The organism is Sphingomonas sp. (genome assembly GCF_026460985.1).
Lineage (GTDB): Bacteria > Pseudomonadota > Alphaproteobacteria > Sphingomonadales > Sphingomonadaceae > Sphingomonas.
In genome coordinates this window covers 1-50,723 of sequence record NZ_JAPKNM010000054.1, presented here as the reverse complement: position 1 = coordinate 50,723, position 50,723 = coordinate 1, and the positions used below count along the sequence as shown (strand labels likewise).

Sequence of the window (50,723 nt, the reverse complement as noted above, 5' to 3'; positions counted from 1 at the left end):
AGGGAGCCGACGTTAGTCGGCGGAAGGGTGAGGGGGAGTGAGACTCAGTCCCCCTCATCCTTCCCACTCGCTTCGCGAGCGGGCCCCTTCCTTCTCCCACAAGGGGAGAAGGAGTCTTAGCCCCCCACCAATTCCCGTCCGATCAGCATCCGGCGGATCTCGTTCGTCCCCGCGCCGATGTCGAGCAGCTTGGCGTCGCGCGCGAAGCGTTCGACCGGCCAGTCCTTGGTATAGCCGGCGCCGCCCAGCGCCTGGATCGCCTCGAGCGAGACCTTCACCGCATTCTCCGACGCGAGCAGGATCGCCCCCGCCGCATCGAACCGCGTAGTCCGCCCCGCATCGCAATTCTTCGCGACGGCATAGACATAGGCGCGGGCCGAATTGAGCGCGACGTACATATCGGCCACCTTGGCCTGCATCAGCTGGAAATGCCCGATCGGCTGGCCGAACTGCTTGCGCTCGCGCAGATAGGGCAGCACCACGTCGAGGCACGCCTGCATGATGCCGAGCTGAATCCCGGCGAGCACGGTGCGCTCATAGTCGAGCCCCGACATCAGCACTCCGACGCCGCCGTTGAGCGGGCCCATCACCTGCTCTTCGGAGACCTCGCAGTCGTCGAACACGAGCTCCGCGGTAGGCGAGCCGCGCATCCCCATCTTGTCGATCTTCTGCCCGATCGAGAAGCCGGGCATGTCCTTCTCGATCAGGAAGGTGGTGATCCCGCGCGACCCCTCGCCGGTCTTGGCGTAGACGACGAGCGTGTCGGCGTAAGCGGCGTTGGTGATCCAGAATTTGGTGCCGTTGAGGACATAGCCGTTGGCTGTCTTCTCGGCGCGCAGCTTCATCGAGACGACGTCCGAGCCCGCGCTCGCCTCGGACATGGCGAGGCTACCGACATGCTCGCCCGAGATCAGTTTAGGGAGGTATTTCGCTTTCTGCTCGGGATTGGCCCAGCGGCGGATCTGGTTGACGCAGAGGTTCGAGTGGGCGCCGTAGCTGAGCCCGATCGAGGCCGAGGCGCGCGCAACTTCCTCCTGCGCGACGACATGTTCGAGATAGCCGAGCCCGAGCCCGCCATATTCCTCCTCGACGGTGATGCCGTGGAGCCCGAGCTCGCCCATCGCGGGCCAGAGGTCACGCGGGAACCAGTCCTCGGCATCGATGCGCGCGGCGAGCGGCGCGATGCGCTCCTTCGCGAAGCGCGCGGTGGTCTCGCGGATCATGTCGGCGTTCTCGCCGAGGCCGAAATCCAGGGTTGGTTCCATTGTCATCCTCTCAGGCAGTCACGATCATGCCGTCGCGTACCGCTACCGGCCACGGCATTAGCTTGGCGCCCACGCAAGGGCCACCCACGCACGCGCCGTCCTCGATCCGGTAGAGCGCGCCGTGCCAGCTGCACTGGATCAGGGTGCGATCGTCGGTGAGGTACTTGTCGAGCGCCTGCGCGAGCGGGAGCCCCATATGCGCGCATTGGTCGACATAACCGTGCACCGCGTCTCCCTTGCGCACGACGAAGCCGTGGAAGCGCCCCGCGCGAAGCTCGAGCACGAAGTTGCGGGCGGTGTCGTCGGGGATGAGGGCGAGCGGGCCGAGCGTGACGCCGGCGGGAGTGGCGGTGAGGCGGTCGGTCATCAACTCCTCCCCGGAACGGGGAGGGGGACCATCGCGCCAGCGATGGTGGAGGGGGCCCCGCGTGCCTCGGGCCATGGCGCGTGGGGAGAGCGGGGCCCCCTCCACCACGCCACTGCGTGGCGCGGTCCCCCTCCCCGTGCCGGGGAGGAATTGGTGGTCACGGCAGCTTCGCCTTGGGAAACCCCTTCCACGCCGCGTCGTAATCCGGCTGCGCCCGCTCGAGCGCAAACGCGGTCGGCCGATAGGGCCAGCAGGTCTCGACCATGAAAGCCATGGTCCCCTCGATCTTGTGCGGCCTGAGATCGGCGTTCGAGGCTCCCTCCCAGCTCGCGAGATCTGGCCCGTGCCCCGCCATCAGATTGTGCAGCGAGAGCCCGCCCGGCGCGAAGCCCTCGGCCTTGGCGTCGTAGGCGCCGTGGATCAGTCCCATCGCCTCGCTCATCACGTTGCGGTGGAACCAGGGCGGGCGGAAGCTATCCTCCGCCACCATCCAGCGCGGCGGGAAGATCACGAAATCGGCGTTGGCGCGGCCGGGCACGTCGCTGGGCGAGGTCAGCACGGTGAAGATCGAGGGGTCGGGATGGTCGAAGCTCACCGTGTTGATCGCGTTGAAGCGCGCGAGGTCGTAGCGCCAGGGCGCGAGGTTTCCGTGCCAGGCGACCACGTCGAGCGGGCTATGGTCGAGCGTGGTTGTCCACAGGTTTCCCAACGACTTCTGCACAACCTCGGTGGGTTCATCGCGGTCCTCGAACCAGGCCGTCGGGGTCTCGAAGTCGCGCGGATTGGCGAGGCCGTTGGCGCCGATCGGGCCGAGATCGGGAAGGCGGAACAGCGCGCCATGGTTCTCGGCGACATAGCCGCGCGCCTCGCCATCGGGGAGCAAGGTGCGGAACTTCACCCCGCGCGGGATCAGCGCGATCTGGCCGGGGGCTATGTCGATCCGGCCGAGTTCGGTGAGCAGGGTGAGGCGGCCGGCTTGGGGGATGAACAGCAGCTCGCCATCGGCATCGGCGAAGACGCGGTCGGTCATATCCTTGTTGGCGGCATAGAGGTGCACCGTGACGCCCTCGAGATCGGCGGGGTCGCGATTGGCGAGCATGGTGGTCATGCCGTCGATCAGGTCGGTCGGTTCGGTCGGGGCCGGGATCGGGTCCCAGCGCAGGCGATTGGGGGGCAGGGGCTCGCGCACTGTGCCGGGGGCGAAGTTCCTCGCGCCCTCATAGCGGACGAAGGGCGGATGCTCGGCGGTGGGTCGCAGGCGATAGAGCCACGACCGCCGGTTTTCGTGGCGCGGCGCGGTGAATGCGGTGCCCGAGAGCTGCTCGGCATAGAGGCCGAAGGCGGGCCTTTGCGGGCTGTTGCGGCCGACGGGGAGCGCGCCCGGGACCGCCTCGGTCGAGACATGGTTGCCGAAGCCGGGGAAATAATCGGTCATTGCTATCTCCGGTTCAGACCTCTCCAACTCCTTAGGACCTTCCAGGAAGAAGAAGAAAAATGATTTGTTCGCGCAGAGGCGCAGAGGCGCAGAGGCGCAGAGGACGCAGAGACTGGCTTCCCGGCCGCCGAATAGCGCTGCATCGGTGGCAGCCAAGCTGGCGGTCCCTTGATGATGGCCGCATTCGCGGCAAGCGTCCTCTGCGTCCTCTGCGCCTCTGCGCGAACCAACTAGGCGTCGACCTTGATCACCCCGCGGCGGATCTGATCCAGCTCGATACTCTCGAACAGCGCCTGGAAGTTGCCGTTGCCGAAGCCTTCATTGCCCTTGCGCTGGATGATCTCGAAGAAGATCGGGCCGAACATGTTCTCGGTGAAGATCTGGAGCAGGATGCCCTCTTCGGTCGATCCGTCGATCAGGATGCGGTTCTTCCGGAGCCGCTCGACATCCTCGCCATGCCCGGGGACGCGCTTGTCGATCAGCTCGAAATAGGTCTCGATCGTGTCCTGAAGCCGCACCCCGCGTGCGCGGAGGCGCTCGACGGTGTCGTAGATGTCGGGCGTGGTCAGCGCGAGATGCTGGATGCCCTCGCCATGATATTCGCGAATGAATTCCTCGATCTGGCTGGTGTCGTCCTGGCTTTCGTTCAGGGGGATGCGGATCGCCTTGTCGGGGGCGATCATCGCTTGGCTGAACAAGCCCGTAGCCTGGCCCTTGATGTCGAAATATTTCTGCTCCTCGAAGCCGAAGAGCGTCTTGTAGAACTGGCTCCACACCCGCATCTGGCCGCGCCGGACATTGTGGGTGAGGTGGTCGAGCAGGTCGAGCCCGACATTGTTCTCCGCTTCGGCCTCGCGCCAGCCGGGGAACTCGGCCCAGTCGGAATAGAGATCCTCGCCGTCCTTGATGAAATAGAGATACGAGCCGCCGATCCCCATGATGACGGTGTCGTCCTCCTGGGTGGCCTCGGCGCCATGCTCGAGCGCCCATTTCATCGCCGCTTCGGGGTCGGCGACACGGAACGCCATCGCGCTCGCTGAAGGGCCATGCTCGCCGCGGAACTTGGCCACGCGGCCGGCATCGTCGCGGTTGAGCATCAGGTTGATGCGGCCCTGCTTGTAGCGGGTGATGTTCTTGCGCGGGTGCCTGTGGCTCGCGACGAAGCCCATCTGTTCGAACTGGCGCGCCATCGCCTCGGGATCGGGCGAAGTGAATTCGACGAACTCGAAGCCGTTGAGGCCCAGAGGATTATGGGGCGGATTTGCAGGATCGGTCATGCCCCGCGGATACTCCTCCGGGGCATGTAGTGTCAATTGATACTAACTCTGCCTGGCGCGGCGTCAGAGCCCTTCGCCGCCCACCCAATGCGCGTTGGAGAGACGGCGGGCGACGTTCCAGGTCTGGGTGCGGATGTCGGGCACCGCGACGATCTCCCAGAAGGCGCCGCGGGTCATCGGGCCGAGCGCGTAGAGATCGGGATTGGGCTTGCCGCTCGCGGCGATCGTCTGGCCCTGATTGTCGACGTCGATGCCGAGATGCGCGGCATCGGGCCGGATCAGCCCGCGCGCGGCGAGCTTCTGGAGAAGCGGCTCCTGCGTCCGGGCGAGGTCGCCCAGCGGCCCGGTGCAGTTGATGATGCGCTGGGCGAGCAAGGTCTCGGCGACGTCCGCGCCCCGGCGACGCAGCTGCACCGCGATGCCGTCTGTCCGTTCGTCGAAGCCCAATGTCTTGCCCGCGATCACTTCGAGCTGCCCGCGCTCGGCAACCGCCATCAGCCGAGCATGGACCTCGGGCGCGAGGCGGTGGCGGTGGACGTCCCACCAGGGCCGAAGGTGGCGGAGGAAGCGTGCGCGTTCTGCCTCGCTGGCATTGCCCCACATCGCCTGGGTGAAGGGGCGGAGCTCGTCGACCGCGTTGCGCCAGCCGATCGAGTCGCCGCGGCCGCGCACTGCCTGGAGCAGGTGCGAGGCGGTGGTGGCGGGGCGTTCGTCGATCTTCTGCCAGTCGCTTCCCAGGCCGTGCGGGCGGGGGAGCAGGCCGCGGCGCGACAGCGCGACGATCCTGCCCCGGAACCCGCGCGCGTCGAGCAGCAGCACGACGTCGACCATAGTGAGCCCGGTGCCGATGATCAGGACCGTATCGGTATCCGGGAGATTCTCGGGCACCGTGGTATCCCACGGATCGCCCTTGTAGCGTTCGGCCGAGAGCTTGTCGGGATCGAGCCCCGGCGGATCGTGCGGGGGGAGGTTGCCCACCGCGAGCACCGCGGCGTCTGCATCGAGGGTGCGATCGCGCAATTCGACCTTCACGCCGCCGTTCACTTCCAGGTCCTGCACCTCGTCGCGGACCAAAGTGAGCCGTCCGCTCGGATCCTTGAGCGCCGCCTCGAGCAACTCGCGCAGATATTCGCCATAGGTGACGCGCGGGATGAAGGCCGCGGGCGCGTTCTGCACGCCGCGCGCCTCGAGCCAGCGGACGAAGTGCGCGGGATCGTCCGGGAAGGCGCTCATGTTGCCGGCGCGGACGTTGAGCACATGGCTCGGATGCGCCGCGCCATAGGCCAGGCCGGTGCCCGCCACCGGCGCGCGCTCGATCAGCGTGGCGCGGGGGCCTTCGTGACGGAGCAGGTTGATCGCCTGCAGCGTACCCGAAAAGCCCGCGCCGATGATGGCGACGTGCTCGATCACGGCGCTAGATTTCGTATTCGATCTGCCACTCGGGCTGCTGGAAGGCCGGGCGCTCCTGCGAGAAGGCGGGCTGTCGCGCCTTCATCTGGCCGTAGAGCTTCTTGACCGTGTCGCTGGCCGTGCGGACGAACAGGAAAGGGAGGACTGCGTGCACTACACAGGCCGCGCCCCCGACGATCATCGTGAACCCGAAGCGCGCCGCGGTGGCGGCGTGCTCACCATAGCTCTCGCCGACGCTGCGCGGGTGGGCGAGGAAGAAGCGGTCGATCATCTGCGTTACCTAGAACGAAGCTTCGCCGCTGTGAAGCATTTGGGGTTTGCAGCCGCGGCCGCTTGTGGTTTGGGGTAACGGTAACAGAACCGAGGGGGACGCGATTCATGGCCGACGGAGCAAGGCAGCCCGACCATCACCAGGCGACGCAGAACGAGAAACTGGTGATAGCCGCCTCGTCGCTCGGCACGGTCTTCGAATGGTATGACTTCTACCTCTACGGGCTGCTCGCGACGATCATCTCGGCCAAGTTCTTCTCGGGCGTGAACGAGACGACCGGGTTCATCTTCGCGCTCGCCGCCTTCGCCGCGGGCTTCGCGGTGCGCCCGTTCGGCGCCCTGGTCTTCGGGCGGATCGGCGACCTTGTCGGGCGCAAGAACACCTTCCTCGTCACCATGGCGATCATGGGCTTCTCGACCTTCGCGGTCGGGCTGCTGCCGAGCTATGCGAGCATCGGCGTGGCGGCGCCCGGCATCCTGATCGCGCTGCGCCTGCTCCAGGGGCTTGCGCTCGGTGGCGAATATGGCGGCGCCGCGACCTATGTCGCCGAGCATGCGCCCAACAACAAGCGCGGGCTCTATACCAGCTGGATCCAGACTACCGCGACGCTCGGGCTGTTCGCGGCGCTGCTGGTGGTGATCGGTACGCGTACCGCGATCGGCGAGACGGCGTTTGCCGACTGGGGCTGGCGGATTCCGTTCCTCGTCTCGATCGTGCTGCTCGGCGTCTCGATGTGGATCCGGCTCCAGCTCAACGAGAGCCCGGTGTTCAAGAAGATGAAGGAGGAGGGCACCACCTCCAAGGCGCCGCTGACCGAGGCGTTCGGGCGCTGGAGCAACCTGCGCCTCGTGCTGATCGCGCTGTTCGGCGCGGTCGTGGGCCAGGCGGTGGTCTGGTACACCGGGCAATTCTATGCGCTGTTCTTCCTCGAGAAGACGCTCAAGGTCGATGGCTGGACGACCAACATCCTGATCGCGATCGCGCTGGCGATCGGCACGCCCTTCTTCGTCTTCTTCGGCTGGCTGAGCGACCGGATCGGGCGCAAGCCGATCATCCTCGCCGGCTGCGCGATCGCGGCGGTGAGCTATTTCCCGCTGTTCGGGCTGCTCACCGAGGCGGCGAACCCCGCGCTGGCGCACGCACAGCGCAACGCGCCGGTCACGGTCACCGCCGATCCCGCCGAATGCTCGTTCCAGTTCGATCCGATCGGCAAGAACAAGTTCGAGAGCACGAGCTGCGACATCGCCAAGGCGTTCCTCGCGCGGCAGGGCATCGCCTATCGCAACGTCGAGGCGCCGGCGGGGACGACCGCGATGGTGCAGATCGGATCGCAGCAGATCCCGGTCTACGATCCGCGCAAGGAAGTGCTGGCCGAAGGCGCGGTTGCGACGATCGGCATCGCCGACTTCCAGGACGCGGCGAAGGTGGCGCTCCAGAATGCCGGCTATCCCGCCAAGGCTGACCCGGCAGCGATCGACCGGCCGATGGTGGTGCTGGTGCTCACCCTGCTCGTGCTGCTGGTGACGATGGTTTACGGCCCGATCGCGGCGATGCTGGTCGAGCTCTTCCCGAGCCGCATCCGCTACACTTCGATGTCGCTGCCTTATCATATCGGCAATGGCTGGTTCGGCGGCTTCCTGCCCGCGACCGCCTTCGCGATGGTCGCGGCGACCGGGGACATCTATTATGGCCTCTGGTATCCGGTGGTCGCGGCGGTGGTGACGTTGGTGCTGGGGCTCTTCCTGCTGCCCGAGACCTACAAGCGCTCGATCGACGATTGACCGGGAAGGCCGCGGGCTTGCATGAGGCCCACGGCTCCTTTGGGGAACTGCGTTCTTGCGGATCGTGATCGTCGACGACAGCGGATTGCGCGCGACCGTGCTCGAAGAGGGGCTGCGGGACGCGGGCTATGACGACATCCATGTGGTGCCGCCGCAGGGCGCGTTCGTCGCCAAGCTCGAGCGGATGGCGCCCGACGTCGTGCTGATGGACCTGGGCAGCCCCAGCCGCGACACGCTGGAGGAGATGCTGGCGGTCAGCCGCGCGCTGGCGCGGCCGATCGCGATGTTCGTCGACCAGTCCGACGATGCGATGATCGGCGCGGCGATCGACGCCGGCGTCTCGGCCTATGTCGTCGACGGGCTGCGCAAGGATCGCGTCAAGCCGATCCTCGATCTCGCGATCCGCCGCTTCAATGCCTTCGCGCGGATGCAGACCGAGCTCGACGAGGCGCGCACCGCGCTCGCCGACCGCAAGACCATCGATCGCGCCAAGGCGATCCTGATGCAGACGCGCGGCCTGTCGGAACCCGAAGCCTATACGCTGCTGCGCTCGACCGCGATGAGCCAGAGCAAACGCATCGCCGAGGTGGCCGAGGCGCTGATCACGGCCCATAGCCTGCTGGGAGGGCAATCATGACTCCGCTCTCGATCGCCTTCCTGCCGCTGACCGACAGTGCGCCGCTGATCGCCGCGCAGGCCAAGGGCTTTGCCGAAGCGCAGGGGATCGACCTTCGCCTGGTGCGCACCACCTCCTGGGCGACGCTGCGCGATCGGCTCGTCTATGGGCAGGTCCAGGCGGCGCACATGCTCGCGCCGCTTGCCATCGCCGTGAATCTCGGCCTCAGCCAGCATCCCGCGGCGATCTCGGCGCCGTTCAAGCTCAACGTCAACGGCAATGCTCTGGTGATGGCGACCGAGTTCGCGCTGGCGCTCGATCCCGAACCGGCCAAGCGCGTCCAGGATCCCGAAGCGGCGGCGCACGACTTCGCCAACGCGATCGGGCTCTACAAGCGCAAGCCGGTGATCGGCGTGGTGCATCGCTTCTCGAGCCATGCGCTGATGCTGCGCTATTGGCTCGCTTATGCCGGCGTCGATCCCGAGCGCGACGTCCATCTGCGCGTGCTGCCGCCCTCGTTCATGGTCGAGGCGCTGCGGCTGGGCGAGATCGACGGGTTCATCGCCGGCGAGCCGTGGAACAGCGTCGCGGTCGCGGAGGGGCTGGGGGAGATCGTCGCGACCGGTGTCAACATCTGGCGGCGCGGGGTCGAGAAGGTGCTGGCGATGCGCACCGACTGGATGGAGGCGAACGCCGAGACGGTCGATCGGCTGCTCGTCGCGGTGTCGCAGGCCGCGGCATGGTGCGACGATCCGGCCAATCGCGACGAGCTGGCGCTGCTGCTCGAGCGACCCGAGCATGTCGGCCAGCCCGCGGAATGGATCCTGACCGCGCTCAGCGGGCAGTTCGTGCTGCGCCGCGGCGACACACCCGTCCATATTCCCGATTTCCTGCTGTTCCACCGCGAGGCGGCGAACTTTCCGTGGCGGAGCCAGGCTTTGTGGATCTATTCGCAGCTGGTGCGCTGGGGGGCGGTCAAGGCGGACGCGGCGACCGAGCGCCAGGCCGCCGACGTGTTCCGCCCCGACATCTATCGCCGCGCGCTGGGCGGGGCAGGGTTGCCGATGCCGGGGGCGAGCATGAAGCTGGAAGGTGCGCTGGCGGCGCCGCTGCCGGTGGGCGCCCATCAGGGTGCGCTGACGCTGGGACCCGACCGATTCTTCGACGGCGCGGTGTTCGATCCTGACGACATTGGCGGATATCTTGCTGCACTTGCGCGCTAATCGCGGATAAGTTTTTTGCACTTGCGAAAAGAATGAAACTGCGCAAGCCTTAGGACAACGCGCGAAGATGCGCGTCATCGGAGATGCTCCCAGCGCCGGGACGCTCTCCTCCAAACATCAGCAAAGCCGCTGTCCGGTCCGTGCGAACGCATGAGGCCGGAGGCGGCATTTTTCGTGTTCACCGCAAATGCGAACAGGGGTTCATATGGCCACGGCATATTGGGAAGGTGAGAAGACCAGGGACAAGAGCGGCTTCTGGCAGGCGGGGCACAAGCCCACGCTGATCGCCGCATTCCTCTATTTCGACCTGGCCTTCATGGTCTGGGTATTGCTCGGGCCGCTCGCGCCCGAGATCGCGAAGACGCTGCATCTCACCGCGGCGGAAAAGGGACTGATGGTCGCGACGCCGACCCTCGCCGGCGCGATATTGCGCGTCGTCAACGGGCTGCTCGTCGATCGGATCGGGCCCAAGCGCTCGGGCGCGATCAGCCAGGTCATCGTCATCGTCGGGCTCTTCACGGCCTGGCTGCTGGGGGTGAACAGCTTCGCGGGCACGCTCGCGCTCGGCGTGGTCCTCGGCTTTGCCGGGGCGAGCTTCGCGATCGCGCTGCCGCTCGCCAGCCGCTGGTATCCGCCCGAGCATCAGGGCAAGGCGATGGGCCTGGCCGGCATGGGCAATTCGGGCACCGTGTTCGCCGCCCTGTTCGCGCCGACGCTCGCCAAGCTGTTCGGCTGGAATGCGGTGCTCGGGCTCGCCTGCATCCCGTTGGTGCTCGTGTTCATCGCGTACATGATCATGGCCAAGGACGCGCCCAACGCGCCTGCGCCCAAGTCGCTCACTGCCTATCTGCATCCGCTCAAGAGCGCCGACGCCTGGTGGCTGATGGGTTTCTACAGCGTCACCTTCGGCGGGTTCGTCGGGCTCGCGGCGTCGCTGCCGATCTACTTCACCGATCAGTTCGGGCTCACCACGGTGACCGCGGGCTATTGCACCGCGGCCTGCGTCTTCGCTGGATCGCTGATCCGGCCGATCGGCGGGGCACTCGCCGACGCGATCGGCGGGGTGCGCACGCTGACCGGCGTGTTCGTGATCGCCGCGATCGCGCTCGCCGGGGTGAGCGCGGCGCCGACGGTGACGGTCGCGCTCGCCACCTTCGTCGTCGCGATGCTGGCGCTCGGCGCGGGTAATGGCGCGGTGTTCCAGCTCGTGCCGCAGCGCTTCCGCGAGGAGATCGGCGTGATGACCGGGCTGGTCGGCATGGCCGGCGGCGTGGGAGGCTTCTACCTCGCTTCCTCGCTCGGCTTCGCCAAGCAGCTTTCCGGAAGCTACCAGCCGGGCTTCCTGATCTTCGCGGGTCTCGCGCTGCTGGCACTGGCCGGGCTCATGCTGGTCAAGGGCGTGTGGCGGACGCGCTGGGACGCTGCTCTCGCGGGCGTGCGGATCTGATCCATGGCGGGCGGTGCTTCGGCGCCGCCCGTTTCATTTAGGGGAATGTGAATGCGATTGGTGATCGGAACCGCGGCGGCGCTCGCCGTGGCAGGGCCCGCTTGTGCCCAGCAGGTCAAGGCGTTGGCGGAGGCGCGGCTTCGCTACGAGCATGTCGAGCAGGACGGGATCGCGCAGGATGCGGACGCGGTGACGGCGCGGGTCCGGGCGGGCGTCCAGGTCTCGGAAGGGCCGTGGAGCGCGCTGGTGGAGGCGCAGGGGACGGTCGCGCTGGGCGATCAATATTATGATGGGCTGCACGGCGCCGCGACGCGGCCGCTGGTCGCCGACCCGGAGAATGTCGCGCTCTACCGCGCGCAGCTCCAATACAAGTCCAAGCCGCTGACGGTCACGGTGGGGCGGCAGCGGATCGCACTCGACGACGAGCGGTTCGTCGGCAGCGCGCCCTTCCGCCAGAACGCCCAGAGCTTCGACGCGGTGCGCGCGGAAGTGACGCCCGCCAAGGGGCTCAAGCTCGACCTGAGCTATGCCTGGGACGTGCGCACCATCTGGGGCGTCGAGGGCAATGGCGCGCGCCAGCAGGGGATCGGTGGCGACAATATCCTCGCCAATCTCAGCTATGCCACGCCCGTCGGCACGCTCACCGGCTTCGCCTATCTGGTCGACCAGGACGAGGCCGCGGTGCAGGGCTATCGGCTGTCGAGCCAGACCTATGGCGTGCGGTTCGCGGGCACGCGGCCGCTGTCGGCCGCGGCCAAGCTCTCCTGGCAGGCGAGCTACGCCAGACAGGCCGAATATGGGCGCAATCCCAACGACTATCGCGCGGACTATTATCTGCTCGATGCCGGGCTGGACGTGTCGGGCTTTCGGCTCGGCGCGGGCTATGAAGTGCTCGGTGCCGATCGGGGTGTGGCGCTCACCAGCTTCCAGACGCCGCTCGGTACCAACTTCAAGTTCCAGGGCTGGGCGGACAAGTTCCTGACCACCCCGCCCGATGGCGTGCGCGACCTCTATGCGAGCGCGGGCTGGGGCACGAAGGCACTCGGCCCGTTCAAGGGCGTGACGCTGCAGGCGGTCTATCATCGCTTCGAGAGCGATCGGCTGGTGCGGCACTATGGCGACGAGATCAACCTGCTCGCCAGCGGCAAATTGGGCAAGACGACGGTGTCGGTGCGCTATGCGGATTACAGCGCGGACCTGTTCGCGACCGATACGCGCAAGCTCTGGCTGCAGCTGGATTGGGCGCTCTGACGGTTGTTTTTGCTGCAATGCAAAATTCGCACTTGAACAATCGCGGACAAATCAGCATCATGTGCGCGATCGGGCAAGGGCGCCCGAACGAGTCATAGCCGCCGCTCCCAGGGAAGGGAGAAGGTGGTGCATCGATCGGCAGGCTGCCGGTCAAGGGTGAATTGGCAAGGCCGCCATGCAGGCGCTGGAACTCTCCAGCAGCTCGCATGGCGGCCTTTTTGCGTTTTGGAGCATGGCATGGAGCTGATTGGCGAAGGCTGGACGGGCGAAGCGGCGGAAGGGGCGCCCGAGGTGCCCGCGCGCCGCGAGCATCTCGTGGTGGTCGGCAACGGCATGGCGGGCTGCCGCGCGGTGGAGGAACTGCTGGCGCGCGATCCGGACCGCTACCGCGTGACGATCTTCGGCGCCGAGCCGCACGTGAACTACAACCGGATCATGCTCTCGCCGGTGCTCGCGGGCGAGAAGACCTTCGACGAGATCGTGATCAACGGCCATGACTGGTACCGCGACAACGGCATCGAACTGGTTGCGAGCGACCCGGTCACGGCGATCGACCGCGCCGGCCGGAAGGTCACCGCGCAGAGCGGCCGCACCGTCAGCTACGACAAGCTGCTGATCGCCACCGGCTCCGATCCCTTCATCATCCCGGTGCCGGGCAAGGACCTGCCCGGGGTGATCAGCTTCCGCGACATGAAGGATGTCGATGCGATGCTCGCCGCGGCCGAAGCTGGAAAGGCTCATGGGGGCGGCCACGCGGTGGTGATCGGCGGCGGCCTGCTCGGGCTCGAGGCGGCGCACGGGCTCAGCCTGCGCGGCATGAAGGTCACCGTGCTCCACCTGATGCCGACGCTGATGGAGCGCCAGCTCGACGAGGCGGCGGGCTGGCTGCTCAAGTCGGCGCTCGAGGCGCGCGGGCAGACGATCCTCACCGGCGCCGACACTGCCGAGATCCTCGGCACCGACGCGGTCGAGGGGGTCAAGCTCAAGGACGGTCGCGTCATCCCCGCCAGCCTGGTGGTGATGGCGGTGGGCATCCGCCCGTCGACCGCGCTGGCCCGCGAGGCCGGGCTCGCGGTCGGCCGTGGCATCCAGGTCGACGACCATATGGTGACCAGCGACGCCAACGTGCTCGCGGTCGGCGAATGCGTCGAGCATGACGGACAGGTCTATGGCCTCGTCGCGCCGCTCTGGGAGATGTGCCGCGCGCTCGCCGACGGGCTGGTCGAGAAGCATAGCGGCTACAAGGGCTCGGTCACTTCGACCAAGCTCAAGGTCTCCGGGATCGACGTCTTCTCGGCGGGCGACTTCTCGGGCGGCGACGGCGCCGAGGACATCGTGCTGCGCGACGCCAGCCGCGGGGTCTACAAGCGCGTGGTGGTCAAGGACGACCGCATCGTCGGCGCAGTGCTCTACGGCGATACCGGCGACGGCAGCTGGTATTTCGACCTGCTCAAGAAGCAGGAGGACGTCTCGCAACTGCGCGACGTGCTGATCTTCGGCCAGGCCTTCGCCTCGGGAGGGGGCGCCGCGGACCCTAAGGCGGCCGTTGCGGCGCTCTCGGACGATGCCGAGATCTGCGGCTGCAACGGCGTCTCGAAGGGCCAGGTCGTCGCCTGCATCGAAAAGGGCGCGTGCAGCCTCGACGCCGTGCGCGGCACCTGCAAGGCCTCGGCAAGCTGCGGCTCCTGCACCGGGCTGGTCGAGAACCTGCTCGCACTGACTCTCGGCGACGAGGTCCAGGCGGGCCCGAAGACGATGTGCAAGTGCACCAGCTTCGGCCATGACGACGTCCGCCGCGAGATCGTCGCCCAGGGGATGAAGTCGATCCCCGAGGTGATGCAGAAGCTGCACTGGTCGACCCCCGACGGCTGCTCCTCGTGCCGCCCGGCGCTCAATTACTATCTGCTCTGCGCGCTCCCCGGCGAATATGTCGACGACCAGCAGAGCCGCTTCGTCAACGAGCGCATGCACGCCAACATCCAGAAGGACGGCACCTATTCGGTCGTCCCGCGCATGTGGGGCGGGCTCACCAACCCGCGCGAGCTGCGCGCGATCGCCGACGTGGTCGAGAAGTTCAACGCGCCGATGGTCAAGGTCACCGGCGGGCAGCGGCTCGACATCTTCGGGATCAAGAAGGAGGATCTGCCCGCGGTCTGGGCCGATCTCAACGCGGCGGGAATGGTCTCTGGCCATGCCTATGGCAAGTCGCTGCGCACGGTGAAGACCTGCGTCGGCTCCGAATGGTGCCGCTTCGGCACGCAGGATTCGACCGGGCTCGGCGTCAAGATCGAGCGGATGAGCTGGGGCTCGTGGATGCCCCACAAGTTCAAGATCGCGGTCTCCGGCTGCCCGCGCAATTGCGCCGAGGCGACGATCAAGGACTTCGGCGTGGTCTGCGTGGACTCGGGCTACGAGCTCCATGTCGGCGGCAATGGCGGCATCCATGTCCGCGCCACCGACCTGCTGTGCAAGGTCGCGACCGAGGAGGAGGCGATGGATTATTGCGCCGCCTTCATCCAGCTCTATCGCGAGGAGGCGCGCTATCTCGAGCGTACCGCCCCGTGGATCGAGCGCGTCGGCCTCGCGCACATCCAGGCGCGGATCGTCGACGATGCCGAAGGCCGCGAGGCGCTGACCGCGCGCTTCCACTATTCGCAGAGCTTCAGCCAGGAGGACCCCTGGGCCGAGCGCGTCGCCGGCCAGGAGCGCGAGCAGCATGCGCACATGGCTGCATTCAAACCCCGCATGGAGGAAATGGCATGACCGGCGAGTGGCTCGATATCGGCTGGGTGCACGAGATCCCGGTGCGCGGGAGCCGCACCGTGCCGGTCGACGGCGGCGAGGAGATCGCGGTGTTCCGCACCGGCGACGACAAGGTGTTCGCGCTGGTCAATCGCTGCCCGCACAAGGGCGGCCCGCTCAGCCAGGGCATCGTCCACGGCCACAGCGTCGCCTGTCCCCTCCACAATTGGAACATCGCGCTGGCGACCGGCGAGGCGCAGGGCAACGACAAGGGCTGCACGCCGGTGATCCCGGTCAAGGTCAACGCGGGGCGAGTGCTGATCTGCCGCGCCGGCGCGCTCAAGGCGGCGGCGTGAAGGCTGCAACACATAAGCCCCTCCCCTTCAGGGGAGGGGTTGGGGGGGGGGCCTGGCCGTCTCACCGAGCCCAAAGCTTGCGGCACCGCCCCACCCCAACCCAGCATCAGGTGAACAGCGCCCCGCGCTGTTCAGGCCATGCTGGGAGCATGGCCGACCTGATGCTCCTGAAGGGGAGGGGCTAAGATGGAATCAATCCGCACCACCTGCGCCTATTGCGGCGTCGGCTGCGGCATCCTCGCGACGCGCACCGGCGCGCGCGCGGTCGAGATCAAGGGCGATCCCGAGCACCCCGCCAATCACGGCCGGCTCTGCTCGAAGGGCACCCATCTCGGCGAGACGGTCGGGCTCGAGGGGCGGCTGCTCCACCCGATGATCGGCAAGCGCCAGGCGAGCTGGGACAAGGCGCTCGACCTGGTGGCGAAGCGCTTCCGCCAGACGATCGCCGAGCACGGGCCCGACAGCGTCGCCTTCTACGTCTCGGGGCAGCTCCTCACCGAGGACTATTACGTCGCCAACAAGCTGATGAAGGGCTTCATCGGCTCGGCGAACATCGACACCAATTCGCGGCTGTGCATGTCGAGCGCGGTCGCAGGCCATACCCGCGCGTTCGGCGAGGACGTGGTGCCGGCGAGCTACGACGATCTCGATACGGCCGACCTGTTCGTGCTGGTCGGCTCGAACACCGCCTGGTGCCATCCGGTGGTCTATCAGCGCATCCGCGCGCGCTGCGATGCGGGCGCGAAGCTGGTCGTGATCGATCCGCGCCGCACCGAGACCGCCGACGAGGCCGACCTGCACCTGCCGATCCGCCCCGGCAGCGACGTCGCTTTGATGAACGGCCTGCTCGCGCATTGCCGCGACAACGGGCTGATCGACGAGACTTACCTTGCCCGGAGCGTCAGCGTACCCGACGATTTCTGGGACAAGGTCGGAGAGGGGAGCGACCTGTGGTCGGTGGCGCGGGCCTGTGATCTGCCGCCCGCCGACCTCAGGCGCTTCTTCGAATTGTTCGCCGCGCACCCGCGCACCGTCACCCTGTTCAGCCAGGGGGTGAACCAGTCGCTGCGCGGCACCGATCAGGTCAACGCGATCCTCAACGTCCACCTCGCCACCGGACGGATCGGCAAGCCGGGCGCCAGCCCCTTCTCGATCACCGGCCAACCCAACGCGATGGGCGGACGCGAAGTCGGCGGGCTCGCCTCGACGCTGGCGGCGCACATGGATTTCGCGCCGGAGAATGTCGCACGGGTGGGCCGCTTCTGGGCGGCGCCGACGATGGCGTGCAAGCCCGGCCTCAAGGCGGTCGACCTGTTCCGCGCGGTGGGCGAGGGGCGGATCAAGGCGCTCTGGGTGATGGCCACCAACCCGGCCGTGTCGATGCCCGATGCCGGCCGCGTGCGCGATGCGCTGGCGGCATGCCCCTTCGTCGTGGTCTCGGATGTGATCGCCGAGACCGACACGAGCAAGTTCGCGCATGTCCGGCTGCCCGCGGCGGCCTGGGGCGAGAAGGACGGCACGGTCACCAACTCCGAGCGGCGGATCAGCCGCCAGCGCGCGATCCTCGACCTGCCGGGCGAAGCGAAGCCCGATTGGTGGATCGTCACCCAGGTCGCGCGGCGGATGGGGTGGCGGACGGCCTTTCCCTATGACCGCCCGGCCGAGATCTTCCGCGAGCATGCGCGGCTCTCGACCTATCAGAATGACGGCGCCCGGCTGTTCGAGCTGCGCGGGCAGGCGGCGATCGGCAACCAGGCCTATGATGCGCTCGAGCCCTTCCGCTGGGGCGGCGAGGCCTTCGCCGAAGGGCGCTTCCCGACCGCGGACGGCAAGGCGCGGCTCGTCCCCGCCCGGCAGGTCGCGCTCCAGGAGCCGCTGCCCAAATGGCCGATGACGCTCAACACCGGGCGCTACCGCGACCATTGGCATACGATGACGCGCACGGGGCTCAGCCCCAAGCTCGCGCGGCACCGCGACGAGCCCTTGGTCGAGGTGCATCCCGACGACGCAGCCGAGCTCGGCCTGGCGGATCGCGGGCTGGCGCGGGTGTCGACGCCGCAGGGCGACAGCGTGTTCCGGGTGACCTTGAGCACCGGCCAGCGGCGCGGCGAGCTGTTCACGCCGATCCATTGGACCGATCAGCAATCGACCGGTGGGCGCACCGGCCTGCTGCCGCGGCCGCTCGTCGATCCGCATTCGGGCCAGCCCGGGTTCAAGGCGACCCCGGCGGCGATCGCGCCGGTGGCGGCGGCGTGGCGGGGCTTCCTGCTCGCCGCGGGCGAAGTGAAGCAGCCCGACTGCCTGTGGGCGACGCGCGTGCGCGTGGCGGGCGGCGTGCTCTACGAACTGGCCGGCGAAGGCGACCCGGCGCAGCTCGATGCGCTGCTGCCCAAGGGGGAACGGATCGAGGCCCTCGATCGCGCGCGCGGCTCGCGACGCCTTGCAGTCCTGAAGGATGGCAAGCTCGCAGCGGCGCTGTTCGTCACGCGCGAAGGGCTGCTGCCGTCGCGCGAGTGGTTGATCGCGCAGATCGGCGAAGCGGCTAGCCCCGCCGTGCTGGCGGGCGCTCCTCCGGGCGCGCGCGAGGATCGCGGGCCGATCGTCTGCCTGTGCTTCGACGTCGGGCTCAAGACCATCGTCCAGGCAGTCGCCTCGCAGCAGCTGACCAGCGTCGAGGCGGTGGGCGCGGCGCTTTCGGCGGGGACCAATTGCGGCTCGTGCCGTCCGGCGATCCGCCGGCTGATCGAGCAGAACAGGAGTGCGGCCAATGCAGGATGATCTCATCGGGCTCGGCGAAGTCTGGCTGGTCGGCGCGGGACCCGGCGACCCCGACCTGCTGACCCGCAAGGCCGAGCGCCTGCTGGGCGCCGCGAGCGTGGTGTTCTACGACGCGCTGGTGGGTGAAGGCGTGCTGGCGCTGATCCCGGCGCATGTGCGGAAGGTGCCGGTGGGCAAGCGCTCCGGCCGGCATTCGAAGGACCAGGATTCGATCAACGACCTGCTCGTCGAGGCGGCGCTGGCGGGCGAGCGCGTGGTGCGGCTGAAGGGCGGCGATCCCTCGATGTTCGGGCGCTCGATGGAGGAAGTCGCGGCGCTCGCCGAAGTCGGCGTCCGCGCGCGGATCTGCCCCGGGGTGACCGCCGCCAGCGCGGCCGCCGCCTCGGCCGGCATCTCGCTGTCGCTGCGCGGACTGGCGCGGCGGGTGCAGTTCGTCACCGCGCATGCCCGCGCCGGCGAGCCGCTCGATCTCGACTGGGCGCAGCTCGCCGATTCCGGCTGCACCACCGCCTTCTACATGGGCCGCTCGGCGGCGGGCGACATCAGCCGCAATCTCATCGCGCACGGGCTCAACCCGAAGACTCCGGTGCTGATCGCCTGCGACGTCAGCCTGCCGAGCGAGCGCTGCCTGCGCACTCGGCTGGATCTGCTGCCGCTCGCGGTGCAGGCGGTGACCGAAGGCAAGCCCACGCTGATCCTCGTCGGCGAGGCGGTGCGCCAGGACGAAACGGCAGCCGCCCCGCTCATGGCGGCCAAGGCGCAGATCTGACGGGACTGGCGGCGTAGCCATTTCCTCCCCCTCCCTGAAAGGGAGGGGATAGGGGTGGGTTTAGCGACGACGCGGCTCGATGCCGCGGTCGTCGCTGTTTTGCGAGGGTGCTGGAGAGTCTCTTAGGCGCGCAGACGCGCGCACCCACCCCCGACCCCTCCCTTCCAGGGAGGGGCGTAAGAATGTCTACCGCGTCAGCGCGTCGATCGCCCCCATGTAGCGGCGGCCGACGGGTACGGCATTGCCGCAGGCGAGGTGGATCAGCGCGCGTCCGGCGCCGTCGCGGCAGACCTGGCGGACGTTGCGCGCATTGATCACCGTCTGGCGGTGGACGCGCACGAAGCCCAATGGCGCGAGCCGGTCGGAAAGCTCGCTGAGGGTCGCGCGGACGAGATGCGCGCGGCCATGCGCGACGATCTCGCTGTAATTGCCCGCCGAGCGGATCAGCACGACATCGTCGGCGCGGACGCGGAGCAAGGGCGATTCGGGGAAATCGAGCCATTCGCCGGGCGCGGCGGGCGTGGGCGTGGGCGGCGTCGGCGCCGGCTCGAACCGCGGCGTGCGGCGCAGTTGCGCGGTCAGGTGCTGCTCCCATGCCAGCAGCACCAGCAGCATCGTCGTGCCCAGGATCGCCACCCGCGGCAGGAAGTCCGAAAGCGGTGAGGCGGAGGGAAGGGCGCAGCTGGGATCGACCGGCGCGGCCAGTATCTGCGCGGTCAGCGCATCGGCGATGCCGACCGGCACGAAGGCGAGCGCGACGAGCAGGAGGCGCGAGCGCTGCGGCGCCAGCATCGCCTCGCGCAGCCGGTCGCGGAACACCCAGGCGAGCGTGATCAGCGTGCCCCAGATCAGCGCGACGGTGAAATCGCCCTCGGGATTCGGCGCGGCCGATCGCGGCGCGGGCACGCTCTCGCCGCCGCGCACGCCATAGCCGAGCAGGAAGGCGAGACCGGCCAGCACCGCGGCGCCGGTGCCGGAGATGCTCAGGTCCGAAATCGACTCGCGGGGCCTTGTCGCCATGCGCGCAGGATAGCGCACCCGTGCGCGCGCGCGAACGGCCGTTCGTCACGCGGGCGTGACGTTCGTCCCAATCCGCTCCCGAAGCCTGCGCCGCTGCGGGATTTCGGCGGCCGAGGGGCGAAGGAAAGGACCGTGGACCATGCGTATTTCCCTCTGTTGTCTATCGCTGCTCGCCGCGCCCCAGGCGCTCGCCCAGCAGGCGCCGGCGCCGCAGGGCCGCGACGTCGTCCGCGCCGCCGACGACGCGTTCGGCCGCCGCGTGGGGATCGAGGATGTCGGGCTCTACAGCGAAAGCGAGGTGCGCGGCTTCGACCTGCAGAGCGCGGGCAATTACCGGATCGAGGACCATTATTTCGTCCGCGCCGCGGGGCTGCCGCTGACCCTGATCGACGGCACCGCGATCCGCGTCGGCGCCAACGGCCTGCGCACCGATTTCGCCGCGCCCTCTGGGGTGGTGCAATACGACCTGCCCGACATGGAGCCCGGCACGCGCGGGCGGATCGAGGCGGGCTGGTGGGGCGGCAGCGGGCCGGTGCTTTCGACGCGCGTCACCGCGGCATCGGCCGACGGGACGCTCGGGGTCGTCGGCTCGGTCCAGCTCAATCCGCTGCAGGACTATACCGACGGCACCGGCGGCGATTTCTTCACCGTGGGGGTCGTGCCACGCTGGTCGCCGCTACCGGGCGTCGCGCTGACCGCCCTCTATGGTCGGACCTGGTACGAGCGCGGCGGCGACACCGTGTTCGCCACCGCCAATGGTGCGCCGCCACCAGAGGTGGTGCGCGGCCCCGAGCGCTCGCAACCCTGGATGGAGCAGCGCACCGAGACCACCCAGGCGGGGCTCATCGCCGATGTCGAGGCGGGGAAGGGATGGCGCTTCGGCGCGTCGGCGTTCTTCTCGGGAGTCGAGGACCAGCGGACCTATTTCAACCTGGTGCGCTTCCCCGCGGGCGGCGGCCCGGTCGAGGAGATCGCCCAGGCCTTTGGCGACGAGCGGTACCGCTCGATCTCGTCGGAAGTCACCGCCGCGAAGAGCTTCGCCACCGGATCGCTCCAGCACCGCCTCATCGCCATGGTCCGCCGCCGCGACAGCCTGAACGTGATGGGGCCGGGCACGGCGCTGCCGGTCGTGCTGTTCCCCGATGTCGACGCGCCGGTGGCGGTCCCGCGCCCGGCCTTCGCCATCGATCCGCGGCGCAAGCGCGACACGGTCGGGCAATGGGCCGGCGGGCTCGGCTACCGCCTGTCGATCGGCAGCGCCGCCGAGCTCCGCGCCGACGTCCAGCGCGCCGAATATACCAAGACGGTGCGCGCGCTCGACGGCACCACCACGCGCGAGACGACGCGACCCTGGCTCTACAGCGCCTCGATCACCGGCGGCATCACCTCCGATCTCACGGCCTTCGCCAGCTACGCCCGCGGGCTCGAGGAATCGGGCGTAGCGCCGGGCAATGCGGTCAATCGCGGCGCGGTGCTACCCGCGGCGCTCTCGCGCCAGGCCGAGCTCGGGCTGAAATATCGCTTCCCCGGCGGGCCGGCGCTGATCGCGGGGCTGTTCGACCTCGCCAAGCCCCTGCCCGGGCTCGACGCGAGCGGCATCTACGGCTTCGTCGGCGAGGTGCGGCACCGGGGCGTGGAGCTGTCGCTCGCCGGGCCGATCACCGAACGGCTGAGCGCCGTGCTCGGCGCCACCTGGCTCGACGCGCGGATCAGCGGCGAGCTGGTCGACAGCGGCGTGATCGGATCGCACCCGATCGGCCGGCCCGAGCTGATGGCCCTCGCCAACCTCACCTGGCGCGTGCCCGGCGTGGAGGGGCTGGCGATCGACGGCGGCGTGAGCTTCCGCGGCGAGCGCTACGCCAACCGCGACAACAGCGCGACGCTGCCCAGCTACGCGATCTTCCAGGCCGGGCTGCGCCAGCGCTTCACCGTCGACGGCCAGCCGCTCACCGTTCGCGCGCGCGTCACCAACCTGTTCGACAAGTTCGTGTGGAGCGCGAGCAATGCCGGGCTCTTCACCTTCAACAACAAGCGCGTCCTGACCCTGACTCTGACGGGGGAGATTTAGCGCGCCAGTTACGCCCCTCCCTGCAAGGGAGGGGGTGGGGGTGGGTGCGCGCGTCTGCGCGCCCAAAAGACTCATCGCCCAGCGAAGAAGCGTCAGACGAGGCATCGAGCCTCGTCCAACGCTACCCACCCCTAACCCCTCCCTTGCAGGGAGGGGAAAGCTGGCTGTCGATCCCTAGGAAAGCCCGCGCGTGTCCGGTCGGAACCGCGCGTGGCGGGGGAGGTCGTCGCCCGGCTCGGCCCAGGCGATGCGGCTGGCGTGGAAGATGTGGAAGCCCGGGACCACCGCGTCGGGTTCGTCCAGCGTTGCGATGCTGAAGTCCACCGTCTCGGGCTGATGGTCGACCTGCATCAGGAAGGGCGTGCCGCACCGGGTGCAGAAGCGGCGGTGGCCGAAGTCGCTCGACGCGACGGTGCCGACCAGTTCCGCGCCCCGGGTGAACACGAAATCGCCGACCGGCACGCTGGCGAACGCCATGGCGGGGCTGCCCGAGTTGAGTTGGCAGGTGCGGCAATGGCACCAGCCGCCGTCGAACGGCTCGGATTTCAGCTGGTAGCGCACGGCACCGCAGAGGCAGCCGCCTTCCATCGCTCAGCTCCGATAATCGGCGTTGATCGAGATGTAGCCGTGGGTGAGGTCGCAGGTCCAGACGGTGGCGCGGCCTTCGCCCAGGCCGAGCTCGACGCCGATCTCGATCTCCTGGCCCTTGAGATGCGCGGCGACCGGCGCCTCGTCATAGCCCGCGACCGCGAGGCCGCCCCGCGCCACCTGCGTCGTGCCGAAGCGGATCGCGAGCTTGTCGCGCTCGGCGGGCTCGCCGGCCTTGCCCACTGCCATGACGACGCGGCCCCAGTTCGCGTCCTCGCCGGCGATCGCGGTCTTCACCAGCGGCGAATTGGCGATCGACATGGCGATGCGGTGCGCGCTGCGGTCGCTCTCGGCGCCCTCGACAATGATCTCGATCAGCTTCTGCGCGCCCTCGCCGTCGCGGACGACGAGCAGGGCGAGCTGGTGGCAGAGATCGGCCAATGCGGCGCGGAAGGCATCGGCGCCGGCGTCATCGTCGCCCGTCAGCGGTGCGTTGCCCGCCTTGCCGGTGGCGAAGGCGAGGATCGTATCGCTCGTCGAGGTGTCGCCGTCGACGGTGATGCAGGAGAAACTCCTGCGATTGGCGTCGTTCAGCGCCGCCTGTAGAAACTCGGGCGCAACTGCGGCGTCGGTGAAGACGAAACCCAGCATCGTCGCCATGTCCGGCGCGATCATCCCCGAGCCCTTGATGATCCCGACCAGATTGACCGTGCGCCCGTCCACCACCGCGGTCGTCACCGCCGCCTTGGCGAAGGTGTCGGTGGTCATGATCGTCGCGGCGGCGTCCTCCCAACTGCACGGCTCGGCCGTGAAGGCGGCGGCGAGCCCGGCCTCGCTCTTGTCGATCGGCAGGGGGACGCCGATCACCCCGGTCGAGGCGAGGAAGACGTCCGAAGGCTCGCAGCCGAGATGCTGCGCGGTCTTGGCCGCGAGATTCTCGACCGCGGCGCGCCCGCGATCGCCGGTGAAGGCGTTGGAGTTGCCGGCATTGACCACCAGCGCCCGCGCCTGGCCGAGCACCAACGCCTTGCGGCACCATTCCACTTCGGGCGAAGGGCAGCGGCTCTGCGTGAGCACGCCCGCCACCGCGGTGTCGGCGTCGAGCGTGACGAAGGTCAGGTCGCAGCGATCCCAGGTCTTGTAGCGCGCACGGGCGATACGTGGTGTCACGCCCGGGATGGCGGGGAGATCGGGGAAGGGTAGGGCGAGCGGGGAACGTTCCATGGTGAAGCGCCTAGCCGCTGGCGCTTCCCGAATAAAGCGTGGAGCGTTTGACCAGGTAGCTTGGCCAACCTAGCGTGTCGGCATGACGGAAAAGACGCAAGCGAAGAAGGCGCAGATCGTTGCTCGTCGGCTTGCGACGCTCGGCATTTGGAACGGATTGCTCACCGAGGACGAATCGATCGTCCCGCCATTGATGACCGACAAGGAAATCGAGGAACGCTGGGATCGAAAATTTGGGCCTGCTGCTTGATACATCAGACTCTTAGGTTGAATTGACATTCAGCCTTGCTTCGGGATGCGTGGCCGAGCCTGTTAGGTCATATCAACATTCAGCCTTCTTTATCCTCCCCCGCCAGGGGGAGGTGGCACGCGCAGCGTGACGGAGGGGGCGGAATCACTGCGCTCCATTAGAGAGGACGCTGCTTACCTCCCCCTCCGACGCCTTCGGCGCCACCTCCCCCTGGCGGGGGAGGATTGAAAGGCCTCGCTCGCCTGAATGTCGATACAACCTAGTGCCAGCGCCTGAACCCGCTTCTCCTCAACTCACCGACACGTAAGGCGCTGGCAAAGTAGGATTTGATCTGCTTCTGTTCTGGCCATGGGCAAGCGGCAGAATCCTCCGTCATTACGCGGTGTCGCGTCGGTATCGCGCGGGCATGGCGCATGTGCCGCAAGTCGAAGCGTGATCGGCGCAACCCGGGCGCATGCGGGGCGCGCAGGTGTCGCGCCGGCGCCGCGTGTCTGTGGCTTGCGCGGCGCCCATGCGGCGCGCGATTGTCGCTTCACGGGCGCGAACCCGCCGTTTCCCCGGCGCAAACCCGCCGCTTCCGACCGAAAACCCTGCGATCGAGTCAATTTGGGTCAACCAGGGTCAAACGATCGGCTGTGCCGTCCGCAGCACGGTCTCCGGCGCGGCCGGAACCGGCGCCGTGGCGGGAACGTCTGGCGCGCGGAGCATTTTGATTAGACGAACGGCAAGCGGCACACTATGTCGCTGCCTCTTGCTGAGAGAGCCGATTTGGAACTGCTGCTTCTCCTGACTGCGTTGTTCGCGAGCCTGACCGGTAGCGGTTCGGGCGAGCGCGCGGTGCGCCAGGTGCAGGGCGTCGCGGTGGTCCAGGCGGCGCAGGTGGCGCAGGCGGCGGTCAGCCCGTCGCGGCGGTCGATCCCCGCGGCTACGGCTCCGCGAGGCGTCAGTCTCGAGCGGACCGCGTGGCGGCAGGGCGAAAGCGCGCCGCTTCCCGCAACCTATCTGCCCTTCGAGCGTCGGCTCGAGTGAGGCTTGCGCGCGGCGCGCCCAGGCGTGCCGCCCGATCTTCGTCTTTCGCTTGATGCAGGCGCCGGGCAGTCATGCCGCGCCTGCCGGACCAACATCAGATTACGACAGGAAATCCCATGCTCGGCGGCCTGGCCAAGTCCCTTTTCGGCTCCTCGAACGAACGCTACGTCAAGTCGCTCGGAGCGATCGTCCAGAAGATCAACGCGTTCGAACCCACCATCTCGGCGATGGACGACGCGACGCTCGCGAACCAGACGGTCCTCTTCCGCGAGCGGCTGGCGGGCGGCGAGAAGCTCGATTCGATCCTCCCCGAAGCCTTCGCCACGGTGCGTGAGGCGGCCAAGCGCACGCTCGGCCAGCGCCACTATGATGTCCAGATGATCGGCGGCATCGTGCTCCATCGCGGCGAGATCGCCGAGATGCGCACCGGCGAGGGCAAGACGCTGGTCGCGACGCTCGCGACCTATCTGAACGCGCTGCCGGGCGACGGCGTGCACGTCGTCACGGTCAACGACTATCTCGCCAAGCGCGACGCCGAGTGGATGGCGCAGGTGTACAGCTTCCTCGGCCTCACCACTGGCGTGATCATCCCGAACCTGACCGACGAGCAGCGCCGCGAGGCCTATGGCGCGGACATCACCTACGGCACGAACAACGAGTTCGGCTTCGATTATCTGCGCGACAACATGAAGTACGACCGTGCGTCGATGACGCAGCGGCCGTTCAACTTCGCGATCGTCGACGAGGTCGATTCGATCCTGATCGACGAGGCGCGCACCCCGCTGATCATCTCGGGCCCGACCGACGACCGCAGCGAGCTCTACATGGGCGTCGACGCCATCGTGAAGCAGCTCAAGCCCGACGACTATGAGAAGGACGAGAAGCAGCGCACCGTGGTGCTCACCGAGGACGGCACCGAGCGGGTCGAGCGCATGCTCGAGGCCGCCGGGCTGCTCCAGGGCGCCAATCTCTACGATTTCGAGAACACCCAGGTGGTGCACCACCTCAACCAGTCGCTGCGCGCGAACGTGATGTTCAAGCGCGACATCGACTACATCGTGAAGGAAGGGAAGGTCGTCATCATCGACGAGTTCACCGGCCGCATGATGGACGGGCGCCGCTGGTCCGAGGGCCTGCACCAGGCCGTGGAGGCCAAGGAAGGCGTCCAGATCGAGCCGGAGAACCAGACGCTCGCCTCGATCACCTTCCAGAACTATTTCCGCATGTACCCCAAGCTCTCGGGCATGACCGGCACCGCCGCGACCGAGGCGCCGGAATTCTTCGACATCTACAAGATGAACGTCGTCTCTATCCCGACCAACCTCCCCGTGAGCCGCGTCGACGAGGAGGACGAGTTCTACAAGACCACCGAGGAGAAGTTCGGCGCGATCGCCAAGAAGATCCGCGAGCATTCGGCCAAGGGCCAGCCGGTGCTGGTCGGCACGGTCTCGATCGAGAAGTCGGAAATGCTCTCGGAATTCCTCAAGAAGGAAGGCGTCGAGCATGCCGTGCTCAATGCGCGTCACCACGAGCTCGAAGCGGGTATCGTCGCGCAGGCGGGCCGGCTCGGCGCGGTGACGATCGCGACCAACATGGCGGGCCGCGGCACCGACATCCAGCTGGGCGGCAATCTCGAGTTCCGAGTCCATGACGAACTGGGCGAGATGCCCGAGGGCCCCGAGCGCGACGCGGCGGTCGAGCAGATCAAGGCCGAGATCGCGGCCGAGAAGGATCGCGTGAAGGAGGCGGGCGGGCTGTTCGTGCTCGGCACCGAGCGCCACGAGAGCCGCCGCATCGACAACCAGCTGCGCGGCCGCTCGGGCCGCCAGGGCGATCCCGGCCTCAGCCGCTTCTACCTGAGCCTCGACGACGATCTGCTGCGCATCTTCGGCTCGAACACCCTGTTCGCCCGCATGATGCGCTCGAACATCGAGGACGGCGAGGCGATCGGCTCGAAATGGCTGTCGAAGGCGATCGAGACCGCCCAGAAGAAGGTCGAGGCGCGCAACTACGACATCCGCAAGCAGGTCGTCGAGTACGACGACGTGATGAACGATCAGCGCAAGGTCATCTACGAGCAGCGCGCCGACATCATGGACGCCGAGACGGTGGGCGAGGTCGTCGCCGACATGCGGCTCGAGACGGTCAACGCGATCGTCGGCGAGGCGTGCCCGCCCAATAGCTATCCCGAGCAGTGGAACGTCGCCGGCCTCAAGGAAAAGGTCGCCGCGACGCTCGCGGTCGAGGCGCCGGTCGACGAATGGATCGCCGCCGAGGACGGGCTCGAGCCCGAACAGGTGGAGGAGCGCATCCGCGAGATGGCCGACGCGCTGGTCACCGCCAAGTCGGACGAGCTCGATCCCGAGACCTGGACGCAGATCGAGAAGTCGATCCTGCTCCAGAATCTCGACCATCACTGGAAAGAGCATCTCGCGCTGCTCGATGCGCTGCGCCAGGTCGTCCACCTGCGCGCCTATGCACAGAAGACGCCGATCAACGAGTATAAGCACGAGGCGTTCGCGATGTTCGAGCGGATGTTGAACAACATCCGCGAGGACGTGACGCGCACGCTCGCCTTCGCGCAGTTCCGCATGGCCCCGCCGCCGGACCTGCCCGAACTGCCCGACTTCCTGACCACGCACATCGATCCGCTGACCGGCAGCGACAATAGCGGCGACTATGACGCGGGCGCGGCGGGGCTGGTGTTCAACCAGCTGCCGCAGATGGGGATTCCGCAGCCTTCGGGCGAGGATCTCGGCTCCGATCCGGCGCAGTGGGAGGGTCTGGTCAGCCGCAACGCGCCGTGTCCGTGCGGCTCGGGCCGCAAGTACAAGCACTGCCACGGCGCGCTGACGGCGTAGGCGGCAAAGAAAAACCCCTCCCTGCGTGCTGCAGGGAGGGGAAGCAGGTTACCGCGTCTCGGGCATCCGGATCGACGGGCCGAGGCGGCTTAGCACTTCGCGCGCGTCGAAGGCGCGGACGTTGGTGGTCGGCTTGGGGCCGCGACCGGTGACGATCTCCGCGGTCGCCTCATACTGGCGGACGGTACGATAGTCCCAGTCGCGATCGCGCCAGAAGGGGTCGTCCCAGAAGGGATCGTAGCTGCGCCAGCCCCAGCGCGGACGGTAGAAGCGCCATGACGGGCTCCAATAGCCCCAGGGGCCCGGGCCGAAAGCGCCCGGCGTGCGGAAGGTTTCGGTGCGGGTCTCGGTGTCGCGGGTGACCAGGATGAAATGGTCGGCGCCGTTCTGCACCGTCAGCTCGGCCGCCCGGAAGAGCAGATAGCGCTCGACCGTCTCGCGAGCGGTGAGGCTGTTGCCCGCGAAGCTGACGCGGAAACGATTGCTCTCGATCTGCTCGTCCCAATAGCCCATCCGCGACGAGGCGGTGGCCGGCTGATAGGGCGTTGCGGTCATGCAGCCGGCGAGCGTTGCGCTGCCCGCCAATGCTGCGGCCAGCGTCAGGATACGCGGACGCCGGATTATGCTTTTAAGCATGGTTCCTCCGATAGTTAGGCGAGGGGCGGAGATGCCGGTCACCAGTCGAACGCGCGCAAGCCGGGAAAGGCTCCCGCGTGGGGACGCGATGAATCGTGCTACTGCGGCGATTGATGGAGGCTGAACGGAAGGTCAGGCGATCCGCTCCGGCACTTCCATGGCCTCCTGGGCGAGCTTCTCGCGCGGCGCCATCGCTTCCCAGGGAAAGATGAACCAGTCCTTGTTAAGGCTGCGATCGATCGTCCGCGCACGATAGTCGACGCGCTGTGCCGAGAGCGTGTTGTCGATGAGCACCGCGAAGCGGATGTTCGCGTCGATCGCACCCTCGGCGGCGAGCGCGCCGCGGATCTCGCCGATCGTGCGGCCGCTGTCGTTGATGTCCTCGACGAACAGCAACTGCTCGCCCGCACGGGTGCGTGCGGCGAGCACCGCGATCAGCTCGGCGCCGAACGGCGCGATCCGGGTCGAATGGTCGATCGAGACCAATGGCAGGTTCATCCGGTGCGACAGATAGACGCCGGGGGCGAGGCCGCCGCGGCCTACTCCCACCAGCAACGCGGGCCGCCATCCTTCGGCCTCCATCGCAGCGGCGAGCGCATGGATCCCCGCGACCATCTCGTCATGCGGATAGGGGGTGAAGACGATCTCGCTCACGAATGCGCCTCCACATAGGCATCGAGCCTGGCGAGATGCGCCGCGACTGCGTCGTCGGGCAGGAACGAGCCGAGGAAGCTGTTGCGTGCGAGCGTGACGAGGTCGTCGCGATCGAGCGCCCGTCCGCGCGCGACGGCGCGGTAATTGTCCCCGACATAGCCGCCGAAATATGCCGGATCGTCCGAGTTGACCGTCGCGCGCAGCCCCAGGCGCAGCATCCGGTCGATCGGATGCATGTCGATCGACGCGACGTTGCACAATTTGACGTTCGAGAGCGGGCAGACGGTGAGCGTCATCCCCGAACGCGCGAGACGCGCGACCAGCCCCGGATCCTCGAGGCTGCGATTGCCGTGATCGAGCCGGTCGACATGGAGCAGGTCGAGCGCTTCCTGGACATATTCGGGCGGTCCCTCTTCGCCGGCATGCGCGACACGCTTGAGGCCCATCGCCGCGGCCGCGGTGAAGACGCGCTCGAACTTGGACGGCGGATGGCCGACTTCGGACGAATCGAGCCCGACGCCGTCGATCCGGTCGATCCAGGGCTGGGCCTGGCTGAGCGTCTTGAACGCGTCCTCCTCGTCGAGGTGGCGCAGGAAGCAGAGGATGAGCTTCGAAGTGAGCCCGTGGCGCGCCTCGGCCTCGGCCATGCCGGCGAGCAGGCCGTTGGCGACGACGCCGAAGGGGATGCCGCGATGCGTGTGCGTCTGCGGATCGAAGAAGATCTCGGCATGGACGACGCCGTCGGCAGCCGCGCGGTCGAAATAGGCGAGCGCGAGGTCGCGGAAATCCTCCTCGGTACGCAGCACGTCGGCCCCGGCATAATAGATGTCGAGGAAGTCCTGCAGGTTCGAGAAATCATAGGCGGCACGCACCGCCTCGACCGAGGCGAAGGGGATCGCGACATTGTTGCGCCGGGCGAATTCGAACATCTGCTCGGGCTCGAGGCTACCTTCGATATGGAGATGCAGCTCCGCCTTGGGCAGCCCGGCGATGAAGGCGTCGAGATCGGTCATCGCCGGAGCATCGCAGGGGAGAGGGAAAGTCGCAAGCGGGAGCGCTGCGCGGACCTACGCGTTTGCTCGCCATGCCTTCGAGCGTGATCCGCAGATGGGACTATGACGCGGCCGAGCACCGGCTCGACATCATTTTCGTCAGCGGCAAGCGCTATTCCTATCACGACGTGCCGCTGCGCGTGGCGAAGGGCATGCGCGAGGCCTTCTCGAAGGGCGGTTATTTCAACCGCCGCATCCGCGACCATTTCGCCTTCACCGAGCACCGGACCCGGGCGTCAATCGCCGACTAGATGGAAGGCGATCACGGACGAAGCCGGCACCCCGCCATGATCCGCGCCGGACTGCGCCTTGCCATCGCCCCTTCCGGCAGCGTCACCGTGAAGCCGAGGCGCAGCGGATCGGGCGCGCCTGGATAGTAATCGGTGCTGATCGCCTGCGCGCCGCTCGCCATGGCGGCGCGGGCCTTGGCATAGTCATGGGCGCGTGCCTCGACTGTATTGGCGTCGGTGCGGGTCCGCACGATCACGCCCTCGCGCACCCATCTGCGGATCTTCTCGCCGTCGACCAGCGGATCTTGCACGATCTGGATCGCCGCCTCGGGCTGGTCGTCGGGATACCAGCCGAACATCGCCCGGCCCGCGAGCGAGGGATGCCCGGCGCGATAGACGTCGGACACCGCCGCGCGGACGTCGAGCAGGATGAAGATCCGGCCACGGGCCGCCGCCAGCGAAGGCCAGCCGCGGCTGCGCACCGCCTCGCGCAACGTCGGCGCAGTGCCGCGCACTTCGTCCGGGGTGATCAGGCGCTTGCCCGGCAGTACCGAGCGGATCTCGCCGTCGAGCGCGTCGAGCAACGGCTTGTCGGCGAGCGACAGGGGGCTGGCGATCCCCGGCCGGCCCGAGGGCGTATCGGCGGCGTTGATGGTGATCATGATCGGGAGATGATTGGGATGCGCCCGCGACCACCGGTCGATCTCCCGGAGGCAGCCGACCAGGGTCGGGCAACTGCTCAGATAGTCGATATCGGGGATGTGGAAGACCTTGAAGCCGGGCTTCAGCATCGCCGCGCGATCGAACCCGGTGCGCTCACCCGCCGCGCGCGCCAAGGCCTCACCCTTGGGATCGGCGTAGCGGCCGCCCTCGGGATCGACGAAGACGTCGAGCTCGATCTGACGCACGCCCGCGTCGAACTGCTTCGACAGCGGGACATGGTAGTAATCGAGCCCGTCGGCCGATTTGGGATCGGCTTCGCGTATCTTCGCCATCACCGCCGCGGGGATGCGCGTCTTGAAGCTGTTGTGCGAGCCGACGACCTGGATGTCGTTCATCGCCTGCGGCGTGGCCGCCGCGCCGGCCGAAGCCAGCGCAGCGACAGCAAGGAGACCCTTCAGCATCAGAACTCCGTCCGAATGCCGAACAGGATCGTCCGGCCCCAATAATGGATCTCGTTGTAGCGCAGCGGATCGTCATTGTAGCTGTACTGCCGCGCGTCGGCGATGTTGATCGCCTCGAGGCTCAGCATGGTCTTGTCGGTCACGCGGAACGAGAGATTGCCGTCCAGCGAGCCGAACGCGTCGACATAGCCCGGCGTCTGCGTGGTGCTGCCGGTGCCCGCCAGATATTTGTCGCGCCAGACATAGGAAAGCCGCGCCGAGACCGGACCGTAATCGTAGAAGCCGACCAGGTTGAAGCTGTTCTTCGACAGGCCGATCAGCTGATCCTTGATCGTACGCGCGCCCGCCGTGTAGTTCGCCTGGACCGACGTGTGGGTGTACGACGCCTGGAAACCAAGTCCATCCAGCGGCTTGGGTAGGAAAGTGAACACTTGGTTGTAGGCGAATTCGGCGCCATAGACCTTGGCGTCGCCGCCATTGACCTGCGTGCTCAGCAGGATCGTGCCGCGGCCCGGGATCTCGACATTGATGTTCTGCGCGGTGATGTAATTGTCCATCGCCTTGTAGAACAGAGCGCCGGTGAGCGAGCCCTTGCGGTTGAAATACCATTCGAGCGAGGCGTCGAACTGTGTGGCGAGGAAGGGCACCAGCTCGGGATTGCCGCCGCTCCCCGTCGGCGCGTCGGTCGACACGCTGATCTGCGGCGCGCTCTGGGTGACGTTCGGGCGGGTGAGCACGCGGCTGGCGGCGAGGCGCGCGACCAGGGTTGGGCTCAGCTCGGCGCGCAGGTTGAAGCTCGGCAGCCAGTTGTTGAAGGTCTTGGGGAAGCTCGCCGGGGTCGGCGTGGTGCCGATCGTCAGCGTGCCACTCGCCACCTGATCGGTGTGGACGTAGCGGACGCCGATATTGCCGGTCACGTCGATCCCGCCGAGCGGGAAGGCATAGTCGGCGCGCAGATAGGCGCTCGCGGTCTTCTCGGTGACGACATAGGAGGCGCGCATGTCCCCCGGGGCGAGCGGGGCGTTGGCCACCGCGGGAGTGAACAGCCTGTCGTAGAAGGCGCTGGTGATCGGCACGAGCCATTTGCGCGGCGCATTGCCGGGCACATCGCTCAGGAAGTCGTCGTATGGGAGTTGCTCGATGCCGTCCGGCGCGAAGCTGGTCACCGGGACCTGGCCCGGGTTCACCGTGAAGTCGCGGCGCCAATAGTCACGCTTGCGCCAGTGATATTCGCCGCCGGCCGCGATCTTGCTGAGGAAACCGTCCATGTCGTGACCGACGTCGAGCCGGGCGTACCAGTCCCAGTCCTTGCTGTTCTTGGGCGCGATGTTGAACGGATAGAGGACGTAGTTCGAGGCGTTGGTCGGGTCGACCGGGGTGGTGAAGGTCGGGATCACCTTGTACCCGCCCGACGAATCATAGGTCAGCGGCGCGAAGAACATCATCCGGCTGCGCACCGTGCCTTCGGCATAGCTGGGGTGGAAGCTGTGCGCGTAGGACCAGTTGATATTGGCCGAGACGTTCCAGCCCTCGGGCTTCCACAGCTGCTTGAGGCCCACGCTGACGAGATCGTGGCGGTTGAGGCTGTATTCGCGCGACGCCATGAAGCGCACGTCGTTGATCGTCGCGGCGACGACGGTGTTGCCGTCGAGCGTGTAGGATCCAGGCACCAGCACCGGACGATGCCCCGCGACGCTGGTGTCGTCGGGATAGATGTCGAGGCCGAACTCGTCATAGGCGACGTCGAGCCGCGTTCCGAGCACGTCGAGCGTGGTCTCGAGCTCGGGCGAGGGGCGCCACTGCGCCGAGATCAGCCCCGAGACGCGCTTGCGCTCCTCGGTCTCGATCGTCGGGCGGGTGCGGGTGGGCGTGTAATAACCGGTGCCGAGCACCGAGCTGAACCGATCGAGCGTCCAGCCGGTATTGTACCAGCGATCATTGCGGACCGACTTGGCCCAATATTGCGCGCCGGCGAGGATGCCGAAGGTGCCGTCGCCAGTCGTGGCGCTGTGCAGCAGCGTGGCGTTCGGCTTCACCTTCTCGGTCATCGTCGTGTAGGTGCCGCGCAGGTTGAGCGTGGTCTTGGTGCCGACGTCGAGCGGGCGGAAGGTCCTGACGTCGATATTGCCGCCCAGCGCGCCCTCGGTCATGTCGGCGGTCGGGGTCTTCACCACGTCGATCTGCGAGACGAATTCGGCGGGCAGCATCTCGAAGCGGAACTGGCGGCCGGCAGCGCCGCCATTCTCGATCAGATCGTTGATCGCGACCGAGCGGCCGTTGAGCAGGGTGCTCTGGAACTGCGGCCCGAGTCCGCGCACGCTGACGTACAGGCCTTCGCCGCGCGGACGCGTGATCGCGACGCCGGTGACGAGCTGGAGCGCCTCGGCGACGTTCTGGGTGGGGAATTTGCCGATGTCGGTCGAGTTGATCGAGTCGACCCCGTAGGCGGCCTGGCGCTTGGTCTCGGTCGCCGCCGCGAGGCTCTGCGCATAGGAGCCGGTGACGACGATTTCCTCGCCGCCCTCGCTCTGGGCGTCGGTGGCGCTGGGCGCTTGCGGATCGGCGGTCTGCGCGCGAGCGGCGGGCGCGAGGCCCAGTGCGAGCATGGTGAACGGCAGCGTCGCCCGAAGCAGGCGGGAATAGCGCGACATTTCGTATTTTCTCCCCGAGGCCAGAGATGGCCGGCGGGGCCGCCAATAGGGTCGCGCTATTGCGGTTTGGCGGCGTGATCGTTGCAGAGCCGTTTAATGTCGCGGGCGACTTTATGACTCTGCGCCGCCGGAGCGGCGAGTGCCCGGGGCCATGGGATCATGGCCCCGGGCACTCGCCACACCGCCCGCTCAGAAGCGCGCCGTCAGCTGCGCGCCGTAGAAGCGCGGCTCGGCCGGAATGAAGGTCGGGACGCCGAAGCTGCCGCCGGTGTTGCCCGCATCGAGCAGATAATCCTCGTCGAAGGCGTTCCGGATGAACCCGGCGAGCTCGTAGTGGTCGTCGGCGAAGCTGATGCCGGCACGCGCGTTCACCAGCGTCACCGGCCCCTGCGAGATCGCCGAGCGGTTCGGCAGCTCGAAATAGATGCGGCTGCGGTGGGTCACGCTGGGGGTCGCGAAGACCCGCATGCCATCTCCGACCGGCGCGTCGATCGTGAAGCCGGCCGCGGCCTGCCATTCGGGCTGCAGCCGGAAGCGCGCGCCCGAAAAGGCCGGGGCGAAGCTGTTGTTCTTGTCGACCCCGCCGTCGATCCAGCCGACATTGCCGAACAGGCTCAGCCACGACGCCGGGCGCACGGTCAGCTCGGCCTCGACGCCGAGGTTGCTCGCCTTGCCCGCGCTCTGCGTGATCGACGTGCCGTTGGGCTGGACGACGCTGACCTGGAAGCCGTCATATTTCTGGTAGAAGACGCCGAGCGAGCCCGAGACGATCCCGGAGCTGGCCTTGACGCCGCCCTCATAGTTCCAGACGACTTCCTCGGGCACGAGCTGGAGGTTGGGCACGGGCGCGCCGCCGACGCGGGCCGCGTTCAGCTGGACGACCGGCGAGCGCCGCCCCTTGGAGATCGTCGCATAGACGTTCACGTCCGGAGTGAGGCGATAGAGCAGGTTGAAGCGCGGCAGCACCGCCGAGAAGCTGCGCTTCGCGGTGAAGGTCTGCCCGCGGGTATCGACCTGGCCCGGCACCAGCGAAACCGCGAGGCTGGGCAGCGCGGCGAGCAGCTGCGCGCGGAGCGGCGCGGGCAGCAGGCCGGGCAGCACCGGCACCGGCACATCGGCGCGGTAGCCGGACTTGCGCTGCTCGATCAGGAACCGCACGCCCGCGGTGATCTCGAGCGAGGGCACCGGGATCCAGGTCGCGTCGGCGAACATCGAATAGCTGTCGTTCCTGCCCTGGTTCTCGAAGACCGAGGCATAGGGAATCTGCGTCCGCGCGCCGCCGGTGATGGTCGAGGTCGCCGCGGCGGCGGTCACCACGCCACTGGCGTTGATGCAGCCGAGCGGCAGCGCGCGCGTCAGGCACTGGATGAAGATGCCTTCCTCGGACGACAGCGGAACGTTCTGGAGGCTGTCCTCGGTGAACAGGTTCCAGCCGAAGGACGCGCGCCAATGCGAGTCGCTATAGGTGAAGCGGCTCTCGTGGCTGGCTTGCCATCCCTGCGCGATCTCGGCGAATTCGAGCCACCAGGCGGCCGAGCCGTCGGCATCGAACACTTCGCGGCTGTCGAACTCGCGATAGCCGTTCACCGTGGTGAAGTTCCAGCCGTCGGCGAAATCGTAGCTGGCGGTGAGGTTGAGGTCGTAGACGTCGCGGTTCAGGCCGAGCTGGTCGTCGCCCAGCACCTGCTCCGAGAGCGGCGAGCCGCCCAGATTCGCGCGGCCGAACGGATCGCCGGGGCCGTCCTCGGTCGGCAATGCGCGCGAGACGAAGGGCGTACCGCCGTTGCGCTGGCGGTCATAGGTGCCGATCAGGTCGACGGTGATCGCGTCGGTCGGCGTATAGCGCAGCGAGGTGCGGATGCCGAGCTGGTCCTGCGCGTAGAGATCCTCCTCCTGGCGCGGCGAGAGATTCTCGACATAGCCGTTGCGCGTCTTCCACTCGAACGCGACGCGGCCCGCGATCACGTCGTTGCCGAGATTGACGAAGCCCGAGAGCAGGGTCTGATCGTAATTGCCGTAGCCACCGGTGAGCGCGCCCGAGAAACCCGGCTTCGGCCGCGCGGAGGTGAGGCTGATCGCGCCCACCGCCGAGGCGGTACCGAACAGGGTCGCCTGCGGGCCCTTGATCACCTCGACGCGCTCGAGATCGTAGATCGCCTGGTACGACCCGCGCGAACGCGAGATGTCGATACCGTTGTAATAGAGCGTCACGCGCGGACCCTGCTGCGCCGAGCCCGAATCGGACGTGATGCCGCGGATGACGATACCCGGGTTGTTGGCGCTCTGCTCCTGGATGTTGAGCCCAGGAACATAGTTGGAGAGCTCGTCCAGATCCCCGATGCCGAGCTCGGCGATGCGCTCGCCGGTGACCGCGGAGACGGTGATTGGCACGTCCTGCGCGCGCTGCTCGATCTTCTGTGCGGTCACGATGACTTCGTTGCCGTCGCGGGCTTCCGCCGCGGGATCCTGCACCGATGCCTGGGCGAGAGCCGGCATGGCCCAGAGTGAAGCGGATGCCAGAAGCCCGGCGCCGAACGAGATACGCGAAATCATGATGACCCCCTTTTGGTTGAAAGGGGGCCCTGGCCGTTCGCCGTTTCGCGGCCGTTACCCGGGCGTTACGATGTGGTGACGGAGCGGAAAAATCGCCCACTCGCGCGAAGCGCGCCGCTATCGATGCCAGAAAACCGAATATGTCCGATGGTTTGAAGTGGCTCCCCGAGTTGGATTCGAACCAACGGCCGCTCGATTAACAGTCGAGAGCTCTACCGCTGAGCTATCGGGGAATACCGGCTTCTTCGGCGGCCTGAGCCGCTGCGGAGGCGGCCCTATAGCAGCGCGATTCTCGGGATTGCAAGGGGGTCAGGCGATGAATTGTTCCATCGTTATGCGATCGTCGAGCGCATGCTCCGGATCGAACAGCAAAGTGAGGTCGCGCATATGGTCGATCGCGACATGGACCTGCGCGACTTCGCGGATCTCGCGCTGGTCGGCGACGGCGCTGACCGGACGCTTGTCGGCCTCCAGCACGCGGATGCCGATCCGGGTCTTCTCGGGGAGGATCGCCCCGCGCCAGCGCCGCGGGCGGAAGGGGCTGATCGGCGTCAAGGCGAGCAGCGCCGAGCCGAGCGGCAGGATCGGGCCGTTGGCGGAGAGATTGTACGCGGTCGAGCCAGCAGGAGTAGCGACCAGCATGCCGTCGGCGACGAGCTCCTCGAGCACGACGCGATCGTTGACGGTGACTTCGAGCTTGGCGGTCTGGCGCGTCTCGCGGAGCAGCGAGACTTCGTTGATCGCGGGCAGCACGCATTGCTCGCCGTCGACCGTCGTCGCGGTCATGCTGAGCGGCGAGACCCGGAACGGCTTGGCGCGGACGAGGCGCTCGTCGAGCCCCTCGAGCCGCCAGTCGTTCATCAGGAAGCCTATCGTGCCGAGGTTCATCCCGAAGACGGGGATGATCCGGCGGCGCTCGAGCATCGCATGGAGCGTCTGGAGCATGAAGCCGTCGCCGCCCAATGCGACGACCTGCTCGGCCTCGTCGAGCGGCACCCAGTCATAGGCGCGGCGAAGCTCCTCGGCCGCGACCTGGGCCGGCGGCGTCGGCGATGCGAGCAATGCGCGTGCCGTCATCCGCCGGTGACGCTCATGTGGCGCGCGACAGCGGGCGCCGCGCCGGCGGCGATGTGGAAGTCATGCGCGGCGGGCTTTAGCTCGAGCGCCTCGGTGATCCGCGCATCGACCTCGGCGAGCCCGCCACCGCGAATCGCCGCCTTGAGATCGACCGAATCCTCATGGCCGAGGCACATGTGAAGCCTGCCGTCAGTGGAGAGGCGGACGCGGTTGCAGCTCGCGCAGAAATTGCCGGTGAGCGGCGAGATCAGCCCCAGGCGCGTGCCCGTGCCCGCCAGCCGCCAATAGCGCGCGGGGCCGCCGGTGCGATGGTCGTCCGGGGAAAGGTCGAAATGGTCCTGGAGGTCGGCGAGAACGCGGGGGAGGGGCAGGAAGCGATCGGCGCGGTCCTCGTCGATCCGGCCGAGCGGCATCGTCTCGATCAGCGTGAGGTCGTGGCCCTGATCGGCTGCCCAGGCGAGCATCGGCGCGATCTCGTCCTCGTTGAGACCCTTCAGCGCGACCATGTTGACCTTGATCCGCAACCCCGCCGCCTTGGCCGCCTTGATCCCGCCGAGCACCTTCGCGACGTCGCCGTGGCGCGTGATGTGGCGGAACCGCTCGGGATCGCGGCTGTCGAGGCTCACGTTGATTCGGCGCATGCCCGCGGCGAACAGATCCTCGGCATGCTGCGCCAGCCGGGTGCCGTTGGTGGTGAGGGTGAGTTCGTCGAGTCCTGCGCCGAGCTGCCGGCCGAGACGATGGGCGAGCTCGATCATGTCGCGCCGGACCAGCGGTTCGCCACCGGTCAGGCGGATCTTCCGTACGCCGCGCGCGATGAACCGCTCGGCGATCAGCGCGATCTCCTCGAGGCTGAGCAGCGCGTCGCGCGGCAGGAAAGTCATCTCCTCGGCCATGCAATAGCGGCAGCGCAGGTCGCAGCGATCGGTGACCGAGATCCGCAAATAGCTGATCGCCCGGCCGTGCCGGTCCACCAATTTGTCGGCGCTGTGCACAGAGACGCTGGCCATGATGCCGGGGTAGGAGCTTGTGCGCGGCCAAACAACCCTCCGGATGGCGGCGGGCGCAGCTTCCGGCTATCGAAGGGGCAATGGATGAGAATTTCACGATCGCCGATGCCAATACCGCCGCCGATACGCCGGTGTTCGTCCTGTCCTTCCGCCAGCGCGACGAGGTCGCCGCGGCTGCGGCCGGCGGCGGTTGGCGCGTCGTGGCGGCGCGGCGCCCCGAGGGGCTCGAGCAACGCTTCCTCGCGAGCGGCGCGAGCGTGGCGGTGATCGACGCGCGCGGGGCGATGACCGACGGGCTCGATGCCACCAAGGCGCTGGGCCGGGTGATCGAGGCGCATGGCGGGGCGATGCTGATCCTCGTCTCGCAGAGCGACACGGTGCACATGCGCCATTTCTACGATGCAGGCGCGACGCACTTCCTGGGCAGCCCGATGTCGTCCGCGGCGATGGCACACGCGATTCGCTTCGCGCACCGTCATGTCGATCGACTGGCGCGCTCGCGCGGGGAGGGCGGCGGCGCCGCGGAGCCCCTGGGCTGGCGGATCGATCCCGAGGTGCGCTCGCTGCAGCTCACGCCAGGGCTCGCCAACCTGCTGGGGCTGAGCGAGGCGCCGGGACTGCTCTCGGTGATGCGGCGGCTCGATCCCCAGGACCGCACTTTGGTCAAGACGGCGCTGCGGCGGCTGGACAAGCAGCGCGGCTCGACAGCGTTCGCGCACGATCTGAGCGGCGTGGGGCGCGTGATCCAGCATCTTCAATATGACGCCAATACCGGCGCGTTGCATGCGCTGGTCGAGGCGCTGGGGATCGCCCCCGATGCGAGCATCGCGGTGCGCGACGCGCTGACGGGCGCGCGCGACGCCACGAGCGCGCGGCGCTGGATCGATCGGGCGCTGGCCGAGGGGCGGCCGGTGGGCACGATCCTGATCGGGCTCAGCCGTTTCGAGACCGTGAACACGGCCTATGGCCGGGCCGCGGGCGACGAACTGCTCCGCGGCGTCTCGCGCAGGGTCGCCGAAGTCGCGCGCGAGGCGCTGGGACGCGAGGCGATCGTCGCGCGGATCGGCGGCTCGGAATTCCTCGTCGCCAGCCACGATGCCGATGCCGCGCGGCTCGCCGAGGCCGAGGCGCGGCTCGAGGAGGCGATCGGCCGCCCCTTCGTCGCGGGAGGCGAGATCGCGCATCTCGGCGCACGGATGGCGAGCGTGGCGAGTGTCGCGGGCGATTCGGCGGCGAGCCTGTTGCGGCGCGCGAGTGAGGCACTGCTCGGCGACGTGGTGCCCGCCGAACCCCATGCGCCGCCGATCGAGGAACTCGCCAACGATCTCCACCGCGCGCTGGAGCGCAGCGAGATCGGCGTCCGCTATCAGCCGCAGGTCGCGATCGCCTCGGGGCAGATCGTCGGCGTCGAGGCGCTGGCGCGCTGGCACCACCCGCAGCTGGGCGAGATCGGCGCGGAGACGCTGTTCCTTGCCGCGCAGCGCGCCGGGCTGGAGGCGCAGCTCAGCGACCATGTCCAGCGCCGTGCCCTCACCGGCGCGTCGCAATGGCCGTCGAAGCTGGGCAGGCTGCGCCTGTCGCTCAACGTCACCGCCGTCGATATCGCGCGCGCCGGGTTCGCCGACAGTCTGCTCGGCCGGGTCGACGCCAGCGGATTCCCGCGGTCGCGGCTGACCGTGGAGATCACCGAGAGCGGGATCATGGCGGACCTGACCGAGGCGGCACGGCTGCTCGCGCAGTTGCGCGCGGCCGGGTGCCGCGTGGCGATCGACGATTTCGGCACGGGTTATTCGAGCCTCGCCTATCTGAAGGCGCTGCCGCTCGACTATCTGAAGATCGACAAACGCCTCAGCCACGACATCACCGGCGCGCACCGCGACCGGGTGGTGGTGCGCGGGGTAATCGACATGGCGCGCTCGCTGGGGCTCGCGGTGGTGGCCGAGGGCGTCGAGACCGAGGCACAGCTCGACCTGCTCGCCAAGGAGGGCTGCCAGTATTTCCAGGGCTATCTCTGCGCCGAGCCGCTCGACGTGCCCGCGCTTGCCAATCTGGTGCAGGCCAATCTGGTGCAGGGATGAGCGATCCGCAGGATCTGAGCGGCGTCTGGTACGGCCGTTATTCGGCCGATCACGGCCATGAGGACAATGGCTTCATCGCGCTGCTGGAGGAGCTGAATGGCGCGGTGACCGGAACGATCACCGAACCCGACACGGATATCGGCGGCATCCGGCGGGCAACGGTGCATGGGCAACGCGACGGCGCGAGCCTGCGCTTCACCAAGCGATATGACGGCACCCATGGCTGGACGCACAGGGTCGCCTATGCGGGCAGCGTCGATGCCGAAGGAACGCTCGTGATGGGCAGCTGGATCGTCGAGGGGCTGACCGGCGCGTTCGACATGACGCGAGAGAAGTTCGACGCCGAGGCGCTCGAGGACGAGGAAGAAGCTGAGCTGCTTCTCTCGAGCAGCATCGGACGGGGAGAACTGGGGGACTGACGCGGGAGCGAGCGATCACTTAAGCGGCCGTTTCTCCAGCTTCCGCGCCAGGGTTCGCCGATGCATGCCGAGCCGGCGCGCGGTCTCGGAGATGTTGAATCCCGTCGCGGCGAGCGTTTCGTTGATCATCTCCCATTCGTGGGTCTTCAGCGACGTCGCCCGGTTGGTGACCGGCACGTCGGGGTCCCCCGGCGCCATCCCGAACGCAGCTTCGATATCGTCGGTGTTGGACGGTTTCGCCAGATAATGGCAGGCGCCGAGCTTGATCGCCTCCACTGCGGTGCCGATGCTGGCGTAGCCGGTCAGCACCACGATCAGCATCTCGGGATCCTGCGCGTGCAGCCGCGCGACGCAGGGAAGCCCCGACGCCGTGCCCAGCTTGAGGTCCACCACGGCGCGGTCGGGGGTCTCCGCTTCGAGCAACGCATCGAGCTCGGCCGGGCTGGCGGCGACGCGGACCCTGTATCCCCGCCGCTCGAATGAGCGCTGCAGCGTGCGGGCGAAGGTCGCATCGTCCTCGACGATGATCAGGCTGGGGCCGTCCATCTCAGCGCGTCTCCTTGGGAAGGGCGAACGGCAGCAGCAGCCGCACCTCGGCGCCGCCCATCGCAGGGTTGCGCGCTTCCAGCCGGCCGCCGAGCCGGCGTGCGACATTGGCGGCCAGGAACAGCCCGAGGCCGTGGCCGGCGCCCTTGGTCGACTGGAACAGCTTGCCGAGATTCTCGAGCACTTCGGGAGCAAAGCCGTCGCCCCAGTCCTGAACGCAGATCGCGACCATGCTGTCCTCGATGTCGGCGAGCAGCCTGACCCCGGCGGGCGACGCCTCCGCGGCATTGTCGAGCAGGTTCCAGACCGCCTGGCGCAACGCGGGATCGACCGCGATGATGGCTGCGGCCACTGCATCGCGGCCATAGTCCAGCGGCACCTGCGGGTGTGTCGGACGCCAGGCCTCCACGACCGAATCGAGGAAGGCGCCCGCCGCCATGCGCTCCATCTCCTCGCCGCGCGGCTGCCCGGCCGAGTGGAGGATGTCGGACACGATCGCCTTGCAGCGCTGGACCTCCGCCTGCATCTCCCGGACCTCGGCGTCGAGCTCCGGATCGCGCGCGATGGCGGGCATCCGGCGCCAGTCGGCGAGGATCACCGAAAGCGTGCCGAGCGGCGTCCCCAGCTCGTGCGCGGCGCCCGAGGCGAACAGCCCCATGCGGACGATCCCTTCCTCCTCCGCGGCGTGCTGGCGAAGATCGGCGACATGGGCCTCTCGCGCGCGCAGGTTGCGGCTGATGCGGGTGATGAGAAGCACGAGCAGGCTCGCGACCATCGCGAAGCTGATCCATCGTCCGATCGCGAAGAGATCGGCGCTCTCGGTCACGAGGCTCCGGGGCAGCGCCAGCGGCACATAGCTCACGCTCAATAGCGCGTAGCTGAGAACCGTCGCGCCGACGAGGATTGCCGCCGATGCGGGGGGCAGCAGGATCGCGCCGAGCACCACCTGCAGCAAATAGAGCGAGATGAACGGATTGGCCGCGCCGCCGCTGAAATAGAGCTGGAGCGTGAGCGCCGCCATGTCGAGCAGCAGCGCGAACATGACCTCGTCGTCCTGCACCCGGTGGCGGGGCAGGGCGATCGTCGCGAACAGGTTTGCCGCCGCGAGCGCCAGCGCGACGCCGAGCATCTCCAGAACCGGCAAAGGTACGCGGAGGCCGAAATGGACGAAGAGGATCGTGAGCGTCTGTCCGGCAACGGCGATCCAGCGCAGCTGGATGAGCTGGCGCATGTTCTCGGCGGCAGCAGTCTCGGCCGAAAGACCGCTCGGGGCGCCGGAGCGCCGGCGCGTGAGCGCGAGCAGGGGCGCGTCCATCATCGCGGTTCCCGCGAACGCAGGAGAAGCAGGGCGGCCGCCGCGCTGATCGCGGCCAGCGCGAACCAGGTCAGGGCGTAGACGAGATGGCTGTTGCGGAATCGAACCACGGTGAGCCCGCCTACCGGATAGCCGCCCGGGTTGGGAGAGGCGTCCGCGTCGACGAAGAACGGTGCCGCCCCTTCCAGGCTTCGTGCGTGCGCGATCGCGGCGACGTCGCGCGAATACCATCGCTCGCCCGCCGGATCGTTGGCGCGCAGGAAGCCGCCGCCGGGCTCAGTGGCGCGCAGCAGGCCGGTCACCGCCACCGAACCCTCGGTCTGCCCGCCCGTCCGAGTGGCCGGTATGCGCCGCTCCGGCGGAACGAAGCCGCGATTGACGAGCACGATGCCCTGCGCGGTGCGGAGCGGCGTAAGTACCCAGAATCCCGCGCCGCGCTCGGTCAGCGCCTGCACCAGGGTCTCGCGATCGTGAAGGAAGACGCCGCTCGTGCGGACGCGCCGATATTCCTCCGTGCGCGTGTCGAGGCTTGCCCATTGTGCCCGATCCGGGATCGGCGCGGGCGGCGCATGGATCCGGGCCTCCACCCGCGCAATCAGGTCGAGCTTCCACGCGAGTCGCTCGACCTGCCAGATGCCTAGCGCGGTGAATCCCGCGACGCCGAGCAAGGCCAGGACGAGCAGCAGCGCGCGTTTCACCTGACGGCTCCGGGGCGGCTTCAGGAGGGCGCGCTCATCTCCATCGAGGGCGCCGGCATCATGTTGCTGTTGATGTGGTACATGATCCATAGCGAGCCCGCGATCACGATCAGCACCATCACCGCGGCGAAGGCATAGGCCATCAAGGTCCAGCCTCCCTCCGCCTGCGTGTTGACGTGGAGGAAGCAGACGGTGTGCACCAGGATCTGCAGCACCGCCAAGGCGATGATCGTGATCGTCGTGGACTGCGCGTCGAGCGCGCCCGTCATCACCAGCCAGAAGGGCACGGCGGTGAGCACGACCGACAGCAGGAAGCCGATCAGATAGGTGCGGCGCGACCCGTGGCCGTGCGTGTCGCCATGGCTGTGCGCCGCGTCGACGGGAGTGGCGTCGTTCATCGCAGGACCCCGAGCAGATAGACGAAGGTGAAGACGCCGATCCAGACGACGTCGAGGAAGTGCCAGAACATGCTGAGGCACATCAGCCGCCGCTGGTTCTCGACATGGAGCCCGCGCTGGGCGAGCTGGACGAGCATCACGCCGATCCAGATGATGCCGAAGGTCACGTGCAGCCCGTGAGTCGCGACCAGCGTGAAGAAGGCCGAGAGGAACGCGCTGCGCTGGGGCGTCGCGCCCTCGGCGATCAGATTGCCGAACTCGAAGAGCTCGATGCCGACGAACGCGGCGCCCAGCAGGCCAGTGACGACGAGCCACAATTGCGTGCCGCGCAGCTTGCGCTCCTGCATCGCGATCATCGCGAAGCCATAGGTGATCGATGAGACGAGCAGGAGCGCGGTGTTGAGCGCGACCAGCGGAAGCTCGAAGATCTCGCGCGGGGAAGGCCCGCCGGCATAGCTGGTGCTCAGCACGCCGAAAGTGGCGAAGAGCGTGGCGAAGATGAGCGCGTCGCTCATCAGGTAGATCCAGAAGCCGAGCAGCGTGCCGCCGCCGGTCCCGGCATGGTCGTGATCGTCCTTCTCGACCAGGTAGAAGGTCGGATTCACGCTGGGATCGTCGATGAGCGCAGTGGTCGTCATGCCGTGGCTCCCGCCGCGAGCAGCTGCGTGCGCGCGTCCTCTGTCTGCGCCACTTCCTCCGCCGGGATGAAATAGTCGCGGTTGTAGTTGAAGGTGTGGAGGATCGCGTAGGCGAGCAGCCCGATCGCCGAGACCACCGCCAGCCACCACATGTACCAGATCATGCCGAAGCCCAGTGCCATGGCGAGCGCGGAGAGGATCACCCCGGCGCCGGTGTTGCGCGGCATGTGGATCGGGGCGAAGCCTTGCACCGGCCGCTGCGCGCCGCGGGCCTTCATATCGTACCAGGCGTCGAGATCGTGGACGATCGGCGTGTGGGCGAAGTTATAGGCGGGCGGCGGCGACGAGGTCGACCATTCGAGCGTGCGGCCGTCCCAGGGATCGCCGGTGGTGTCGCGCAATTTGTCGCGGTTGATGATGCTGACCGCGATCTGGATCACGAACCCGACGATGCCGACCAGGATGATCAGCGCGCCGATCGCGGCGATCACGAACCAGATCTGCAGGCTCGGATCGTCGAAATGGTTCACGCGGCGCGTCGTGCCCATCAGCCCGACGATGTAGATCGGCGTCCAGGCGACCCAATAGCCGATCACCCAGCCCCAGAAGGTCACCTTGCCCCAGAAGCGGTCGAGCTTGAAGCCGAAGGCCTTGGGGAACCAGTAATCCATCCCCGCGAACAGCCCGAACACCACGCCGCCGATGATCACGTTGTGGAAGTGCGCGACCAGGAACAGCGAGTTGTGGAGCACGAAGTCCGCCGGGGGCACCGCGAGCAGCACGCCAGTCATGCCGCCCACCACGAAGGTGAGCATGAAGGCGACCACCCACATCATCGGCAGCTCGAAGCGGATCTGGCCGCGATACATGGTGAACAGCCAGTTGAAGATCTTCGCGCCCGTCGGGATCGAGATCACCATGGTGGCGATGCCGAAGAAGCTGTTGACCGAAGCGCCCGAGCCCATGGTGAAGAAGTGGTGCAGCCACACCAGGTAGCTCAGGATCGTGATCACCACCGTGGCGTAGACCATCGACGAATAGCCGAAGAGCCGCTTGCCGGTGAAGGTCGAGGTGATCTCGGAATAGATGCCGAATACCGGCAGGACGAGGACGTACACCTCGGGGTGGCCCCAGATCCACACCAGGTTCCAGTACATCATCGGGTTGCCGCCGAGATCGTTGGTGAAGAAATTGGTCCCCACATAGCGATCGAGCATCAGCATCGCGAAGGCGGCGGTGAGCACCGGGAAGATCGCGATCACCAGCACGTTGCTGCACAGGGCCGTCCAGCAGAACACCGGCATCTTCATCATCGTCATGCCGGGCGCGCGCATCTTGATGATCGTGACGACCATGTTGATGCCGGACAAGGTGGTGCCGACGCCCGCTATCTGCAGCGCCCACAGATAGTAATCGGGGCCCGTGTCCGGGCTGTTCTGCAGATTGGTGACGGGCACGTAGTTGAGCCAGCCGCCACGCGAGAATTCGCCGACGAACAGCGAGATCATCACCAGCAGCGCGCCCGCCACGGTCAGCCAGAAGCTGAGATTGTTGAGGAAGGGAAACGCCACGTCGCGCGCGCCGATCTGGAGCGGCATGACATAGTTGATCAGTCCCACGACCAGCGGGATCGCCACGAAGAAGATCATGATCGTCCCGTGCGCGGTGAAGATCTGGTCGTAGTGATGCGGGGGCAGATAACCTTCGTTGCCGCCGAACGCGACCGCCTGCTGCGCGCGCATCATCAGCGCGTCGGCGAAGCCGCGCAGCAGCATGATGATGCCCAGGATCATGTACATGATCCCGATCTTCTTGTGGTCGATCGACGTGAACCATTCGCGCCAAAGCCAGCCCCACAGCCGGTATTTGGTGACCGCGCCGACGATGCCGAGCCCGAGCAGGACCACGACGATGAAGGTCACGAGCAGGATCGGCTCGTGGAGCGGGAAGGATTCGAAGGTCAGGCGGCCGAAGATCATGCGCGCCAGCGATTCGTTGAACATTTAACGCTCCTGGTGCGAATGCGGTGCGGGGCTGGCGTGCGCGCCCGGCGGTGGGGTGAGGCTCTCGCCGCTGCCCTTCTCCTCGCCTTCCTTCATCAGCGCGCCCTCGGGCTTGCCCTTTTCCGGCGCGGCGCCGTGCATGCCGTGCATTCCGGTCACGCAAGAGGTGCCGGGCTTTACGCAGCGTTGGAAGATGCGATCGAACAGGTTCGCTTCGACGCCCGAGAAATACGTCGCCGGCACGCGCTCGCTGGGTTTCTCCAGCGCGAGGTAGCGATCGGTGTCGAGCGCGGGGCCGCTCGCCTTCACGCGCGCAACCCAGGCGTCGAACCCTCCCTGGTCGACGCCGTAGAGCTTGAAGCGCATGTGCGAGAAGCCTTCGCCGCTGTAATTGGCGGACATGCCCTTGAATTCGCCGGGGCGGTTGAGCACCGCGTGGAGTGTGCTGCGCATCCCCGGCATGGTGTAGATCATCCCCGCCAGCGTCGGCGCGTAGAAGGTGTTCATCATGTTGGTCGAGGTGAGGTCGAACCGCACCGGCCGGTCGACCGGCAGCGCCAGCTCGTTGACCGTCGCGATGCCCTGCTCGGGATAGATGAACAGCCATTTCCAATCGAGCGAGACGACCTGGACGGTGAGCGGCCGCACCTTGGGATCGACCGCCTTCTCCGCCGACACCCGGTTCAGCGGGCGGAACGGATCGAGCAAATGCGTGCTCCACCAGGTGAGCGCGCCGAGGCAGATGATGATGAGCAAAGGCGCCGACCAGATGACGAGCTCGAGCGCGGTCGAGTGATCGAAATCGGGGTCGTAGGTCGCGTCCTCGTTGCCCTTGCGGTAGCGCCAGGCGAACACGACGATCAGCGCCATCACCGGCACGATGATCAGCAGCATCAGCGCCGTGGAGATGTAGATGATGTCGCGCTGCTGGAGCGCGATGTCGCCTGCGGGATCGAGCACGGCGCGGTCGCACGCCGACAGAAGTGCGGCGAGCGGGAGCAGGGTCAGGGACCGGCGTGCAATGGACATTGGCTTGTCTTCGCGCATGGACCTCCGCCTATCCCGGCGCGCAGCCACGCCGACATTGGACATTTTGTCCTATCCCCGCCGCGACGCTTTTCTGGTGCAACGCGCGTTGAAACGCAATAACACCGAGAAAGGCTGCCGGAGCGAAACCGCATGAGTGCACCGATTGCCACGTCCACCTCGACGCCCCTCGAACGCGATGCCCGAATCGTGAATGCACGCGACCACCGAATCGCTCCGGGAGAGATCGCCATCGGCGTCATCATCGGGCGCACGAGCGAGTTCTTCGATTTCTTCGTCTATGCCATCGCCTCGGTGCTGGTGTTCCCGTCGCTGATCTTCCCCTTCGTCGATCCGCTGACCGGGACGCTCTATTCCTTCGCGCTGTTCGCGCTCGCCTTCATCGCGCGCCCGCTCGGTTCGTTCGTCTTCATGTGGATCGATCGCAACCATGGCCGCGGCGTGAAGCTCACCATCGCATTGTTCCTGCTCGGCGGCTCGACGATGGCGATGGCCTTCCTGCCGGGCTATGACCGGATCGGGATCGCGGCCGCCTGGCTGCTGGCGCTATTCCGCATCGGGCAGGGCGTGGCGCTGGGTGGCGCATGGGACGGGCTGCCCTCGCTGCTCTCGCTGAACGCGCCGAAGGAGCATCGCGGCTGGTATGCGATGATCCCGCAACTCGGGGCGCCGCTGGGGCTGATCGTCGCCGCGGGACTGTTCGCCTTCTTCCTCTCGACGCTGTCGGCCGAGGACTTCCTGTCCTGGGGCTGGCGCTATCCCTTCTTCGTGGCCTTCGCGATCAACGTGGTTGCGCTGTTCGCCCGCCTCCGCCTAGTCGCCACGCCGGAGTTCGAGCATCTGTTCGAGAGCCGCGAGCTCCAGCCGGCGCCGATCGGCGAAACGTTGCGCGAGGAGGGCCGCACCGTCGTGCTCGGTGCCTTCGCGCCGCTCGCCAGCTTCGCGCTGTTCCACCTGGTGACGGTGTTCCCGCTCTCCTGGGTCGTGCTCTATACCGGCGACGCCGCGGTCCGCTTCCTCGTCATCGAGATCATCGGCGCGGTCGTCTGCGTCCTGTCGATCCTCGCCTCGGGCCTGATCGCCGACATGGTCGGGCGTCGCGCTGTGCTGGGCGTCTCGGCAGTGCTCATCGGCGCCTATAGCGGCTTCGCCCCGCAGCTGCTGGGCGCCGGGAGCTTCGGCGAGACGGTGTACATGATCGGCGGCTTCGTCCTGCTCGGGCTCGCCTTCGGCCAGTCGTCGGGCGCGGTGAACGGCAGCTTCTCGGCGCAGCGCCGCTACACCGGCGCGGCCGTCACCGCGAACCTCGCCTGGCTGATCGGCGCCGGCTTCGCCCCGCTGGTGGCGCTGGCGCTGGCCAGCAGCTTCGGGCTGTGGTCGGTGGGGGCGTATCTGCTCTCCGGCGCGATCTGCACGCTGGCGGCGCTCGCGATCAACAAGGATTGGGCGCGCGCGACGACGTAAATGTCCCCGGAAGCGGCGGGCCGGGGCTCGGCGCCTCCGGGCCGACTAGAGCGTTTTCCGAGCGACGTGAATCGTTAGGGATTCCCAAGGGCGTAGTTTTCTGATTCACGCTTCCTGCTGGTGAAGGAGGCCGGCGTGGATGGGTCGGATGCTTTCGCAGGATCTTCGGGATCGGGTTGTTGCCGCGGTTGATAGCGGACTGTCGTGTCGGCAAGCGGCGATACGATTTGGGGTGAGCGCAGCGAGCGCGATCCGCTGGCGGCAACTGGCGCTTCAGCACGGCACGCCGGCCGCCAAGGCGCAGGGAGGCGACCGGCGTTCGGCGCGTATTGAAGCGCAGGCCGACTTCCTCTTCGCCGCGATCGAGGAGCAGGACGACATCACGCTCGTCGAGTTGCAGGCGTTGCTGGCCGAGCGCGGTACGCCGGTAGGGATCGGTACGCTGTGGCGCTTCTTCGATCGCCACCGGATCACGCGCAAAAAAAGACCGCGCACGCCACCGAGCAAGATCGCCCCGACGTCCTGAAGCGGCGCTGGGAGTGGTTCGAGGCGCAGCTCGATCTCGATCCAGCGCGCCTCGTGTTCATCGACGAGACCTGGGCATCGACCAATATGGCGCGTCGTCATGGCCGATGCCGGCGCGGAGAGCGGCTTCGCGCCGGCGTGCCGCACGGGCATTGGAAAACCACCACCTTCGTCGCCGGGCTCCGGCGCAACGGCATGGTAGCGCCCTGGGTGCTCGACGGGCCGATCAACGGCGATGCCTTCACCACCTACGTGACACGCGTCCTCGTTCCCGAACTGTCACGCGGCGATGTCGTCATCATGGATAATCTGTCGAGCCACAAGCTGCCCGCCGTGCGCGTCGCCATCGAGGCCGCCGGCGCCAGCCTGATGTTCCTCCCGCCATATAGCCCCGACTTCAATCCAATCGAGCAGGCCTTCTCCAAGCTCAAGGCGCATCTGCGTAAAGCCGCCGAGCGCACCATCCATGGCCTGTGGGACGCCATCGGCCGCATCATCGATCTCTACTCGCCGCAGGAGTGCGCCAATTACTTCGCTAGCGCCGGGTACGATGCAGAATGATCGGAAAACGCTCTAG

42 protein-coding genes and 1 tRNA gene are annotated in these 50,723 nt (G+C 67.6%); 18 read left to right on the top strand and 25 right to left on the bottom strand.

Features of this window, described 5'->3' with window-relative positions; genetic code table 11:
• Window positions 1-116 precede the first annotated feature (116 nt).
• The 6 genes from MT490_RS09010 to MT490_RS08985 form a co-directional block, all read right to left on the bottom strand.
• Entirely contained in the window at window positions 117-1,265 is a 1,149-nt protein-coding gene (locus MT490_RS09010; protein WP_297386202.1) for an isovaleryl-CoA dehydrogenase, read from the bottom strand.
• A 10-nt stretch (window positions 1,266-1,275) separates the two neighbouring features.
• Window positions 1,276-1,632, bottom strand: coding sequence for a Rieske (2Fe-2S) protein (locus tag MT490_RS09005; protein ID WP_297386199.1), 357 nt, complete (start codon window positions 1,630-1,632; stop codon window positions 1,276-1,278).
• Window positions 1,633-1,789: 157 nt separating this feature from the next.
• Window positions 1,790-3,067 carry a homogentisate 1,2-dioxygenase gene (gene hmgA, locus MT490_RS09000; protein ID WP_297386197.1) on the bottom strand — a complete coding sequence of 426 codons (1,278 nt, stop codon included), beginning with the start codon at window positions 3,065-3,067 and terminating at the stop codon, window positions 1,790-1,792.
• A gap of 230 nt (window positions 3,068-3,297) precedes the next feature.
• Window positions 3,298-4,344, bottom strand: a complete 1,047-nt coding sequence (hppD, locus tag MT490_RS08995; RefSeq protein ID WP_297386194.1) for a 4-hydroxyphenylpyruvate dioxygenase — start codon at window positions 4,342-4,344, stop codon at window positions 3,298-3,300.
• Window positions 4,345-4,407: 63 nt separating this feature from the next.
• Window positions 4,408-5,754: an FAD/NAD(P)-binding protein gene (locus tag MT490_RS08990; protein WP_297386191.1), complete on the bottom strand. Its 1,347-nt coding sequence runs from the start codon at window positions 5,752-5,754 to the stop codon at window positions 4,408-4,410.
• A gap of 4 nt (window positions 5,755-5,758) precedes the next feature.
• Window positions 5,759-6,025, bottom strand: coding sequence for a DUF6356 family protein (locus MT490_RS08985; RefSeq protein ID WP_297386188.1), 267 nt, complete (start codon window positions 6,023-6,025; stop codon window positions 5,759-5,761).
• A 107-nt stretch (window positions 6,026-6,132) separates the two neighbouring features.
• Between MT490_RS08985 and MT490_RS08980 the strand changes: the two genes are divergently transcribed.
• From MT490_RS08980 to cobA, 9 genes are all read left to right on the top strand, one after another.
• The gene (locus MT490_RS08980) at window positions 6,133-7,806 is read left to right on the top strand and encodes an MFS transporter (RefSeq protein WP_297386185.1); all 1,674 of its coding nucleotides are present in this window, start codon (window positions 6,133-6,135) and stop codon (window positions 7,804-7,806) included.
• A gap of 55 nt (window positions 7,807-7,861) precedes the next feature.
• A complete protein-coding gene (locus MT490_RS08975) occupies window positions 7,862-8,443 on the top strand; it encodes an ANTAR domain-containing protein (protein WP_297386183.1) in 582 nt (193 codons plus the stop codon).
• Window positions 8,440-9,645 carry a CmpA/NrtA family ABC transporter substrate-binding protein gene (locus MT490_RS08970; protein WP_297386180.1) on the top strand — a complete coding sequence of 402 codons (1,206 nt, stop codon included), beginning with the start codon at window positions 8,440-8,442 and terminating at the stop codon, window positions 9,643-9,645. The genes MT490_RS08975 and MT490_RS08970 overlap by 4 nt, the downstream gene beginning before the upstream one ends.
• 205 nt (window positions 9,646-9,850) lie before the next feature.
• Window positions 9,851-11,092, top strand: a complete 1,242-nt coding sequence (locus tag MT490_RS08965; protein WP_297386177.1) for a nitrate/nitrite transporter — start codon at window positions 9,851-9,853, stop codon at window positions 11,090-11,092.
• Window positions 11,093-11,143: 51 nt separating this feature from the next.
• Entirely contained in the window at window positions 11,144-12,343 is a 1,200-nt protein-coding gene (locus tag MT490_RS08960; protein WP_297386174.1) for an alginate export family protein, read from the top strand.
• Window positions 12,344-12,580: 237 nt separating this feature from the next.
• The gene (gene nirB, locus MT490_RS08955; protein ID WP_297386172.1) at window positions 12,581-15,106 is read left to right on the top strand and encodes a nitrite reductase large subunit NirB; all 2,526 of its coding nucleotides are present in this window, start codon (window positions 12,581-12,583) and stop codon (window positions 15,104-15,106) included.
• Window positions 15,103-15,441, top strand: coding sequence for a nitrite reductase small subunit NirD (gene nirD, locus MT490_RS08950; protein WP_297386169.1), 339 nt, complete (start codon window positions 15,103-15,105; stop codon window positions 15,439-15,441). Before nirB ends, nirD begins: the two co-directional genes overlap by 4 nt.
• A gap of 186 nt (window positions 15,442-15,627) precedes the next feature.
• Window positions 15,628-18,219, top strand: coding sequence for a nitrate reductase (locus tag MT490_RS08945; protein ID WP_297386166.1), 2,592 nt, complete (start codon window positions 15,628-15,630; stop codon window positions 18,217-18,219).
• Window positions 18,209-18,988, top strand: a complete 780-nt coding sequence (gene cobA, locus MT490_RS08940; protein WP_297386163.1) for a uroporphyrinogen-III C-methyltransferase — start codon at window positions 18,209-18,211, stop codon at window positions 18,986-18,988. The genes MT490_RS08945 and cobA overlap by 11 nt, the downstream gene beginning before the upstream one ends.
• A gap of 186 nt (window positions 18,989-19,174) precedes the next feature.
• On the opposite strand, the gene MT490_RS08935 is transcribed toward cobA, so the two are convergent.
• A complete protein-coding gene (locus tag MT490_RS08935; RefSeq protein WP_297386160.1) occupies window positions 19,175-20,008 on the bottom strand; it encodes a LytTR family DNA-binding domain-containing protein in 834 nt (277 codons plus the stop codon).
• Between the two features lie 139 nt (window positions 20,009-20,147).
• On the opposite strand from MT490_RS08935, the gene MT490_RS08930 reads away from it, so the two are divergent.
• Window positions 20,148-22,076 (top strand): TonB-dependent receptor, encoded by a 1,929-nt coding sequence (locus tag MT490_RS08930; RefSeq protein WP_297386157.1) that lies wholly within the window; start codon window positions 20,148-20,150, stop codon window positions 22,074-22,076.
• A gap of 174 nt (window positions 22,077-22,250) precedes the next feature.
• On the opposite strand, the gene MT490_RS08925 is transcribed toward MT490_RS08930, so the two are convergent.
• Together MT490_RS08925 and argJ are read right to left on the bottom strand one after the other, a co-directional pair.
• Window positions 22,251-22,664, bottom strand: coding sequence for a GFA family protein (locus tag MT490_RS08925; RefSeq protein ID WP_297386154.1), 414 nt, complete (start codon window positions 22,662-22,664; stop codon window positions 22,251-22,253).
• 3 nt (window positions 22,665-22,667) lie between these two features.
• The gene (gene argJ, locus MT490_RS08920; protein ID WP_297386151.1) at window positions 22,668-23,888 is read right to left on the bottom strand and encodes a bifunctional glutamate N-acetyltransferase/amino-acid acetyltransferase ArgJ; all 1,221 of its coding nucleotides are present in this window, start codon (window positions 23,886-23,888) and stop codon (window positions 22,668-22,670) included.
• An 82-nt stretch (window positions 23,889-23,970) separates the two neighbouring features.
• Here argJ and MT490_RS08915 point away from each other — a divergent pair, with 82 nt between their 5' ends.
• The 3 genes from MT490_RS08915 (at window position 23,971) to secA (ending at window position 28,028) form a co-directional block, all read left to right on the top strand.
• On the top strand, window positions 23,971-24,138 hold the full coding sequence (locus MT490_RS08915; RefSeq protein ID WP_297386148.1) for a hypothetical protein: 168 nt from the start codon (window positions 23,971-23,973) through the stop codon (window positions 24,136-24,138).
• 768 nt (window positions 24,139-24,906) lie between these two features.
• Window positions 24,907-25,167, top strand: a complete 261-nt coding sequence (locus MT490_RS08910; RefSeq protein WP_297386145.1) for a hypothetical protein — start codon at window positions 24,907-24,909, stop codon at window positions 25,165-25,167.
• Between the two features lie 116 nt (window positions 25,168-25,283).
• Window positions 25,284-28,028, top strand: a complete 2,745-nt coding sequence (secA, locus tag MT490_RS08905) for a preprotein translocase subunit SecA (protein ID WP_297386143.1) — start codon at window positions 25,284-25,286, stop codon at window positions 28,026-28,028.
• Window positions 28,029-28,076: 48 nt separating this feature from the next.
• Here the strand turns inward: secA and MT490_RS08900 are convergent, their stop codons facing one another.
• The 3 genes from MT490_RS08900 to MT490_RS08890 form a co-directional block, all read right to left on the bottom strand.
• Window positions 28,077-28,664: a hypothetical protein gene (locus tag MT490_RS08900; RefSeq protein ID WP_297386142.1), complete on the bottom strand. Its 588-nt coding sequence runs from the start codon at window positions 28,662-28,664 to the stop codon at window positions 28,077-28,079.
• Between the two features lie 132 nt (window positions 28,665-28,796).
• Window positions 28,797-29,318, bottom strand: a complete 522-nt coding sequence (locus tag MT490_RS08895; RefSeq protein ID WP_297386140.1) for a phosphoribosyltransferase family protein — start codon at window positions 29,316-29,318, stop codon at window positions 28,797-28,799.
• A complete protein-coding gene (locus MT490_RS08890) occupies window positions 29,315-30,331 on the bottom strand; it encodes an adenosine deaminase (protein WP_297386138.1) in 1,017 nt (338 codons plus the stop codon). The genes MT490_RS08895 and MT490_RS08890 overlap by 4 nt, the downstream gene beginning before the upstream one ends.
• A gap of 83 nt (window positions 30,332-30,414) precedes the next feature.
• Here MT490_RS08890 and MT490_RS08885 point away from each other — a divergent pair, with 83 nt between their 5' ends.
• A complete protein-coding gene (locus MT490_RS08885; protein WP_297386136.1) occupies window positions 30,415-30,621 on the top strand; it encodes a KTSC domain-containing protein in 207 nt (68 codons plus the stop codon).
• Window positions 30,622-30,632: 11 nt separating this feature from the next.
• Here MT490_RS08885 and MT490_RS08880 read toward each other — a convergent pair whose 3' ends face one another.
• The 6 genes from MT490_RS08880 to moaA all read right to left on the bottom strand — a co-directional run bounded on the left by MT490_RS08880 (window position 30,633) and on the right by moaA (window position 39,015).
• Complete coding sequence (locus tag MT490_RS08880) at window positions 30,633-31,724, bottom strand: Ca2+-dependent phosphoinositide-specific phospholipase C (protein ID WP_297386134.1); 1,092 nt, start codon at window positions 31,722-31,724, stop codon at window positions 30,633-30,635.
• Entirely contained in the window at window positions 31,724-34,375 is a 2,652-nt protein-coding gene (locus MT490_RS08875) for a TonB-dependent receptor (protein WP_297386132.1), read from the bottom strand. The genes MT490_RS08880 and MT490_RS08875 overlap by 1 nt, the downstream gene beginning before the upstream one ends.
• Before the next feature lie 189 nt (window positions 34,376-34,564).
• Window positions 34,565-36,928 (bottom strand): TonB-dependent receptor, encoded by a 2,364-nt coding sequence (locus MT490_RS08870; RefSeq protein WP_297386130.1) that lies wholly within the window; start codon window positions 36,926-36,928, stop codon window positions 34,565-34,567.
• 158 nt (window positions 36,929-37,086) lie between these two features.
• A tRNA-Asn gene (locus tag MT490_RS08865) sits at window positions 37,087-37,161 on the bottom strand.
• Between the two features lie 76 nt (window positions 37,162-37,237).
• The gene (locus MT490_RS08860) at window positions 37,238-38,005 is read right to left on the bottom strand and encodes an NAD kinase (protein ID WP_297386128.1); all 768 of its coding nucleotides are present in this window, start codon (window positions 38,003-38,005) and stop codon (window positions 37,238-37,240) included.
• Window positions 38,002-39,015 (bottom strand): GTP 3',8-cyclase MoaA, encoded by a 1,014-nt coding sequence (gene moaA / locus MT490_RS08855; protein ID WP_297386126.1) that lies wholly within the window; start codon window positions 39,013-39,015, stop codon window positions 38,002-38,004. The genes MT490_RS08860 and moaA overlap by 4 nt, the downstream gene beginning before the upstream one ends.
• A gap of 80 nt (window positions 39,016-39,095) precedes the next feature.
• On the opposite strand from moaA, the gene MT490_RS08850 reads away from it, so the two are divergent.
• Both MT490_RS08850 and MT490_RS08845 read left to right on the top strand, forming a co-directional pair.
• Window positions 39,096-41,093 carry a GGDEF domain-containing phosphodiesterase gene (locus MT490_RS08850; RefSeq protein ID WP_297386124.1) on the top strand — a complete coding sequence of 666 codons (1,998 nt, stop codon included), beginning with the start codon at window positions 39,096-39,098 and terminating at the stop codon, window positions 41,091-41,093.
• Complete coding sequence (locus MT490_RS08845) at window positions 41,090-41,512, top strand: hypothetical protein (protein WP_297386123.1); 423 nt, start codon at window positions 41,090-41,092, stop codon at window positions 41,510-41,512. The genes MT490_RS08850 and MT490_RS08845 overlap by 4 nt, the downstream gene beginning before the upstream one ends.
• A gap of 15 nt (window positions 41,513-41,527) precedes the next feature.
• Here the strand turns inward: MT490_RS08845 and MT490_RS08840 are convergent, their stop codons facing one another.
• From MT490_RS08840 to cyoA, 7 genes are read right to left on the bottom strand one after another with little or no spacing between them, the layout of a single operon-like run.
• Entirely contained in the window at window positions 41,528-42,058 is a 531-nt protein-coding gene (locus tag MT490_RS08840) for a response regulator transcription factor (protein WP_297386121.1), read from the bottom strand.
• Window position 42,059: 1 nt separating this feature from the next.
• Complete coding sequence (locus MT490_RS08835) at window positions 42,060-43,376, bottom strand: ATP-binding protein (RefSeq protein ID WP_363321740.1); 1,317 nt, start codon at window positions 43,374-43,376, stop codon at window positions 42,060-42,062.
• A complete protein-coding gene (locus tag MT490_RS08830; RefSeq protein WP_297386119.1) occupies window positions 43,373-44,071 on the bottom strand; it encodes an SURF1 family protein in 699 nt (232 codons plus the stop codon). The genes MT490_RS08835 and MT490_RS08830 overlap by 4 nt, the downstream gene beginning before the upstream one ends.
• A 20-nt stretch (window positions 44,072-44,091) precedes the next feature.
• On the bottom strand, window positions 44,092-44,469 hold the full coding sequence (gene cyoD / locus MT490_RS08825; protein WP_297386117.1) for a cytochrome o ubiquinol oxidase subunit IV: 378 nt from the start codon (window positions 44,467-44,469) through the stop codon (window positions 44,092-44,094).
• The gene (cyoC, locus tag MT490_RS08820) at window positions 44,466-45,107 is read right to left on the bottom strand and encodes a cytochrome o ubiquinol oxidase subunit III (protein WP_297386115.1); all 642 of its coding nucleotides are present in this window, start codon (window positions 45,105-45,107) and stop codon (window positions 44,466-44,468) included. Before cyoC ends, cyoD begins: the two co-directional genes overlap by 4 nt.
• Complete coding sequence (gene cyoB, locus MT490_RS08815; RefSeq protein ID WP_297386113.1) at window positions 45,104-47,110, bottom strand: cytochrome o ubiquinol oxidase subunit I; 2,007 nt, start codon at window positions 47,108-47,110, stop codon at window positions 45,104-45,106. The genes cyoC and cyoB overlap by 4 nt, the downstream gene beginning before the upstream one ends.
• Entirely contained in the window at window positions 47,111-48,139 is a 1,029-nt protein-coding gene (gene cyoA, locus MT490_RS08810; RefSeq protein WP_297386111.1) for a ubiquinol oxidase subunit II, read from the bottom strand.
• 150 nt (window positions 48,140-48,289) lie between these two features.
• Between cyoA and MT490_RS08805 the strand changes: the two genes are divergently transcribed.
• The gene (locus MT490_RS08805) at window positions 48,290-49,621 is read left to right on the top strand and encodes an MFS transporter (protein WP_297386109.1); all 1,332 of its coding nucleotides are present in this window, start codon (window positions 48,290-48,292) and stop codon (window positions 49,619-49,621) included.
• 139 nt (window positions 49,622-49,760) lie between these two features.
• Window positions 49,761-50,707, top strand: a protein-coding gene (locus MT490_RS08800; protein ID WP_297386108.1) for an IS630 family transposase whose coding sequence is annotated in 2 segments (ribosomal slippage) — window positions 49,761-50,097 and window positions 50,097-50,707 — 948 coding nt in all. Because the reading frame shifts where the segments join, the coding sequence is not laid out codon by codon here.
• Window positions 50,708-50,723 lie beyond the last annotated feature (16 nt).

What these genes read in the sequence shown, in the direction of transcription:
- MT490_RS09010 (WP_297386202.1), bottom strand. Translation starts at nt 1,265, where the DNA reads ATGGAACCAACCCTGGATTTCGGCCTCGGCGAGAACGCCGACATGATC.
- MT490_RS09005 (WP_297386199.1), bottom strand. Translation starts at nt 1,632, where the DNA reads ATGACCGACCGCCTCACCGCCACTCCCGCCGGCGTCACGCTCGGCCCG.
- hmgA (WP_297386197.1), bottom strand. Translation starts at nt 3,067, where the DNA reads ATGACCGATTATTTCCCCGGCTTCGGCAACCATGTCTCGACCGAGGCG.
- hppD (WP_297386194.1), bottom strand. Translation starts at nt 4,344, where the DNA reads ATGACCGATCCTGCAAATCCGCCCCATAATCCTCTGGGCCTCAACGGC.
- MT490_RS08985 (WP_297386188.1), bottom strand. Translation starts at nt 6,025, where the DNA reads ATGATCGACCGCTTCTTCCTCGCCCACCCGCGCAGCGTCGGCGAGAGC.
- MT490_RS08980 (WP_297386185.1), top strand. Translation starts at nt 6,133, where the DNA reads ATGGCCGACGGAGCAAGGCAGCCCGACCATCACCAGGCGACGCAGAAC.
- MT490_RS08970 (WP_297386180.1), top strand. Translation starts at nt 8,440, where the DNA reads ATGACTCCGCTCTCGATCGCCTTCCTGCCGCTGACCGACAGTGCGCCG.
- MT490_RS08965 (WP_297386177.1), top strand. Translation starts at nt 9,851, where the DNA reads ATGGCCACGGCATATTGGGAAGGTGAGAAGACCAGGGACAAGAGCGGC.
- MT490_RS08960 (WP_297386174.1), top strand. Translation starts at nt 11,144, where the DNA reads ATGCGATTGGTGATCGGAACCGCGGCGGCGCTCGCCGTGGCAGGGCCC.
- nirB (WP_297386172.1), top strand. Translation starts at nt 12,581, where the DNA reads ATGGAGCTGATTGGCGAAGGCTGGACGGGCGAAGCGGCGGAAGGGGCG.
- nirD (WP_297386169.1), top strand. Translation starts at nt 15,103, where the DNA reads ATGACCGGCGAGTGGCTCGATATCGGCTGGGTGCACGAGATCCCGGTG.
- MT490_RS08945 (WP_297386166.1), top strand. Translation starts at nt 15,628, where the DNA reads ATGGAATCAATCCGCACCACCTGCGCCTATTGCGGCGTCGGCTGCGGC.
- cobA (WP_297386163.1), top strand. Translation starts at nt 18,209, where the DNA reads ATGCAGGATGATCTCATCGGGCTCGGCGAAGTCTGGCTGGTCGGCGCG.
- MT490_RS08935 (WP_297386160.1), bottom strand. Translation starts at nt 20,008, where the DNA reads ATGGCGACAAGGCCCCGCGAGTCGATTTCGGACCTGAGCATCTCCGGC.
- MT490_RS08930 (WP_297386157.1), top strand. Translation starts at nt 20,148, where the DNA reads ATGCGTATTTCCCTCTGTTGTCTATCGCTGCTCGCCGCGCCCCAGGCG.
- MT490_RS08925 (WP_297386154.1), bottom strand. Translation starts at nt 22,664, where the DNA reads ATGGAAGGCGGCTGCCTCTGCGGTGCCGTGCGCTACCAGCTGAAATCC.
- argJ (WP_297386151.1), bottom strand. Translation starts at nt 23,888, where the DNA reads ATGGAACGTTCCCCGCTCGCCCTACCCTTCCCCGATCTCCCCGCCATC.
- MT490_RS08915 (WP_297386148.1), top strand. Translation starts at nt 23,971, where the DNA reads ATGACGGAAAAGACGCAAGCGAAGAAGGCGCAGATCGTTGCTCGTCGG.
- secA (WP_297386143.1), top strand. Translation starts at nt 25,284, where the DNA reads ATGCTCGGCGGCCTGGCCAAGTCCCTTTTCGGCTCCTCGAACGAACGC.
- MT490_RS08900 (WP_297386142.1), bottom strand. Translation starts at nt 28,664, where the DNA reads ATGCTTAAAAGCATAATCCGGCGTCCGCGTATCCTGACGCTGGCCGCA.
- MT490_RS08890 (WP_297386138.1), bottom strand. Translation starts at nt 30,331, where the DNA reads ATGACCGATCTCGACGCCTTCATCGCCGGGCTGCCCAAGGCGGAGCTG.
- MT490_RS08880 (WP_297386134.1), bottom strand. Translation starts at nt 31,724, where the DNA reads ATGCTGAAGGGTCTCCTTGCTGTCGCTGCGCTGGCTTCGGCCGGCGCG.
- MT490_RS08875 (WP_297386132.1), bottom strand. Translation starts at nt 34,375, where the DNA reads ATGTCGCGCTATTCCCGCCTGCTTCGGGCGACGCTGCCGTTCACCATG.
- MT490_RS08870 (WP_297386130.1), bottom strand. Translation starts at nt 36,928, where the DNA reads ATGATTTCGCGTATCTCGTTCGGCGCCGGGCTTCTGGCATCCGCTTCA.
- MT490_RS08860 (WP_297386128.1), bottom strand. Translation starts at nt 38,005, where the DNA reads ATGACGGCACGCGCATTGCTCGCATCGCCGACGCCGCCGGCCCAGGTC.
- moaA (WP_297386126.1), bottom strand. Translation starts at nt 39,015, where the DNA reads ATGGCCAGCGTCTCTGTGCACAGCGCCGACAAATTGGTGGACCGGCAC.
- MT490_RS08850 (WP_297386124.1), top strand. Translation starts at nt 39,096, where the DNA reads ATGGATGAGAATTTCACGATCGCCGATGCCAATACCGCCGCCGATACG.
- MT490_RS08845 (WP_297386123.1), top strand. Translation starts at nt 41,090, where the DNA reads ATGAGCGATCCGCAGGATCTGAGCGGCGTCTGGTACGGCCGTTATTCG.
- MT490_RS08840 (WP_297386121.1), bottom strand. Translation starts at nt 42,058, where the DNA reads ATGGACGGCCCCAGCCTGATCATCGTCGAGGACGATGCGACCTTCGCC.
- MT490_RS08835 (WP_363321740.1), bottom strand. Translation starts at nt 43,376, where the DNA reads ATGATGGACGCGCCCCTGCTCGCGCTCACGCGCCGGCGCTCCGGCGCC.
- cyoD (WP_297386117.1), bottom strand. Translation starts at nt 44,469, where the DNA reads ATGAACGACGCCACTCCCGTCGACGCGGCGCACAGCCATGGCGACACG.
- cyoC (WP_297386115.1), bottom strand. Translation starts at nt 45,107, where the DNA reads ATGACGACCACTGCGCTCATCGACGATCCCAGCGTGAATCCGACCTTC.
- cyoB (WP_297386113.1), bottom strand. Translation starts at nt 47,110, where the DNA reads ATGTTCAACGAATCGCTGGCGCGCATGATCTTCGGCCGCCTGACCTTC.
- cyoA (WP_297386111.1), bottom strand. Translation starts at nt 48,139, where the DNA reads ATGTCCATTGCACGCCGGTCCCTGACCCTGCTCCCGCTCGCCGCACTT.
- MT490_RS08805 (WP_297386109.1), top strand. Translation starts at nt 48,290, where the DNA reads ATGAGTGCACCGATTGCCACGTCCACCTCGACGCCCCTCGAACGCGAT.